Source organism: Desulfobacter vibrioformis DSM 8776 (assembly GCF_000745975.1).
GTDB classification, from domain to species: domain Bacteria; phylum Desulfobacterota; class Desulfobacteria; order Desulfobacterales; family Desulfobacteraceae; genus Desulfobacter; species Desulfobacter vibrioformis.
In genome coordinates this window covers 1-47,776 of record NZ_JQKJ01000029.1, presented here as the reverse complement: position 1 = coordinate 47,776, position 47,776 = coordinate 1, and the positions used below count along the sequence as shown (strand labels likewise).

Genomic DNA, 47,776 nt, shown 5'->3' with positions numbered 1-47,776 from the left:
CATCCGGTATTTTGTCCAAATCATCATCAAATTTAATAAAATCCTTAACAACAACATTGCGTATGCTGGTTTTGCTGCGATGGAGATCTAAAGGTTTATGTTCATTGTAAACAGGAACTTTGAATGATGGTGCTGAACATCCTGCACAGATAATTAATAATAAAATCAAGTGGAAATATTTCATTGGATCACCAGGATAGAGCCGTTAATTTTTGATTTCAAAATTCTTTTTGAATTAATAATGCCCACAAGTAAGTAATCCGCTAATGGGTCAGCCTGGACCGGCTCATCATGCCGGAAATTTTCCGGCTGATGAGCCGGAATACCAGGCTGACGGCCTTCGGCCTGAGTGGTTAAAGATTCTTGCTTTTTTCTCTCAAGAACTTCTGCACTTGCCTTGGTTCCGAAAAGATCACCACTCAATAAACTTGACTGGCTTAAAAAATAAATAAACACAACAAGACAGCAGGGAATTACATAGAATATGGGATGTTTTAAAATATTAACGGGGCTCTCTATGCCAATTTCTTTGGTCCCGTCTTTAAAAAAACTTTTATAGCATTTGAATATTTTGGGATCATAGGAGCATGTTTTCTGGCCGATTTGGTCAAGGGTAGGGCCGTAATAGCAAAAACGGATGTATTTTTTCTTGACCAGATTGCCGAACATATTCAGTTTTTTGTATCGATAGGTGAATTCAATCAAGGATCTTACGGAACTTTCGATGCGTTCAACGTTTTGGGTGATAAGGATAAGATCAACGCCCATATGACGGTGTTCGCTGGCCCATTTCCCGAATGCTCTATTCGCTTTAGATTGAAAATCCCTGGAATTAAAAAAATTCTGGACCTCATCAATAATAATTAAATCGCCGGGGTTTGTATAATCCCAAAATTCAATGACCTGATGATCCTGGAGAACAACAAGATTATTTTTGAGTTGACTATCATCAAGATTCAGAAAATGTTTTATGATTTCCTGTTTTTCTTCCTGATCAGGGCCGGAAATGTTTGTCAAAATGCGTCTGCCCTGGGACAGGTTGTCCAGAAGTTTACGCATAGCATCATAAGTTTTACCGGCACCGGGAAGCCCTTCATAACATGAAATCATCTCAGATCCTTGTGAATGCTGCCGGTATCAGGTTTAAAGTCAGCCGTATAAGGCAGGCAGCGCCGAGCATGCCAAGCAATAACGGGGTATCAAGCTTGTATAAAATGTAAACGATTTGATCCGGCAAAATATTCCAATTGCCGAATGATTGGGTAACGGAGCTTAAGTCAACGGCAGTGACAATGGATTCGATGACGGTAAAAACAATATCCAGGAGGGTGAAACCGATTTCAGATAAAATATACAGAATGCTTTCAAGCACCCACTTGAAAACATCAATGATCATCTCAAAAAAATTGGTGCAGAAATCTATTATTTTATTGATCATGGTTACGCCTTTTTAAGAACCAGAATTTTGAAACATGCAAAGCTTGTGAGCATGAGCAGGACAGCGCTCAGGATGTCCCAGACATTATCGTACTGGGAAAAATTAATGGTTGCGGTTTGAGTTGAAGATTGACCCCAGGCACCTATTTCAACGGTTTGAATGGATGAACCGGACCCGGAAGGACCGGTAAAAATAGAAAAGGGCAAGGTAAACAAATCAGACTCTTTCAGCGTATCAATGAAAAGATCATACCGATCTGAATACTTGGTCTTGATTGCAGTTAAAGTCTCTGTTTCGTCCAAGTCAAGAATGTTGTCTGTAATGGTAGTATCAATCGTTTGGGTGGGATCTATGAGGCTATCTTCAACAGCATCACCGATTTCATCGGCGGTCAAATCAGGTCCAGAACCCGAAGGCAAAGTACCGGTACCGGTACCGGTACCGGACTTAGAGTTTATCTTTGCGAGTAGATTATTTGCGATACCAAGAGACTCAGAAATATTTTTTAAATTTTGATTTGTGGCGTCAGTGTTCCCCACAATTTTGCCAAGAGAAGTACTATCGCTGTCACCTGTTGTGGAGCCTTCAGAATTAGAAGTTCCAGAACCAGGAGTTGCACTTGTTGTTGGAGTTCCGCTGGTAACACCTTCCTGTGAGCCTGTTATCAAATCACCGGCTTTAGTGGAAGTTAAAGGCGTATTTAAAGTGCCTGAAGGTGAACTATCGGCACCGGCACCACTGTCACCGTTCATATCAGATGAATCTTGCCAGATCTGGCTATTGACGTATTGAGATGTATAAGTTCCAGCAGCAAGACCGGCATCTAATTCAGATAGAGTCAAATCAGACATAAAAATATAGTCACCGTTAGAAGTGACAATTGCATAACCAACACAATTGTTTGAGGAATCATACCAGCGAGACATAATGCGAAATTGATAGGGATTAGGATCATCGGGGTAAGCATCATATTCATTGGGAATACCGTCACCATCGGTATCACCAATTATACAAGCAGTTTGAGTGCCATAAGAGGCACAATACCATGGACCCCATAGCACGGGGACACCTGAGACATCCCAGCAACCATATTTATTGCGCATACAAACTAACGTTACTCCATTAACTGTTATACTCTGATAAGCAGTATCCCACCAACCAGGTTCACCAGAAGAACATGTACCTATAGCATCAGATCCGGCTCCACTCTGGCGAGCACTCTCCGCTAAAGCAGAAGCCTCACTCGAAGTTTCTGAATGACCGACAATCTGATCAGAACTACTAAGCCCGGAAGCTACATCCACACAATCAGCTTTGGCATAAGGAATCATTAAGCAGGCTGATATCAGGACACCGATCAAAAAATATAATAATTGTTTCATCTCAAACCCCAAAAGCTGCAATTGATCCTGCCAATTTCGGCCTTTTCAATTAGCATGGCAATCCACGCTTTTTCCTTTTTGTCATACCGGCCCTGCAATACTGGCATGCGTATATGTCATACTAAACGCCGCCATAGAAATAAGTTCCCGTCACTTTGCATGGGCGTTTTTTAGCGCAACCAAAACAGTATTGATTAGAAACATTGCTCCGAGATTCCGGGTCGCAGGACATGACGTCATGACCTTTTTTCAAAAACGCATCCCGGACCCGTCCGGAATATTCACATGCAACTAAAATTTTCATGAAAACAATTCCATGATCAGCTAGCCTTTTTAATGGGTTTAGACTCCTGGCCGAGGGGAATATCATCCTCAAAAGACATGGTAACTTTTTTGACCGTTTTATCGGTTGGCTTGACACTAAGCCCATTACGGCCATCTTTGAATGCCCAGGATTTAATGACGCATTGTTCGTCAAAGTTCGTAAAGGGGGGCAGCATGGGCTTACTTGTGTCATAATCTTTGACTTTGAACTGCAAGGGCTGGCCATCACCGGTGTGCTGATCAACAGAATAATGATAAAACGGGGCAGGGAGGTTATCCTTCTTTTTCAGATCAACCCATCTTTCAGGATCTGACAATTTTAAGTCTTGAGCCGGATCTTCCGAACTTGCCGAAGTGATTATACCAGTAAGATGGGCAATTAATTCAGCCATTACGCAACTCTCCTTTTGTTTGTGGTTTCTAAACACACAGATCCTAAACCGGGTACTGTGGCAATAAAAAAATGGGGTTCATCTTGGTTAATGAATTTTAAAAAATCAGTCTTTTGGCGACTGGCTTCTTTTTTTCTTAAGGCTTTAATTCGATTTGCCTTAGCCATAAAACCTCCTTAATGGTTAGGTTTCAGCGACTGTCAAATGCTTTGACAATCGACATGAGTTCTTCAAATTGTGCAGGGGTTTTTACATCCAGCTCTTTTGCCATAGCCAGAACAAAACCCCTGAGTTTATGTTTGATGATGATTTGCCAGGTGGGTTTGTCTATGATGCCGACGATTTCGAATTTTTCAGTATCTTCCTGCTGACAGATTTCTTCACCGGTAAGGTCTGATAATATATATGAGGTAAACTCGCGGAGAAGAACGGAAAGATAAGAAAGGAATCCATTCAATTTTTAAATAATAACATTGATATTCATATGTCAAGAAATATTTAATTATTATAATAAAATTCAGGAAATAGGGGTTATCCAGTTTTGGGGAACTTGACCTCACCACTCAAAAATCGCCAGTCACGATTATTTCAATTAATAAATATTTAAAAATCGTTATTTCTGTTTATTTCTCTTAAATAAACTTTAGTTTTCTTTAACTACCTGAAAATTAACAAAAATAAATGAAAATTAAGATTATTATATGAGGGTAGGGGGGCAGGACATGCAAAGTAGGCCCACTTTTTCAAAGGGGTCTACTTTGCGTCCTGCCTTATTCGCTCTGCTCAACGGAAACTTATTCACTTTGTTCAACGTAACAAGCTAAAATTCCTAAAAAACATTTGCGTATCAACATAAGACCGATCATAATAGATCACCCCATGAGAAGCCTTTTGTTGCCATTATTTAGTGTCTGAGGAGTAGCTTCTATGCTTGTATTTTTAACCACCACCTCTTGTGCTAAAAATTTTTTTGGTCGGTTTCATTTTGAAGGATTTTATGGAAACAAGCATCGCTTGCTGTTTAAAAACCTATGTATGGATTGTGATGAGTGAAATAATTAGTCTTGGGTGAAATTTTTGTAACTTCATAACAAGTCGTTATAAATATTGATTTTTATTTATGCTAAATTGTTTAGTTCTATTGAAACAGCTTATTTATAGGTGTTTGGGACCGATGACACCTTGGCATAAAAGCATAAAAACTTGAATTATTACTATTTGGTATGAATTCTGCTGTATGGGGTGTTTACATGGCTTTAATGCTTTGCAGTGTATTGATTTAACTATATTTTTTTATTTAGACGTTACATATTTTTTACGATGGAATCTGAAATCACTGAACTTTTGGAGGTTCTTTATGTAGCTTTAAAGACTATTGAAACGTCAGTTGATGAAGACTCCCCGAATTTCAGCCATGATGACAGGGAAAGATTTGTAGATATCCAATTAAAGTTTGATAGTGTTTCTAAATTGTTCAGCTATCAACAATTTAATGGTCGGGATTATTTAAGAGCCGTGAATATAGTCAAGAATCGTGGTTATGCCTCAGTTTCCGAATTATCCAGGAAACTGGGAATTATTTACAAACAATCCGTAGAGATGATTAATGAAATGGAACGACAGGGAATTGTCAAGACTCTTGACCAGGAAACGCCCGTTAAAGGCATTAGAACTTATAATTATGGTTATAAGCAAAACGAATAGTGTTTTTTTCCGGGTTTTGATTATGTTTCCTTTAATGTCACCGGGCTCCCGGTCATCCACATACCACCAACCTCCGGCGTTTGTGAACACTTTGCTCTGAAACATAAGACTTGCGCAGGAATAGACCGTTATGATTCTTGATGACTATCTGATTATTCTGGAAGCTGAAAAAGGGTATTCTGCTCATACACTTCGTGCCTATTTTACGGATATAAGAAGCTTTATCCTTTTTTATCTGGAGACTTGCAACTACCGGGATGAAAACTGGCAACAGGCCTTTGAAAAAACGGCCCAACAGGTAGACAAGATGATCGTGCGCAGATATCTTGCCGCCCAGACTGCTTTGAAAAAAAGTAAAAAAACCCTTTCAAGGCGTCTATCCGCATTAAAATCTTTTTTTAATTACCTGGTCAGATCAGAGCTGATCACGCTAAATCCTGCTGATGCCATCCCTTTTCCAAAAATTGAGAAAGCCCTTCCCAAAGCCATGGAAATTGATGATATTTTAAGGCTGTTGGACACCATGAAAAGAGATACCTGGATGGACAAACGCAATCTTGCCATGTTTGAGACCTTTTATTCCACGGGCATGCGGATAGGTGAACTTCACATGCTCAATATCCAGGATATTGATTTTAATGCCGAACTGATCCGGGTACTGGGCAAGGGAAACAAAACGCGCATTATACCAGTGGGCAAAAGTGCCCTTGATGCCATCCAAACCTACCGGGCTGATCTTGAGAAAAATTATTCTGCCGTATTTTTAAATAAAAATTTTGGAAGGCTTGGCAGGCGGTCCATTCGACGTATTCTGGATAAGGTGGTCTTGGAATGCGGGTTAGGCTTAAAAATATCACCCCACACCTTACGGCATACCTTTGCCACCCATATGTTGGATTCCGGTGCAGATCTTCGAGGTATTCAGGAAATATTGGGCCATGCCAGCCTGTCTACCACCCAGGTGTACACTCATGTGAGCATGGATCGCCTAATGACGGTGTACGATAAAGCCCATCCACGAAACTAGGGCGATTGGCTTTAATTATATCAATGGGGCGGCGGCTTTCAAAATCATCAAGCTCTTCATAGATTCGGCGGTCAAGGTTTAATGATCAAACCTTGTTTTTAATCAAATTTGGGAATTGCAGCCGTGTTTTTGCCGCCCTTTAAAACAATCCACAACCTCAACTGCGAGTGTCTGATAAGCCTGCTTTTTAAATTTTTGCTTCATTTTAAATCACTTAGCATATTTTATTCTGCATTTATTCTGCAATAACATGTATTTTATTCTGCAATTTTCCATTGAGGAGCCTTTTTAGAGCCCTCATTTTGAATTTTCCCTGATCTTCGGAGTTTGGTAAGAAGATTGGCAATTTTTTTCTTTTTTTGTTCATTGTCCAAAACACTGCTTAATTTATCTAAAAGCAATTTATCGATCTCCCCACGAGACGCTTTGTTAAATTTTTTCAAATAATCAGTGATCAGTTTGCAGTAATAATCGTCATCCTGGGCTCTTGTTTTGATGTAATCGGCTTTACTGGCCGTCACTTTGGCCACCGTAGCAGATACATGTAAATGAGGTTTACGCCCCTCGATTAACCCTTGCCTTCGCAGGTGCTTAATCATATCATCCGACAATGGCAACCTTTTTTGAACTCTGTCTAATGCCAGAACTTGATCAAGGGGCAAATTTGTCTTTTGAATAAGCATCCGGCTATACGCCGGATCAACTATTTTTCCATGAATTCTAAGCTTAACCGCATTGGATTCACTTAAATCAAAATCAGGCATTGGAAAAAAACGACGTGCCTGGGCAACGTGGATGGAGTGAATACCATACCCCATAGTATCAATCATATTCAATTCAGCCATTGCCTGGGCCAGGAAAGGATTGCGATACCGGCGCGGCGTTTTATTTCCGATAATATAGTCTTCGGGCAGCCCTTCAAAAAATCGGCCTTCGTTTTCAAAATACAGACACTCCGGCTGTTCCGTCACAATGATACGTCCGTTACGTGAGTAATCCTGGTGAGCGATACAATTGTGCAGTGCTTCTAGAACAATACGTTGATCGTACTTGGAAACCTCGACGGCAAACAGTTGATCATCCGGAAGAATGCGGACCTGAATGTTTCGTATCTTTCGATATACACTTGTTGTATTCAGGAAAAAAGGCAGTCCGAAATGTTCATACGCCCGTTCAGGCCCTTCAAGCTTCCAGGTGATCTGCCCTGGATGCGGGGACAGCAGATACGCGGATTCCGGTTTTCCCAACAAAAGTATTGTTGTGCGTGTAATTCTGCCATCCTGGGTTAATTTGGCTCGGTCAAGAAACGTTTTCATGGGCCAACCCATAACCTCTTCGCTGGAAAATCGGTTTGCATATTTTTGTGCAAACGACTCACGTGCTTTTTGCAGGGCATCCGTGTCAAGGTGATCAAAAGTTCCATCAAGGATGATCTGGGCAGACCAGTCTTCAATCATCGTCTGTTGACGGATATTATCAAGTTTATCAAGTCCCAGATGGGTTAAGCTTTCACCGGCACGGGCATAATAATGGCCTTTCCATGCAATGGGCATTCCCAAAGGCGCGGCAGGAACTTCAAAGAGCACGACACGTCCCTGAAAGTGCTGCAGCTCATAAATATTTCGAAACGTGATGCTTGGCTCTGTGCTGTCCGCAATCTGCATTTTTGTGCTTTGCAGTCGTTCAGAATCCAGGCGGTAATTAGACCCCACCACAGAACGGGTTTTATTGTTAACGCCAAAAATCAGCCAGGCACGTTCCAATCCGCGCAAATTTGCTTCGTTGGCCAAAGCAGAAAAATAAGAGCCGATTTTATCAGTTTTATAATCGTTGCCAGCTTCTTTAAACTCAACAATTTCACTTTCCCATGCATCAATCAAGGTACCAAGCAATGCCGTCAATTCGGACTGTTTCATTCAAGCTTACCTTTTTTAAATTGTTTTTACATCCGGGTGCGGACTCATGAGTTTAAAAATTTGTCTGATTATAACGGATTTGGGGGAGGCCACTAATTCGGCTTTTTGGTCCTTCCCTATTTTCAGGCTTCTTGGTTATTGCGCATGAATTCTCTGTCCTATTTTGGGTCGCAATTCAGGGCAGGATTTAAAACGAGACACAATAAATTCAAATAGTTAAATATGGTCCCCCAAATCCGTTATAATCAGAAATTTGTTCTACGTTTATTTTTACACTGTCGTCCTTAAAGCCGGAATACCTCGGATTATCCCTGTCACTTCGGGGGCATTATATCTTTACAGAAATTTTTTGTGTTGCTACTCATTATATTTGAGACCATGCTCTTTTGAAAGATTAAGAATCTTTTTAGCTGGAAACCACCGAAAAAAAGGTAACGACTGGTCTGAAGAACTGAAAACTAAATGGGGTGACCATATGAGTTCTGCATCAATTAGATATTTTATTATCACAGATGAATCCGAAATTCTTCGAGTCCCAATCAATAAGTTCAAACGTCTGTTAGAAGCAACAAGTGAGGAAAAATTAGAAAGATTTGCCGGAAAGCGTGTGCGTGTTGCAGAAATTTGTGTAAAGCTTGAGGACCGAAAGCCAATGGAGGTTATACGTGCTATTTATTATTATTTGCACTTCAATGAAAAAGGTATCCTTGATGAAGAGTATTTAATAAAAAGTAGTGATATTGTATTCGCTGCCTGTGAGAATTTCAGCGCATTCATAGAAAAAGAACAAGGAAATGTAATAAATGCACAGCAGGAGTTTGCAAAAAGGCAACGTGATCATGCTGTATGGTGGAAACCTAATATGCAACTTGAACGTAATCTCTTAGATGCGTCTATCGATGAGTTTAAGTGTAAAAGAGTATAATTCTATAGGGTAAAAAGTATAATGACTGGTGGACAAAACAGAACGCAAATCAAAACCGGACAAACCGTATCCATTGTATTAAAAAAAGACCAAAGAACAGGCGTCCTGACCCAAGGCGTCGTAAAAAATATTTTAACAAAATCGTCTTTTCATCCCCATGGCATAAAAGTCAGATTGGAAAATGGCCTTGTTGGCAGGGTTAAAATTATTCACGGTTAAAAATTCAGATTCACCATGTATTTTAAAGTCACATATTCAGCCATTTATAACTGGAAAGGTTCAGGGACCGAACGGGAACAGAACGATCCAAACCTTATTATCCAGGGAATTAGGAATTATTTACAAACAGTCAGCAGAGATGATCTATGAAATGGAACGTCAGGGAATTGTAAAGACCCTTGACCAGGAAAAGCCCGTTAAAGGCATTAGGGCTTATAATCAAAACGAATAATATTCTTGTTAATCCAGTCCCGGCACAATTTGAAAGCTGTGAACATCATAGGCGGATCTTTTGCTTTGCCTGATTGGCTTCACCTTTTAAAATATCTTCGGAAATCAGGGAAAAGGCTTTCTCACAAGTTTGAAAATTCGGCGTGTTGATCCAATTGATTGAATTGAATTGTTCAACCGGAAACAGACGAAGCATCCGGCTGATTTCAATGGGGTCAACCCAAAGATCTTTTTCTTTTGCTTCTGCTACGATCTCTTTCCAGTCGAAATCATAGGCATTTGCTATAAACAGAATGTCCGCATAATCCTTTGGTTCCATCCGGCTTAGTGCACAGATTTTATTTGAAAGGATATTGCGCCAGTCATCTATGTTTCCAAACCCTTCTTGAATGGTGATGCGGCCAAAATGAGCATCCACATCATTGACCATATCAATCTTCAGGGTAATGTCTTCTTTTTCTACAAACAGCCGAACAAAAGACTCCTCAACCATGGATGGCTTGCTTTTGTATTGCATGTGGTTCAGGCAGGATAGAATCACTTTGCATTGTTTTTTAAACTCTGGATGGTTATTTACAAAAAAGTCCAGATCATCTGAATATCGGTGGTCAAGGTAGCATCGGCCTAACGCTGTTCCACCGGTTAAATAAAAATCCGTGTGCAGAGATTGGATTTTTCCCAGAATTTCATCCTGAAAAGGATATAGTTTATGGGAATAATATTTGCCTGGCATATCTGTATTTACCTTTTCGTGTTTTGGGAAACAATTCGTTTAGAACATCATCAGACAACGCCTTTTTCAAAGTTTCCTTCGGAAGAAGTGATAGCAACGTATACCAGTCAAAGGTGGATAAGAGTTTGATATAAATGCTTTTGGAAGAAATAAGGGGGATACTGTCTATTTCACCATTGATAAAGGAATTCAGGATGTCTAAGTCAATTTTTTTATCCCAGAATGCTTTTTTGAGAATTTGTTTTCTTTCATCAGTCGTATACATTTTAAATATCTATCCTTATTATTCTCAAATTATACCAGATGGTGTTCCAGGTTGACAAGTCTCCTAAAAACACAAACAGCATTTGCAAGATTTTGATTGAGAAAATTATCTTCGGGGATGGGCTTTGTCGTACACAGCCATCAGGCGATCCATACTCACATGGGACCTGGGACCGACCTGGGTGGTGGACAGGCTGGCATGGCCTAAAATCTCCTGAATACCCCGAAGATCTGCACCGGAATCCAACATATGGGTGGCAAAGGTATGCCGCAAGGTGTGGGGAGATATTTTCATACCTAACCCGCATTCCAAGACCACCTTATCCAGAATACGTAGAATGGATCGCCTGCCAAGCCTTCCAAAATTTTTATTTAAAAATACGGCAGAATAATTGGGCATAATGGAATGGTATTTTTTTATCTTCAAGGCAACGATACCTGGCTTTTCTCTTATTGGTGATTAGGTGGTCATTATAGTTCACAGCCTTTGTTTTCGGCCTATAACAATACTGTATGCCGCGGGTAAAAAAAGTAGGGTCAGCAGAAGCGAGTATGTCAACCCGCCGATAACGGCTATGGCCATTGGCTGTAGTATATCCCCGCCTGAACCCAAATTCAAAGCCAGGGGCACAAGTCCTAAAATGGTTGTCAACTGAGTCATGAGAATGGGTCGGATTCTTAACGGCGCTGCCCGTTCGACCGCCGCAGCCGCCGCAGCTCCCTCCAACCGGAAGGACTCTGCCTGGGAAAGCAGTACCACTCCCTGTGAAGTAATCCCGCCCATCATGACGATGAGACCGATCAAAACCGTTACCCCGATGGGCGTATGGGTCAGATAAAGGGCCAGGAAGGCTCCGGTCAGGGACAAGGGAATGTTTATCATCATGAGCATGGGCAGCAGAAACGATTCAAACTGTATAGCCAGAATCACATAGGCAAAAAGCACGGCAAATCCGAAGATGATCCCCATGGCTTTTCGATTGTCAGCCATCATTTTAGCCTGACCGCCCATCTCAAAGGATATACCGGCAGGCTTTTGGATTTGGGCAACAGCCATTTCGGCCCGGATCACGGCCTCACCGACACTGATTTCATGGGAGTCCGCCCGGACGATGATCTGTTTGGCCTGGTCTTCACGGATGATTTCCACGGGACCGGTGGAACGTTCAACCCGGGCAACATCCTTGACATAAACCGGTTGGTCGGAATTGCTTTTGATAATAAGGTTTTCAAGTTCAAATTTGCTCTTCAAAGATTCAGACGGAACCATCACACGGATGTCGTAGTAATCAGCCCCTTCTCTGTACCGGGTTGCCACGGTTCCCTGGACCAGTCCCTGTAAAGTGTCTGCTGCCTCTTTTACCGTAATTCCCAAGGCGGATGCCTTTGCCCGGTCAACATAGATGCGATATTCGGGTTTGCTCATGTCCATAGACAGGGTCACATTGGTCAGTCCGGGCGTCTCTTTAAGCCTGGCAGCCGTTTCCCGGGCGAACTCGAAAATCGGCTGAATACGTGCCCCTTTAATTTTGATTTCAACCTCCTGGTCTCCAACATTCCGGATACCTTTGATCTTCATCTGCATCACCGGAATTTTGGCACCAGGGATCTGAGCTTTATCTACCATGGGTTTTATTTTTTTGATGAAGTCTTCTGTGGATATTGATCGCCGGGACTTGGGAACCAATTGAACATCCAGCTCTCCTTCGTTGGCGATTTCATAGGTGTAAAGTCCCCATACTTTTCCGCCGGCAAGGGTAAAAATACTCTCAATTTCGGGCAGATTCCGTATCTTTTCTTCCAATTGCGTCAAGATGCGGTCGATTTCCGAAACAGAGGCTCCGGAAGGCATTTTCAACTTGACCATAACCCGGCCGTCATCCACCTTGGGTAAAAATTCAGAACCGGCCTTTCCGGCCAGGAATATGCCTGCGGAAAAGACAAGAACAGATACCAGTACGGTTTTCCATTTATGATTCATACAAACTTGTAAAAGCCGGCTGTAAACCCGCGTCAGAGTATTCATGACGGTATCAAACATACCGGCAATGGCCGACATTCGTCCCGATTCGCCGCCTTTGAGCAGTGCCCGCGTCAAAACCGGTGTCAGGGTCAGTGCCACAATCAGGCTGACGATGACAATACCTGCGACCACCAGTACAAGTTCTTTGAACAACAGAGCACTCAACCCCGGAACAAACAGAAAGGGAAGGAACAGGGCCAGGAAGGTCAATGTCGAAGCGACAATTGCTGCACCAACTTCGGACACGCCCTTTACGGCCCACTGGGATTCTCCCTCTTCCTTCAGACGGGTCATGTTTTCCAGGACAACGATGGAGTTGTCCAGAATAACCCCCAGTGCCACCACAAGCCCCCCCAGAGAAAAGAGGTTGATGGAAAATCCGGCTATCTTCATGATAAAAAAGTTGGCCAGAAGGGTCACCGGCAGGGCCACAATCATGACAAGAACCTGACGCCAGCGCCCCAGGAAAAGATACACCACAAAAATTACCAGAATGGCCGCCATGACAGCGGAGCTTTCCACACTTTGGATTGCACCCATCACATATGTGCCCTGGTTTTCCACAATATTGACGGATACGCCGTCTGGAATTTCGGTTTTTAGTTGCTTCAGCCCCTCATTCACCGCGCGGGAAACCGTTACTGTGTTGGCTTCTGCCTGCTTGAGCACGTTTAGTTTTACACAGGGTTTTCCGTTGAATCGGGTATTGACCCTCATTTCCTCATGACTGTCCAGAACCCTGGCAATATCTTTGAGATAAATAACCCGACCTTCGGGCGTCCTTTTGACCACAAGATTTTGGATCTCGGACAAGGTTTCGAACTCTCCGATGGTTCGGGCGATGATTTCCCTTGTTTTGACGGTGACTCTGCCGGAAAATGCCTCCCGGTTTTCACTATCCAGCAGCGTTACCACCGTTGCCGGGGAAATCCCGTAAGCTGCCAGCCGATCAGGATCGAGATGTACCCTGATCTCCCGGTTAAGGCCGCCGACCGCTTCCACTCCTGCGGTACCGTTGATGGTGGTGATCCTGTCACTGAGCCAGTTGTCCACCCAGTTTTTGAGCCATACCAGATCATATCGGTCTGATGAGATGGTCAGCTGCATTACGGGCAGCTGGGAAGGGTCTGACTTGATAACAATTGGAGAGTCCATGCTGCGGGGCAGTTTTCGTGCCACTCGTCCCATGGCTGCCAGGACGTCCTGGTATGCAGTATCAACGTTTACCCCGTACCGGAAGTTGACCAGCAGGGTATACATGCCCTCGATACTTGACGATTCCATGTAATCCAGGTTGTCCACCGTGGCAATAATCCGCTCCACAGGCTCGGCCACATTAGTTTCAATCTCTTCCGGGGTCGCACCCCGCCACCAGGCATGGATTTTGATCATCGGGTAGGTGATCTCAGGTAAATAGTCCACATCCATGTTTTTCAGACTGAAAAGGCCCACAAACAAAACGGCAATTGTGATAACGGTTACAGCAACCGGTCGTTTAAAAAGTGTCTGGGTGATTTTCATGGTGCTTTCACCTCTTTATTCCCATTGGAACAGGGAAACCTGCTTTGCTGCGAAATTAATTTAACCCGGTCACCAGGCTTGAGTTTTTCCTGTCCGGCGACAATCACCTGTTCGCCGGCCTGTATACCCTCCAGAATCTGGATGCAGGCATCTTCTTCAATGCCCAGGCGAACCTTGCGTTTCTGTGCAATATTATCTTTGACGACAAACGCTGCTGCGTTGCCGTTTTCCATGGCTAAAACGGCCTTTTCAGGGAGTACAACCGTATTTGAGGCCTTTTGAGTGACAATCCGTACCCGGGCGAACATGCCCGGAACCAGGTCCTTGACGTTCTCAGGTACGACTTCCACCATACGGGTCCGGGTTTTAAGATCTATCTGCGGGTAGACTCTGACGATGGATGCCGGATATGGTTGCCCGCCAAGGGCATCAAAGGATACATAAACGGGCTGGGTTCTGTCCTGCAGGTTTGATTCGGACTCCGGAACACTGAATCTGACAACCACAGAGGAGGTGTCCATTATCGTCAGCAGTAGCGAGCGTGTCTGGGCAAAATCGCCTACAGTGGCATCCACCTGAAGAATAATACCGTCAAAAGGTGCGCTTATGGTGCATTCCGAAAGCTTTGCCCGGGCAATGGAAAATTTGGCTTCCGCCTCCTTTACCAAGGCTTTCTGGATATCAATATCATCCTTTGTTGGACCTTGCTTGAGGATTTGATAGGTATCCCGGGCTGAGGCCAGATCTGCATCCGCTTTGATGCAGGCAAGGGATGCTTTTTCAAGGGCCTCTTCCGGTAAGGCCCCGGTTTTTACCAGCCTGTCCACCCTGTTTTTGTCTTTGCGGGTAAACTCGGCAATGGATTCAACTTCACGGACTTTCTGGGCCGCTTTGTTTTTCTCTTCTGACCTTGCTCCGGCCCTAAGATCCGCAAGCCTTGCCCGGGCGACATCAACCGCCGCCGAAGCGGCCTGCATTTCAGCCTGATACATTGGCCGGTCAATTTTAACAAGCAGTTCTCCTTTGGTTACACGGTCGCCCTCCCGCCATGGAAGAAAGGCAAGGGGACCTTCAACACTGGCCTGAATGACCACGGTCCGGGCGGCCGCCACATCTCCGGTCAGCTCCAGCTGTCTTGATATGGATTGTTTCCGGGCAGTGATAGCTTCCACCAGGGCGAACTGATCCTTTGGCTTTTTGCTCTCTGCGTGGGCCGAAGCATCCGGCCCGTCACACCCCAAAAACGTTGTTAATGTCAAACATATAAAAACTAAAGATAAATAGCGTATCATTTGGTGTCTCCCCTGGTCAGGGCAAATCTGGCAACAGCCGTGTGGTAATCAGCTGCGGCCCGGTAATATTCGGTTTCAATTTCCAGCATGGCATTCTGGGCATCCAGAACATCCAGAATCGTTCCTTTGCCCAGAAGGTACTTTTCCTGCTCAATGGCAAGGGCGTCCCTGGCCTGAGCCACGGCGGTTTTCTGGGTTTTGATCCGCTGAATGGCCGATGTCATATCAAGCACAGCCGTCCGGATCTCCTTTTGAACCAGAAGGCCAAGGGAGTGCCGCTGGTTTTCAATGGATGCAAGAAGCGCCTGTTCACGGTTAATCTCGGCCCGTATATGGCCTCCTTCAAACAGCGGGAGATCCAGGTTTACCCCAATGCTCCCCCGGACATCAGAGTCATCCGTTCCTTGGGGATAGTCATTGGAATCAGTCATAAACCGGTATCCGTAACTTCCTTTTAAGTAGATCTGCGGCAAGGCTTTGCCCCTGGCTGAAGCCGCTTTTTGTTTCTGGACAGCGACCCTGCTGTCCAGCGCCTTTATATCCGGGCGGTTTTCCAGTGCTTTTTCCAAAGCATCACCAGTGTCTGGAAGGGGCGGGACAGGAAGCAGACTGCCATCAATTCCAGGAAGGGAGTCGGGCAATGGGCCATTTTTTCCCATTAAACGAAACAGTTCCTGCCATGCGCCATACAAATTGTTTTCAGCACTCACCCTGGCCTGGTCAATTTTTGCCAGCCGCACGTCCATCCTGAGCAGGTCTACCCTGGCAGCCTTTCTGGCGTCAACCATTGCCGTTATACGCTCTTTATCCCGGTTCAATACCTGTTGGGAAAATATGATGCTTTCAAGCTGTTTGACCTGGCCAAGAATTTTGTACGCGGTCTGGGCCACATCAAATTCCAAAATCTGGGATGCTCTCAGAAGCGTATATTCAAATGCTTCACGGTTATGTCTGGCTGCAGCAGTTGCGCCGCTTAACTGCCCCCCGGTATAAAGCGGCAGTTGAAGGATCAGGCCCAGATCCGTCATATCTTTGCCGAAAACTCCTTGCTCTCCATTGTAACTTGCCGGAAACAATCTTGTGTCATCCGAGTACAAGGACTCTGCGGCATTAAAATGCAGGGAGGGCCATCTCCGGCCCTCAGCCATCTTTACATCGTATTCCGCCCCTTTGACCTGTGCTTTTAAAGCAAGAAGCGATGGGTTGTTTAAAAGCGCTGTTTCAACACACAATTCCAAAGACATCTGCGGGTCTGGTTCGGCATTTACAACGCCTGTACCAATGCAGAACAAAACCACCAGAAAGCGTAATATCCTGTTGCATGCCGTTCCCATCTTTTTTCCAATCATTGATAAATCCATTTATTATTTGCGTTCCTGCTCGTATTCCCAGACCATACGATCCACAGATTGTCCGTTGCCGAAAGTGGCTAACGGATTGATCTCAAGAAGTCCTTTCCAGGCTTTCATGGCTTCAGATTTGTCGTTCAGATCATGGAGCAGCACAATGCCTTTGTTCATCCGTGACACTTCATGCCCCGGATCAGCGGCCATTGCTCTGCTGAACATTTCAACGGCTTTTTCAGGCTGATTGCTGCGGCGGTACATGACGCCCAGATCCGTGAGAACATCAGGGTTACCCGGATCAATGGCCACGGATTTTTCATAGGCATCAATGGCATTTTGATACTGGCCCGCATCAAAATAGGCGTTGCCTAGTTGGGTCCAGACGTTTGCATTCTGCTTATTTTCAAGTGCCCGGGTTTTCAGCGTATCAAAATCAACTGCCGGGGCCGTTCCGGCAGGAGGGGGTTCCGGGGCTGCTGTCCTGGAAAGCTTGAAACTGCTGAAAACAGTGCCGCCAATAAAACTGATTGTGACAAGCAGGATAGACAGCCAGATCATGGATTGTTTCCCGCCTGAAGGTTTTAAGGGTCTGGTTGTTTTTTTTGTTTTTAATTGGTTTCTGACCATGGAAAAGATGATCCTTACTTTTTTTTGCACCTAAGGACATCACTCAGGTGAAGATGATCGTGATGCGTGAATTACAGATTTTTACCAGGCACTGTTGTGGTGCCGATTTGGGCCGTGTCCAGTCTCCATGCCTTTTTCTGCGAAACGAGTACGGGCCAGCTGGTTCGGCGTAAGGACCGCTCTGCAATCCAGCTGATAGGTTGTGCGGATTTCAGAAATTTTGGTGCTGAGATCCGACATCTCTTTTTCTTTGGCTAAAATTTTTTCCTTCTCCGGCTGCGCTACGTTCCACAGAATCCGCAGTTCGGAACGTAGCGTGATCATCTGATTCTGGAAAGGTGTAACGGCCTTGATGAATGCCGTCTTAAGCTTTAGCAGCTGAACGGACTGATCCGGGGTCAGGTCCAGGTCAGCCCCGTTACAGGCGTATCCATTTCCATGTCCCGTACCGGAGTGACCGCTGCCGGGCCACGCCATGGCCTGGGAACCGGTCAAAATGATGAATCCGGCCAGGATAAGTGTGCTTATGTTTTTCATTTTAGTTGCCTCCTCATATTTGGGGTTTGGGTAACTCAAGTCGCAAAGAGTGTGCCTAACTTGATTTCTATTTTTGATAACTAATGAAACTATATGTAATTTAAATATGATATATTGGAAGCATCTCATGCTGGCATGAATAATACCCATTCAGGGCGATGCGGCAATAATTGTCGAAAATAAAGCAATAGAAGCGGATAACAGCACTGGTTCAAAGGAATACACGTTCGAGTAAAAACTATCCAATCGACAATTCTGTCGGCTGCTAAATCAGAACAGCGTTATAACCACGATCAATATTCCAGTCACCGTAATGGGAAAATCGGCTTCCTTGGATTGAAATCAGAGAGAATATCATTAAAAAAAAGGTTACTTATCCATGTTGATCAAGGCTTTTATCGTCTCTTTTCTGGGTGTCATTGGTTTTGTCGGGCTGATTTGTTCGCATATCGTCCGCCGGATTATTGGAGACGACCACCGGTTTGTAATGCCTGCGTCCTGTCTGACCGGGGCTGTTTTACTTTTGAGTTCGGATACGGTGGCCCGCCTTGTTCTTTCGCCGAACGTATTGCCCGTTTCCATTCTCACCGCGTTTTTAGGAGCCCCGACATTTCTTTATCTTCTGATCCAGGAAAGGAGGCGATGATGCTCAAGGCCCAGGATCTAAAAGTAGGCTATAAAAACGGCCGGGTGGTGTTGAGCGATTTGGGGTTCACATTGGACCAGGGACAGATGCTGGCCATTCTTGGATTGATGAACTCAGCGGGGGCCAATTGCAAAAAGTCTGCATCGCCCGTGCCCTGGTTCAAGAAGCTAAAGTGCTGCTCCTTGACGAACCCACGAGCAGTCTGGATTTAAAAAACCAACTTGATATCTTGCATACCATCGGGCGGGTGATCAGGGAACACCGGATATCTGCCGTGATGACCATGCACGATTTGAACCTGGCCTTTCGTTTTGCGGATCGGTTTTTATTTCTCAAAAACGGAAAAGTCTTTGCCGGAGGTCGGCCGGATCATGTGAATGGTGATATGGTCGCTGCTGTCTATGGTGTCAAGGTGGACATCCTCCGGCATAACGGACAGGTGGTGATAGTTCTCAATTAACATCAAATATTACGCAGCAGCCACCTGGGATACCGACCAACAGGTTTGAAAAATTTTATCTTGACATGCGTTAAAATTTGTGACTTCCTACATTTAGGTATTTAGCTAATTATAGAATGGTGTGTAATGCATGGATAAAACGCTTTCGATTATAAAATCAATGTCAGACAAAAACAGGCTCAGAGTTTTAAATGCCCTATTGGTTCATAACGAATTATGTGCCTGCCAGATCACCGAATTTCTGGGCGTAGCCGGAGCGACCACCTCCAGGCATCTGGATTTGATGGTAAACGCCGGGGTGTTAAAAAAACGTAAACAGGGTCGCTGGATCTATTTTCAAATCAACAGGGATGATCCCTCATTAACACCACTTTTCAGGTGGGTGGAAAACAGAGTCGAACAATGTGAACAGGTAAAAGAAGATTTGCAGGTATTAAAACAGAAATTGGTGATTTCCTGCAAAGAACTAAGCCAAAAACAAAGAGAACGCAGTGCCTGCGCCAATTCAAACAAAGGGGAATAAATGATGAAAGAAAAGCTTAAAATACTATTCTTGTGTACAGGCAATTCATGTCGCAGCCAGATGGCGGAAGGCTGGACCAGACATTTAAAAGGGGACATTATTGATGCCTGTTCTGCCGGAGTTGAAACACACGGTCTCAATCCCAATGCCGTAAAAGTCATGGCTGAGGTCGGTGTGGATATTTCAGGCCAACGATCCAAGCTGATTAATGAGTTTCTGGATATGAAACTGGATGCCGTGATTACGGTTTGTGGACATGCCCATGAAACCTGTCCCTATTTTCCGCCCCGCTGCAAGGTGATCCACGTTGGGTTTGACGATCCGCCCAAACTGGCAGCCGAACTTGAAAAAAAAGGGGAGCCGGAAGAAAAACAACTGGACTGCTATCGCAGGGTCAGGGATGAAATCAGGGCTTTTGTCGAAAAACTTCCTGAAAACATAAATAATTAAATAGGATAATCGTTAACAGGAGAAAAAAATGAGTCATTCAACGGTTAAAAGCTTAAGCTTTCTGGACAGATTTTTAACGTTATGGATTTTTCTGGCCATGGCGGTCGGGGTTTTCGGAGGTTATTTTTTCCCCGGCGTCCGGGACGTGATCAATGTTTTCCAGGTGGGAACAACCAACATCCCCATTGCCGTTGGGCTGATCCTTATGATGTATCCGCCCCTGGCCAAGGTGCGTTATGAGAAACTTGGATTTGTCTTTCGTGATGTGAAGGTCCTGGGGTTGTCGCTGATTCAGAACTGGATTATCGGCCCTGTCCTGATGTTCCTGCTGGCCATATCTTTTTTGTCCGGGCATCATGAATATATGGTGGGGTTGATTATGATCGGCCTGGCACGATGTATCGCCATGGTGCTGGTATGGAACGACCTGGCTAAAGGTGATGCCGAATACTGCGCCGGACTGGTGGCGTTTAATTCGATTTTTCAGGTTCTGTTTTTTTCTGTTTATGCCTGGTTTTTTATTACCATTCTTCCGGGACGGTTCGGCATTGAGGGCGCCACCGTAAATGTCACGATCGGACAGATTGCCGAAAGTGTTTTCATCTACCTGGGTATTCCGTTTATCGCCGGCCTGCTTACCCGTATCATCGGACTTAAAACTAAAGGTGAGAACTGGTATCATGAAAAATTTATCCCCAAAATCAGTCCCCTGACGTTGATCGCTCTTTTGTTCACAATTCTGGTGATGTTTTCACTCAAAGGCGAATATATCGTCAAACTGCCGCTGGATGTCGTACGCATTGCCATTCCGCTGTGTGTTTACTTTTTGCTCATGTTTTTGATCAGCTTTTTCATGTCCGCCAAACTTGGGGCCACTTACGAACAAACCGCCACCTTATCTTTCACAGCCGCATCCAACAACTTTGAGCTGGCCATTGCCGTGGCTGTGGCCGTATTCGGGATCAATTCCGGTGAAGCCTTTGCCGCGGTCATCGGCCCGTTGGTGGAAGTGCCGGTACTCATCGCTCTTGTCAACGTGGCCTTGTGGTTCAAACGCAAATATTTTTTGTATGCCGTTAAAACACCAACCGGTGTTTATCATTTAAGCTACAACCCGGATACTGCCGGAAGCGCATCCGAAAAATAAAACGATAAGGTCAACTGGTGTGTATCAACATGATGATGGCCGGATATTAAAGGAGGCAATAATTGTCGAAAACAGTCTAACAAATGATGACCACGGCTTCTGGCCAACGGATTGAACCATTTGGGTAAAATATACCCGATCGACAAATTTGTCGATTTCCGGAACCCGGGCAGCGTTATTGGGGAGGTGTTTTTAGGCCTCTATCATGAAAAGAACAAAGAGTTCTGTTGTTTATTGAGCCTGGATGTTGATAGATTACGCCAGCCCAAGGCTGTTATTCGGCAATTCAATTTGAGTTCATTGGACGGGTGGTATGTTCTTTGCTGTTCTTTGGTTGAGCTGCCTAAAAAGTATTTTAAGTGAAAGAATAAAGGTGTTATGAACAGATACCTGATAATCATTTGTGCGATTTTACTATTATCCTTGCCGTTGGCAACTGCCGCAGAATTTCCTTTCCATGACGGACATGAAGCTCATACCCCGGACTGGGACAGACATTGCACAGCCATACAGGATTTAGGGTTGTCCCGGGAACAGCGGGATGCTGTAAGCATTATCAACAGGCAGTACCGGAAAAAAATCATAGACTGCTACCAGGCTTGTATGCTGAAAAGAATCGAATTCAGGGCACTTTTGCGCAGCAGCGACGCAGATGAAAAAATGATTATGGATTTGTCCAAAACGCATTCAAAAATCAGGGATCAGCTGTATAGCTTGATCGTCGAATATCAAATCAGGATCAGACAGACGCTGACTCCGGATCAGCGGCGCAACTGGTGCACAATGATGGGAGATTCCGGTTCTCATAGCGGATGGTAGATCAGAGTTATGCCGTGGAAAACCAAATTGCAGGGTGGAAATCTGCCAGCCGTTCTCATATTGTTTTTGCTCCTGACGCTTCTTTTTTTTATCACCGCCGTAATGGATGTTTACCGGACGAAAAATCTTTTGCTCAATATGGCTGAATCCGGGGGGAAAGCGGTGCTTGAAAGCCTTGAAGCCGTTGCGCGGGAGCGGTACGATGATTTGTCCCCCAAAACCCGTTCTCTGGTGGATCCGTTAGGAGATTTTACAGATATTGAAACGAAATTCAGGGCCAAGGAAAAGGTCATAGAACGGCTCATAGATTCAGCAAAAGAACTGGATCGCAGTTTTAAAGCCGACCTGCCGCTAAATGACGTGTTAAAACAATTGGCCAATACGTTTTTTGTCACGGGGATTTTTTTTCTGGACCCCGGCGGTTCTATTTTATCGGGCAGCCGGTCACTTTCCGACGTTGAAAAGGAGGAACTGAACAAGGTTACGCTGGAACAAAATGACGTTCATATTGAACTGGAGCTTAATGACCCGGACGCCAGCAAAACACACTGGGTTGGTATTCAGCGGGAAAAAGGTGCGGGGGTGATTTTTTTGATGCTCAATCAAAGAGATCTGGATCTGCTTATGCTCAGGCTTGTTTACCAGGAGGTAATCCAGGAGGTCGGCCGGCAAAAAGGGCTTCGCTATCTGCTTGTGACAGACGGAAACGGACGTGTGGTTGCCGGTTCCGGCAAAAACAGCTTCACCGACGCTGCTCAGACTGAGCAGCCTGAAACGTTTCCGACTTTAACCGAACCTGCCTTTTCCGGCCCGCGCTGCCTGCGCCGGGACCAACCGATTATGGAGGTATGTTTACCCATGACAACAGGGAGGGCGTCAGATTTTAAAGGCATTGCCGGCATCGATATCACACAGGTCCGTGAAACGGCCCAACGAAACATGATCCATGTTTTTGTCTTCACAGGGATCATTATCTGCAGCGCCGGGATTGTGCTTCTTTTTGTCTATCGGATTCAACGGCGGCACAATGATCGGGTCCAGGATCTGAACAGGCAACTGGCCCAGGCCCAACGGTTGTCCTCCCTGGGGAAGCTTGCTGCAGGGGTTGCCCACGAAATCAGAAATCCTCTGAATGCCGTAAGCATGGCAGTCCAGAGAATTTTCAGGGAATTCAGTCCTGATACGGACAAGGATAAAAAAGAGTTTTCCCGACTCGTGTCCATTGTGAGGGATGAAATTGACAGATTGAACCGGATTATAGAAACCTTTATTGAACCGGCCAGAATAAAGCCGGGCAAATTCAAGCCGTTTTTTTTGGGCGACTTTCTCGCCCCTGTGGTCAGCCTTGCACGGGAAACCGCAACACCCAGGGGGATTAAAATCATCTTCAATGCGCCTGAATCCTGCCTGATCGTTGCCATGGACGAACCAAGATTCAGGCAGGCGGTCTGGAACTTACTTAAAAATGCCATGGAATCCATATCGGAAAAGGGTGAAATATCCGTCGCGGCATCCGGGGCAGGAAGTGGCCATGCGCAGATCCTGATAAGCGATACAGGAACCGGTATAGACAACGACACCCTTAAACGGGTGCTGGAGTTTGAATATACCACCAAAGACAAAGGGCTGGGACTGGGGCTTCCCATTGCATATGAAATTATCCTCGCCCATGGGGGACAGCTAAAAATCACCAGCGCAAAGGGTGTCGGTACCACGGCCCGGATTATACTGCCACTGCAAAGCAAAATTGGCATGAAAGAACCCATGGCATGAAACACACAACCCGAATATTGCTTGTGGAAGATCAACACCTGCAGCGGGAGATGCTAAGGGATCTGCTTGAAAAAGAAGGATACCGGGTCGTTGAAGCACAGAGCGGAACCCAGGCCCTGAATGCGATCCGGCAGTACGAGATTGACCTGGCGGTTCTCGATTATAAAATGCCCGGCCAAAACGGACTGGAAGTGCTCACACAACTGAAAGCACTGCAGCCTGACCTGCAGGCGATTATGGTGACGGCCTACGGAACCATAGAAACCGCTGTCGAAGTCATGAAAGCTGGGGCAATGGATTACATCACCAAACCCATTGACCTGGATCAGTTACTGCTTCTTATCGGCAAGGCAGCATCCCACCGGGCCGTAATCCGGGAGAACAGCATTCTGCGCCGCCAACTTCGGGATAAACAGGTCACCCAGAAAGAGATCATCTTTAAAAGTGAAAAAATGCAGGAACTGATCCGTCTTGCCCACAAGATTGCCGCAAGCGATGCCTCGGTCCTGATCCAGGGTGAGACCGGCACCGGAAAAGAACTGCTGGCAAGGCTGATTCACACGTTAAGCAGCCGGGCAGATCATCCCCTGATTACAGTCAACTGTAGCGCCCTGCCCGAATCCCTTGTGGAAAGCGAGCTTTTCGGCCATGAAAAAGGGGCCTTTACCGGTGCTCATAAAAGACACATCGGCCGTTTTGAACTGGCGGACAACGGAACACTTTTTATGGATGAATTGGGGGAGCTGTCCGGAGCCGTGCAGACAAAGCTTTTGCGCTTTCTGCAGGAAAAGGAATTTCAACGGGTGGGAGGAGATCGGACACTGACCTCTGATGTCAGGATTGTCAGTGCCACGAACCGCAATCTCAAAGAAGAGATCAAAAAAGGCGTGTTCAGGGAAGATCTTTTTTTCAGAATCAATGTGGTAACATTGGAGATCCCTCCTCTGCGCGACCGCAAAGATGATATCCCGGCATTGGCTGAGTTTTTTGTGAACCGCTTTGTACGCAGAACCGGTAAAGAAGTTCTCAGAATCTCGTCAGAAGCCATGGGGTGTCTTGTGAGATATGATTTCCCGGGCAATGTCAGGGAACTGGAAAACATTATTGAACGCGCCGTGGTGCTTTGCCATGGATGGATGATCGGTACCAGCGACCTTCCGTTTAAAGAGCCTCTTCCGCCGTCCAAGGGGTCGCTCAAAGAAAACCTGGAAGAACTGGAGTCCCGGATGGTGGCCCGGGCATTGAAGAGCTGCGGCGGTCATCAGACCAACGCAGCCCTGCAGCTTGGAATCAGCGAACGGATGCTCAGGTACAAACTGAAAAAATATGGCCTCAAGTGATGTTGAGTCAGTTTTTGTCCATGGCGTGAGCCCTCCGGATTAGGGTGGTTTGGCACAGTGTGTGCAGGTATAATATTATTATGTTCGGTTTTATAAATATAGTCTTGTTAAATCCAAAGGAGGCCTAATGAAAAAAATTGCGTTTCTGCTGATGCCGGTTCTATTTTGGAGCCTGCCGGTTTCAGCAGGAAATTTGACGTCAAACGCCACTCATTCTCCGTTGTTTCCAATTCTAAGTATTGAGGAGCCCAGTTACGAGTTTGACCCGGTTATAGAAGGCGATATCGTTGTTCATGAATTCATCATCAAAAATTCCGGAGGCGTGCCTTTAAAAATAATCAAGCTTGAATCGGGTTGCGGCTGCACCTCAGCCGCCAGCGAACGGCTGATTCTTCCGGGGGAAGAAGGGATAGTAAAAACATCATTTTCAACAAAGGGATACGGCGGCAGAAGGGTCAAACAAGTGGTGAAACTGCACACCAATGATCCGGTTTACAGGGTTGTTACCGTCTCCATGTCAGGGCTGGTGCGGGAACTGGCCCGCATAAAGCCGAAACTGGTCAGCCTTTCAGGAAAAGCCGGAACGGCTGTCACAGCCCAGGTAAAGATCTTTCCTGTGGCTGTACCGGATTTCAATATCACAGACACAACCGCAAAAGACGGCAAGCATATTGACTTTAGCCTTGAAAAGCAGAAGGACGGGGCCAAACCAGTGTTTCTGTTGACAGTGCGCAATAAAAAAGAGTCGCCCGAAAGATTCTTCGATACCATTATTATGACAACAGACACCACGCCCAAAAGAGAGATAAGGGTTCGGGTGTTTGGAAATATCCTGCCGTGACCCATCGTTATTTTGTTTGGGATATGTCCCCGGTTGTTTTTTCGGCAGGCCCTGTTACAATCAGATGGTACGGCTTGTTTTTTGTCGGTGCGTTTGTTGCCGGCCATATTCTCATGACAGCCGTTTATAAGAAAGAGGGCCGGCCAGTCCAGGATCTGTCCTCTTTGATGAATCACCTGCTATTGGGTACGATCATTGGGGCCCGGCTGGGCCACTGCCTGTTTTATGATCCGGCATATTACCTAGGACATCCGGTTCAGATTTTAAAGATATGGGAAGGGGGGCTGGCCAGTCATGGTGGTGCTGCAGGCATTCTTGCAGCACTTTTGATTTATTCATACAAAAAAAAAGACCAGGGGTTTTTATGGTTGATGGACCGAATCGCCCTGCCGGCTGCCTTTGGCGGTGCGTTGATCCGGACGGGCAATTTTTTTAACTCGGAAATTGTCGGCCGTCCAACGGCCATGCCCTGGGCTGTGGTATTTCAACGTGTTGATCCCCTGCCAAGGCATCCCAGTCAGTTGTACGAATCCATAGCCTGCCTGCTGATCTTTATTATTCTTGGAATGACTTACCGCAAAGACACGGCCCGGAACACCGAAGGACTGATCTCAGGTCTGTTTCTTACCCTTGTTTTTTCCAGCCGGATCGCCCTGGAATTTTTCAAGGTTCCCCAGGCAGCCTACAACACGGAGATGATTCTGAATACGGGGCAGTGGCTGAGCATTCCTTTTGTCCTTGTCGGCATGGGTCTGATCGCAGAAGTCTGGACGGACCATAGGTTTGGAATATTTATAAAAGACAAAGACGCCAATAAAAAATGGGAGTGAGCGTGAGCCTGGTCGGTAAAATCTTTTTTGCCCATTGCTTGACAATCGGAGCATGGATTTATATATTTCTATTTAACGATTTATTGAAACAGGCCGGTTATGGCGGAATGGGATAGTCGTCCCTAGTCATCAATCGGAAAGTGAAATCCACCGGATCTGTTCCAGCGGAAACAAAATTAAAAGAAGAGTGGATACTTGAGGCCGCAGCTGAGCTTAAAACATAGCCGGATACATAGATGGGGTACATTTATGAAAACATTTATTAAAGTCATGAAAGCATTATCCGATCCCAACAGGGTCAAAATGATGAAAATGCTTCAGAAGCGTTCCTTGTGTGTCTGTGAAATACAACAGTTACTGGGGGTTGCCCAGTCTACCACGAGCAAACATTTGAAAATTCTTGAGGATGCAGACCTGGTTAAAAGCTTCAAGGATGGACTGTGGGTGAATTACGCTTTATCGGACGGCAGCGACTCTCCATTTGCCGCCAGCATGATCGGGAATCTGAAACACTGGCTTGATAGTGATAGCCAGATTAAAGAACTGACTAAGCTTCTTCCGGATATCGACCGGTATGATATTGTTGATAAAGAGTCAAAAAATTAAGCAAGTACCTATTATGTAAAAAAATAACGGTTGGCAGAATTCAGAAAGGCCGGGGAAAATATTCCAATATGTTGGGAGATATGAAATGAAAATTAGAAGAGTCGTATCGTTGACTTCTGCACTGTCCTTTGTTGTGACTGTAGTAACCAGCGTTGTTCTCTACATTGTTCCCCAGGGCCGGATCGCGTATTGGGCAAACTGGCGTCTCTGGGGACTTACCAAGGAGCAATGGGGCGGCATTCACATCAATGTGGGCATCCTTTTTATTATTGGATTGGGTTTCCATATTTACTATAACTGGAAACCCATGATGACCTACCTGAAGAATAACGCCCGGAATTTAAAAATCTTCACCAAAGAATTTAACCTTGCCCTGGTTATCACCCTGGTGTTCATAGTGGGTACATATATCCAAATCCCGCCGTTTTCATCTATTCTGGAAATAAGCGGTGGGATAAAAGACGATTATGCCCAAAAACACGGTGAACCGCCTTACGGTCATGCGGAACTATCTTCTTTGAAAACGTTTTCCCAAAAAATAGGGATTGATATGGCATTTGCATTAAGCCGTATTAAAGAAAAGGGATATCAAGTCCAGGGGGCGGATCAGACGCTGCTGGAAATAAGCAAGCAGAATAAAATCTCGCCCCAACAGATTTATCTGGCAATTCAAAGCAAAGACAGCCCACCGGCTGTGCAGGCCGGCAAAGCGATCACTCTGCCGGGTACACCGCCTGCAGGGACAGGAAACATGACACTTGCAGATCTGTGCAGCCAGTACAATCTGAATATTAAAACTATCAGACTGGCCCTTGCCGCTTCAGGTATTAAGGTCAAGGAAGATCTGACCTTAAAAAGAATTGCGGAACAAAACGGAGTTTCGCCAAAAGATATTTACGAAAAAATAAAGGCTGTTTCAGCGGATCAGTAATTCGTCTGATACCTGATTCAATGAATCAAATAGTTGATGAACTAAACAAACAAATCAAACCTGAAGGAGTTAAACATGGAAATCAAAGTATTGGGACCTGGATGCGCCAAATGCATTAAAACCGAAAAATTAGTGCAGGAAGTGTTAAAAGAAACTGGCGTAGACGCTCACGTTGAAAAAGTCTCTGATATGATGCAGATCGCTTCCTACGGCGTCTTTGGAACCCCTTCCGTCATTGTGGACGGCGAGGTAAAATGTACCGGAAAAGTACCCAAAAAAGAAGATATCAAAGCCTGGGTTACCAAATAGTCTCAAAGGAGATATCCAATGAAGGAACGTACCAAGCTACTATTGATCGCAGGGGTTTTTATGGCCGCCTACTATGTGCCCTGGAGCCATCCTGTGATCCGTCAGTCCGGTCTGGAAGCTTTTATGATGCTTCAGGAATATGCCCGGGAACATGTTCTTACCTGTTTGATTCCCGCTTTCTTCATTGCGGGAGCCATTTCCGTGTTCGTCTCCCAAGCCTCGGTGCTCAAATACTTCGGGGCTCAGGCCGGCAAGCTGTTGTCCTATTCTGTAGCCTCGATATCCGGCACCATCCTGGCTGTTTGTTCCTGTACGGTACTGCCGCTGTTTGCGGGAATCTACACACGAGGTGCGGGGATCGGCCCGGCCACGGCCTTTTTATATTCCGGGCCTGCCATCAATGTACTCGCCATCACTCTGACCGCCAAGATCCTCGGGTGGCAGCTCGGCCTTGCCAGGGCTGTTGGTGCAGTGATTTTTGCCGTGGTGACCGGTCTGCTCATGGCCCTGATTTTTCATAAAGACGATGCTTCACGCACGGCCGGTAAGATTTATCTGCCGGATGAGGATGCCAAGGAAAGAACTCTTTTGCAAGACAGTCTATACCTTCTGACGATGGTGTTGATTTTGGTTTTTGCCGCCTTTGCCAAACCGGCTTCCGGATCGACCGGGCTTTGGCCCGCAATCTTTGCCGCCAAGTGGTACATCACCATTGCCCTGCTGATTATCCTCGGATTAATGCTCAAGGCCTGGTTCACCAAAGATGAGTGCAAAAGCTGGGTGGAATCCACCTGGGGCTTCATGAAACAGATTTTCCCTCTGCTTTTCGGGGGGGTAATCGTGGCTGGTTTTCTGCTGGGCCGTCCCGGTCATCCGGCGCTAATCCCGGAACAATGGATTTCATCCCTTTTGGGTGGCAATTCCATCTGGGCCAATCTTCTGGCCTCCGTGGCCGGCGCCTTGATGTATTTCGCCACCCTGACCGAAGTGCCCATCCTGCAGGGACTTTTAGGAGCCGGCATGGGCAAGGGGCCTGCCCTGGCCCTTCTGCTGGCAGGTCCGGCCCTGTCGTTACCCAACATGCTGGTGATCGGCAGCATCATGGGCGTAAAAAAGACGGCCACGTTTTGTACCATCATCGTGATCCTGTCCACCATAGCCGGGGTGGTGTACGGAACCTTTTTCGGGTAGATGGCTTCTCATGGTGGTAAATAACTATCTAAAAAATATTAAAATCTAAATAAGTTACATTAAAAGAAAGGAGTTAAAGATGTCTGAAGATTGCTGCTGTTCAAATAATAACACCATGATACTTGCCTGTTCCGGGGGCTCCAATGTGGGGCAGCTTTCCAACCAGGCTGCCATTGACCTGACACAGGAAGGTTTCGGTAAAATGTTCTGCTTGGCCGGTATCGGCGGGCAGCTCAGCGGCTTTGTCCAGTCCGCCAAGGATGTTGACAAACTGGTGGTCATTGACGGCTGCTCAGTGGGATGTGCAAAAGCCATTCTTGAAAAGAATGGAATAAAGAACAAAAACTACATAGTGATCACGGACCTGGGTATTGAAAAAAACAAGGATTTTAATTTGAACCCCGCTGATCTTGAAATTGTTAAAATAGAAGTCAAAAAAGGATAGAAGAATGGTAAAAAAAATATTTGGGTTCACGGTTCTGGGTGTTATTTTTTTTTCTATGTCTCTTGCCTGGGCCCAGAATTTCGCCACGGTTCCGGAAAAAGGGCAAGTCACCATGGTTGATCTTGGGGCCAAAAACTGCATTCCTTGCAAAATGATGGCCCCGATTATGGAAAAACTTGAAAAAGCGTATGAAGGCAAAGCACATATTGTTTTCATAGATGTATGGGAAAATCGGGACCAGGCCCCCAGGTTCAGCATAAGGGCCATCCCCACCCAGATATTTTTTAACGAAAACGGTGAAGAAGTCTGGCGGCACGAAGGATTTCTGGACGAAAAAGCCATTGTTGATCGCCTGACAGAAATGGGGGTAGAACAACCTGCGCTTGGAAATAAGGAATAACTTTATGCTTGATTCTATATTTTTAACCGTGAATCAATGGATGACCGGCGGCATTGCCCTGGCGGCTGGCGGATGCTTTATATGGGGCGTTATCAGTGTATTGTTCAGCCCATGCCATCTGGCATCCATCCCGCTAATTGTCGGGTATGTGGGCGGCCAGGAAAGAATGGTCCAACCGAGACAGGCAGGCATATATTCTGTACTGTTCACAACAGGGCTTTTCATCACCATTGCATTAATCGGTATCCTTTGTGCGTTGCTTGGGAGAATGCTCGGGGATGTGGGTATTTACTGGCAGGTTCTGATTGGCCTTGTCCTGATCTGGGTTGCGTTGGGAATGCTGGGAGTTGAAAAATGTTCCATGTCCGGCAGCCTTTTGTACCGATTGAATCTTAAGGGAAAATTGGGTGCGTTTGCCCTGGGGCTTGCCTATGGAGTACTGTCCGGGTCATGCACTTTCGGATTCATCGCTCCGATACTGGCAATTATTACGGTTCAGGAAAAAATTGCCACCGGCATCATTTTGATTGTTCTGTTCGCTGTCGGCCATTGTCTGCCCATCGTCATTGCCGGCAGTTCAACCGCAGCCGTGAAAAAATTGCTGGAAAACAGCGCATGGAATGGTGCCGGAACCTGGTTCAGGAAAGGTGCCGGAACCCTTATTTGTCTTCTGGGGCTCTATTTTGTCATTTCCCCGTTTATTTCCGCATGAGGGCTGATTTTAAAAAGTATGGTTAACTCCAACATATTTAACCCATTAGGTAAAAGGGACCTGTTTGCCAGTGAAATTAAACAGGCCCTTTCCGCCTATTTTGTTAACATGGGTTTTAAAGCCGGGTATGTTCTCTGGAATGAAGGTGAAATTGCGGGGCGGATGATTTCAATCATCTCTGGAAAAGTAAAAATATTCAGACCGCTGGCAGACGGGAAGAGTGCTGCGATTTACATTTTCGGGCCTGGAGATACCTTTGGTTTCATGCCGCTGATTGACGGATCTTCTTACCCGGCCAGTGCAGAAGTGGTGGATGATGTTGAGGCGCTGGTAATGACACGGGAAAAACTACACACTGTCATGAAGCAAAAACCGGAAATCGCTATTTTTTTACTGGAACATCTGGGCATGAGACTGCGGGAAGCCTTTAATCAGATCGAAAGGCTCTCCACAAAAGGTATTGTTCCAAGAACCGCCGCTGCGCTTATTTCACTATCTGTTCAATCAAAAGGCTACGGGAATCTGGAAATTATCTCGCTGCCGGTCTCTTCCAGGGAATATGCCGCTCTCGCCGGTTTGACACCGGAAAGTTTTTCACGGGGGATCACCAGACTGGCGGATATGGGGATTATTCATCGCTTAAAGGCAAACTCGTTTCAGATACTTGATCATGAAAGACTTCTTTCAGAAGCCAAAAACGAAATATGACAATTAAAACAATGAAAAAAGCAAAAGGGATTGATTGCTGTCAATGCATAATCCCTCATCTTGTTTTAAATTAAGATTTAACAAGTCAATAAGCTTAATACGAAGGAGTGTAACATGACAAATTTTGAATCGCTTTTTGAAACAGGACTGAAATTTCACGGGCACAAATGCCCGGCCATGCCCATGGGGCTTAAAGCAGGCCTTGCCGCCATGAAAGCCCTGGGAGTTGAACGCGCCCAAGATAAAGAACTTTCCGTTATATCCGAGACAGGGAAGGGGCATGCTGCCGGATGTTTTCTGGACGGCATCATGACTGCCACCGGGTGTACTTACGGCAAGTCAAATATTGAAAAGCTTTATTACAACAAACTTGCCTTCACATTGATTGACAACACCACAGGACGGTCTGTCCGTGTGTCTGTCAAACCCGATTTCCTTGAAGGTGCGCTCAATTCCCCGTTTGTTCAACAGCGCAAAGCCGGGGTGCCGCCACAGGATATAAAGCCGGAAGTCACAGACCCATTAGTGAATAAAATTAAAGGCCTGGATGATGCCATGTTTCTTGATGTCGGAGAAGTAAAGACTGTGGAGATCAAGAAAGGAAAAGGACTGTTTGAAACCAGGCGGTGTCATTCCTGCGGGGAGGTAACATTTGTCAACAAGCTGCGGGTTCAGCCGGATGGAAAAATAGTTTGTATAGGATGTTCAAGTTATAAAGAATAAAAAACAATGAATAAAGATATTTTAAAAAATGCGTTTGAATTTCATGGACATATCTGTTGGGATAGTGCTGCCGGAGTTCGTGCGGGGACGGCGGCCTTACGCCAGTTGAATGTTGCTCGGACAGGATCATCCGCCGGGTTGCACTGCATTCTTGAAATTGGTGAGAACCACGGGGCGCAATGGTTTGCGACGGCGTTCAGTATGGCACCGGATGTATACTTGGGAAAGGTAATATTGAAAAAGCCGGGTGGGGAAAATTGGCGATGATTTAATTGATTTACCTGATCTGCAAGGAGTAAAAAAGTGAGGATCGGTATTGATATAAAACAAATCTATAGGGTGATTTGGCAAGGACCGGTGATTTTCCTGGCAGCCGTTATACTTAGCCTGCTTTCTAATGCAATCAGACCGACCTCCTTGCCGCTTGTCGCTGACTGGTCTGTCCAGGGACGTATGACGACCGAAAGGGGAGAACCTCTCTCCATCGCACTTTCGGCAGCTAAAAATATTTTTGAAAAGAAGGCGGCTGTATTTATTGATGCCCGTGATTCTATCCAGTATGGGGACGGGCATATCCAGGGGGCGCGCAACCTGCCATGGCACAATGTTGATGACCTGTTTATGAGTGTTATGCAGGATATTTCCCATGATACACCGATTATTACCTATTGCGACGGAGAGACCTGCAACTTAAGCCACGATCTTGCCCTGTTTCTGAAAGATATGGGATTTGCCCATGTCAACGTGCTGGTGAACGGGTGGACACTATGGATAGAAAACGGTCTTCCCACCCAGGAGGGGGAGTGACAGAAAAAGGAATAAGCACAATGATACATGAAGAGGACAAAGGCTGTGAGCATATAAGTGTAAGTGAAAAAGAGTTTTTTAAAACGGCTCCCCACAACGAGGCCGGCCATTCAGAAAAATGCTCAGGCCATCATCACCATGTTGATGTTGAAGAAACCAGTGGGACCAGGCTCCTGATTACCTTAGGTTTAAATCTAATCATCCCGGTGATTCAGGTTATTGCCGGAATGTTTGCCCACAGTATGGCTCTTGTTTCTGATGCCACACACAATTTCAGCGATTTCACAGCAGTCCTTCTCTCTTATATTGCTTATAGAATCGGCCGCAAAGGAGCAAGTCTGCAGAACACATTCGGGTATCGCCGGGCTGAAATTATGGCGGCATTGCTGAATGTCATCATCCTGGTAGGTGCCTGCATCTTTATTTTATATGGCGCAATCCAAAGGTTTTTATCTCCTGAAGTCGTGTCAGGAAAAATCGTGATATGGGCTGCAATGGTCGGCATTGTGGGAAATGGTTTTTCCGCATGGCTTCTCCATCGGGATGCAAAACACAATTTAAATGTAAAAGGTGCCTTTCTGCACATGCTGGGAGATTTTTTAACCTCTGTCGTTGTGATGATCAGTGGCATTGTGATGTTTTATAGACCCTGGTATTGGCTTGATCCGGTGTTATCTGTATTTATCGCCGTTTTTATCCTCAAGAACTGTTGGGACATTTTTAAATCGTCAACAAAAATTTTGATGAACGCCACCCCGTCCGAGATTGACTTAGAGGCTGTTCATGAAGCCCTTGTCAGCATTGATGGAATTAAAAGTGCCCATTACCTTCATGCCTGGCCCGTCAGTTCATCGGGAATCTCCTTTTCCTGCCACCTGGTTGTTAAGGACCAGATGCTTACGGAAATAGAGAAATTATCCAAAAGTATCCGCCACATGATTTTTCACAAATTCGGCATTGATCATCCGGTGCTGCAGTTTGAGACTGAACTCTGCGGGGGCGGGACACTGCTGTGTGAGACGTTTGCTGCCAAAACAAAAGGGAACAAAGTGGATCAGCAGAACCGAATCAGCAGAAATAAAGGGAACAACGGTTCCAATGATCAGCCAAAGGCCAAAATAGGCCCAAAGACCTATGGATACTTATACCATATAGCAAGAATGGTGCTTGGCGTTATTTTTATCTATGCAAGTTTGGATAAAATTATCCATCCACAGGCCTTTGCCCAGGCGGTATTCAACTATCAGCTCCTGCCAGATTCATTTATCAACCTGACGGCACTCATACTTCCCTGGCTTGAGCTTATTTTGGGCTGCTGCCTGATTTTCAACCGATGGATGCCGGGAACTTCAGTTATTTCAATAACGCTGCTGACAGTCTTTATGGCTGCAATCCTGTTTAATCTTTCCCGGGGACTGGATATCAGCTGCGGTTGCTTTTCAACAAACCCAGAGGAAGGCTCAATGAATCGCCTTACCCTGATCCGGGATGCGTCCTTCCTGATACCGGCCATTTATCTTGTATTTATGAGCCTTTTTAAAAATAATGGAAAAAATCAATTTAAGGAGATTTAAAAGATGAGTAATCTGAATTCGTTATTAAAAGAGATGGATTTTAAATTTTTAAGTTCCGGCGAACACAGCATGAGTATTGAAGGAATGCGTAAGGTGCTTGGCAACGATCATTTTGTATTTCTTGATGTCCGGACAGATGAGGAGGTGAAATATCTCTCTTTTCCCTTTACCCTGCATATTCCAATGAATGAACTTCCAGACAGGCTTGGCGAGGTGCCGAAAGACAAATTCATTATTCCATTCTGTTCTTCGGTATTCCGAGGCGCTTTGGTATATATTTACCTGAGGGCCAATGGGTATGAGGAAGTAAAGGGGCTTACAGCATCTTCAGAGGATATGGCTGCGACCTTCAAACCCGGCCCCCTGGCTAAGATGTAATGTAATGAAACCGGTGTACCGGTAACCGAAAAATCGGGCCTGCCGGTATATTTTTTATGATACGGACAGAAAAAAATGGCATCTAATATTTTAATCATCAGTCTGCTTTCATTTGTATTGAGTTTTATTTTTGCTCTGGGAGGTGTCGGAGCTGCCGTTATTCTTATTCCCGCTCTGTCCTGGATTGGTGTACCCTTTAATCTTGCCCGTCCCACCGGACTTTTCGTCAATTGTGTGAGTATGCTCGGGGCGACGTGGTCTAATTTTAGAGAAAAAAAACTTGACGTGAAATTAGGTCTTCCAATTATTGCATCGTCAATTGTCATGGCCCCGGTGGGAGCCTGGGCCGGTCACTTTCTACCCACCCAGACCCTGCTTTTATCTTTTATCGTTTTTTTGTTCTTTTCCGGGTCTATGATGATATTTTTTAAAGGCTCAAAATATGCAGATCAGTACCGGGAAGATCGTCCCCTTGCAGGTCCCCTTTGTGTTGGTACGCTGGCCGGAATTGTATCAGGGCTTCTTGGCGTTGGCGGAGGTGGAATCATCTCTCCCCTGATGCTGGTCCAGGGCTTTAACCCCAAAAAAGTGGCCATGGTGACTGCCCTTTCAGTACCATTTTCATCTTTCTCGGCGTTTGTCACCTACGCTGCCATGGGATCGGTGTCCATCAAAATACTTATTTTTGCAGGGCTGGCTGGCTGGTTTGGAGGATATCTTGGTACCAAAGTGATGCAAAAAAAGATGAAGCCACAAAGTGTTAAACGCCTATTAGGCGGTGTCCTAATACTTATTGGAATCAAATTTTTATGGTCTATGGGTTTAACCGGTATTTTGCAAAATATGGGAGAGATTACGGATAAAGTTCAGTTAATGTGGTTTTGATTAAGACTATAAATGCGGAATTTTTAGCGTATATTTACGCATGAATATAGCGGGAACCCTAAACCAAACTTTTTCGTTAAACTTATAAATTTTATTTTTTGACCGCGTTATAGCACATCTCCCATTCCAAGATCGTCCCTATAGACCGGTGATTACGTCTGGCAGCAAAGCAGGCAGGTTGCACAGGGCAAGTTCCGACCGTTACGAATGCTCGCCGAGGCTTAGTACACCATGCCGTAAATCCGTCACCGGTTAAATTAAGCCAGCTTCAGGAAATCAGTGAGAGAATTAATCTGAAACCAAGGACATATTTATGGAGATCAGTACTTAGCGTACGATTTTTTCCGTTTCGTTGAGTAACGTATTGTACCGGTTACGTTGTTCTCCAGGATAAGCACATTATTGGGTAAAAAATCGGGATGGAGAAGTTATGCGCAGAGCGCTAATGGTGAACTGTTCCTATCTGGCGTGATTTGACCATGGGTAATCGAGTATAGTTCAGTAAAAAAATGGATTAGTGATCAAGAAAAATATGCTTTTTTGTACTCTTGGCCTGAAAATCAGTTTGCCCTCAATTCAGGAGCATAACCAATGAGGACCGAAAACCTTTATGATAGTTATCCGTTAATCTTAACTTTTGGCAGAAAGTTAAGATTCGTAAAAATAGAGATAGCCCTTATTCCATAGGTGTTTTCGCTATTTCTGTTAAAATAAGTTTTCTTCTTTTGATTTTAAATCTTAAGTTATATATATTTTAACACAGTAAACTTAAGATTTATGATTATGGGGAAGATAATGGAAAAAGGTCAGAATTTCAATCATCCGAAAAAGGGTTCCAGAATCGAGGTGGAGCCGCTCAGAAGGGAAAAAGATATTAAGGCGATCATCCAGCTTCTTTCCGGCCACCCGAGAGACCACCTTTTATTTGTTATGGGAATCAATAATGGCATCCGGGTCGGTGACCTCCTTAATATAAAGGTAGGGGACGTCCGTTACTTGAAGTCTGGCCAAGTTCACCAGATAACCGAAAGCAAAACCAAGAAGAAGAACGTTGTGGTGATCAACAAATCTGTACGGAAGGCACTTGATACTTATTTTTCAAACAGCACAAGCCAAATCGAAAATCATCATTATCTATTCCGAAGCCGGAAGGGTGAAAATTTTCCCTTGTCAGTACAAGCGGTACACGGGCTTGTTAAAAAATGGACTCAGACGATTAATTTAAAAGGGAATTACGGCACTCATACATTGAGAAAAACCTGGGGGTATCAGCAGCGGACCAAGTATGGTGTCGGTTTTGATGTTATTGCAAAAAGATTCAATCATTCAGATCCTAAAACAACGATGACGTATTTAGGCATAGAGGATAAAGAGGTTCACAGCGTTTTAATGAATGAAATTGGCTAAAAATACCCGTGGGGGATTTGTACCGGATAATTAATGGGACCCTATATGGCGGAAACGCCATAAAATAAAAATATAGCCTTTTGAACATAATTTGATATTATGCTGTTATCGACATATTTTATTTGGAGGAAACGATGCAGCAGATCATTGTCTCCCCTATGGATCTTGGGGCAATGCTCAAGGAATTGAGAAAACAAAAGGGGCTAACCCAGACAGCTCTGGGCAAACGGGTGGGGCTTGACCAGAAACGGGTCTCTCTGATGGAAAATGGTAATCCCAATATCCGGGTGGACAGCCTGTTCCGACTACTTTCCGCCCTGGAAGTAGGCATGGCCCTGGAGCCCAAGGCAATCGACGGTGCCGCTCCGGGCCAAGGGTCCCAGGAAAATAATGAGGATGAATGGTGATGGGAAAGGCAGAGAGCCTCAACGTTCTGATGAACGGTTCCCCTGTGGGCTGGCTGGCCCGCAATTCCAAGGGGATTATCTCTTTCGGCTATGACAAGAACTGGCTTTCAGACCGCAACAGAAGACCCTTGTCCCTGTCTCTGCCCCTTACGGCCCAGGTCTATTCCGGAAACCGGGTTGAAAATTTTTTTGATAACCTGCTGCCGGATAATATGGCACTGCGTAACAGGCTACAGGCCCGGGTCGGGGCTTCGTCTACCCGGGCCTTTGACCTGCTCTCCCACATTGGCAGGGATTGTGTGGGGGCTGTGCAGCTTGTGCCTGAAGGGGAAAGGCCAAGTGTCAAAATGGTCACGGCAGATCGAGTGGGCGAATCACAGATAGAGGCTATTCTTAAATCTTATTCCGCCATGCCCTTGGGGGTGGACATTGATGCTGATTTCAGGCTTTCCGTTGCCGGAGCCCAGGAAAAAACCGCTTTCCTCAGAATGCAAGGCAACTGGTACCGCCCTTCCGGGGCCACGCCCACCAGCCACATTTTCAAGCTGCCCATGGGTTGGCTGGGCCAGACCGGCCTGGATTTGTCAGGTAGTGTGGAAAACGAATGGCTCTGCCAGAAACTTTTGGACGCTTTTGGCATGGCTGCGGCTGACACCCGGATGGCGAATTTCGGCAGCCAGAAGGTACTGGTAGTGAAGCGGTTTGACCGGCGCTGGTCCGCTGACGGCTCCTGGCTGATCCGGCTGCCCCAGGAAGATATCTGCCAGGCCACGGGAACGCCTTCTGCTCTGAAATATGAGGCGGACGGGGGACCGGGTATGGCTGCGATCATGGGCCTGCTTCTGGGCTCTGACAGAGCCCATGTGGACCGGACCGTCTTTATGACTGCCCAGGTGCTTTTCTGGATGCTGGGGGCCATTGACGGCCATGCCAAAAATTTCAGCATCTTTCTTCGGCCCGGCAGCCGCTTTCACCTGACCCCCCTTTACGATGTCATTTCGATCTATCCTTTGGTCAAGGCTGGCCATATTTCCATGCACAAGGTGAAGATGGCCATGGCCGTGTCAGGGAAAAACCGCCATTACAGATGGAACAGCATAGCCAGAAGACATTGGCTGGACACGGCAAAAAAATGCAGGTACCCGGAAGATGAAATGAAGCAGATCATTGAAAAATGCTGCGATATGACACAAGAATGTATAGATCAGGCAGGTGCGGCCCTGCCCCCTGGATTTCCCGGTCAGATTTCATCAGCAATTTTTTCAGGGATACACCAGGCAAGGGAACAGTTGATAAAAGAGCAGCCCCAATACCGGGGCAGATAAACGAGGAAGCAGATGGAAAACGAATCCAGAATTGGAAGCTTGGCAGACTAATTTTACCGAGCTACAACCTTACTCTTTTGGTATCGTTTTCTTTGAAGGGCCTTCCACCTGTTTGGACAGCCTTTGATTTTCTGCGATAGCCACATCAAGATCGTGTTTTAATTTTGCCATGTCAGATAAAAGTGTTTCCTGATTCCTAAGCTGGCTCCTGACTGCTTCCAACTCTCCTTTGACCTGTGCTGCAGCCGTTCTTTCTGCATTGATCTTTTCTACACAAATTATTTTTTCCGCGGTTAAGTTCTCTTTTAAGTTATCGTTTTTATCTTTGAGGGCTTCATAATCAGTTTTAAACTGCTCTATACTATTTTCAAGCGTTTGAATTTTCTCTTTGTCGCCTGTTGCGGAGAGTTCTGCCAAAGACAATTGATGATTTTTCTCTGATACTTGTTTTTCCAGGATAACAACCTTTTTAGCAAGCTCCCTGGCGGTCTTAGCTTCGGCATCCAATTCACCTATCCGTGCATTGAAAGAGGCCTCTTTTTCAGCCCAAGCGGTTTCCTTTGCTGCCCAAGCTTCTTTAAGGGCAGTCAAGCTTTCGGCTTTTTCTTCAAGGATAGAGATCTCTTTTTTAAGGTTTTCAATATCGGCCTTCAGTTCTTCTTTTTCGGCTTTTTCGGCCTGAAATAATTCTTTGGTCTGGGATGTTTCGGCCTGGGCAGCTTTGACGGAGGCCTGGGCTTGGGTTTGTGCCTGGATTTTGTCGTTAGATGCAATCTCTAAAAAAGCAAACAACACTCTTTCCGCAGAAGCCAAAGCCTGTTTGACCTTGACCTGTTCCTTATATACAGGGCTGGACGTGTCGGTGTCCTCCTGTTTTTCAGCGTGAGCCGCCAGGAGAGTTTCAATAAAATCCTGTGCAGTGGCAGCCCCGGACCCTGCCTGGATTTCCTTGAATTTTGCTGCTATTTCCGAGTCAACCTTGAGCCCCAACGTTTCTTTTGCCATGTTACTATCTCCTTTTATAGTTAACCTTAAATTCTTTATTTATAAGCGGTTATCTCGGTTAACCTGTTATCTTATGGTTAACTTTAAGCTCGATACAGATGAGAGTCAAGCATAAATGAAAAAATATCGGTCAGATTTTCTAAATTTGAAAATGCGCCAGAAGATTTATATGGAGAGGATTGGGTTTTTCAAAAGAAATGGAATTTAAATAAGACGGGGGAAGTCTACGGCAGTCCTTTCACCCAAAATCGGATTGGCACATGGGTAGCCCCCTCTCCAGACTGATCAATTTGGCTTAGCGGATCTTATATGCCAGACCCTCCACAATAACAAAAGTAGTCAACGTCCTTGCTGGCAAGGGCTACAGGCTACATAAATAGACATAGCCCTCGCCGTATGATTCCTAACATTTCCCTATACGATTATCAGTAATCCAAATAATTTTTCTGGCATTTCTCATTCCGAAATTTGGGCTTGATCATAAGATCGGCCATTATACCTAACTTGCCATTTTAATTTTATTTCTTCTTGGTCTTGCAGGCAGAGGCATTTTTTTAACGAGCCATTCAAACATGTTGATTGGCTTGTTTTCAAAAAATCTTTCTGCCGCCGTTCTTCCATCAGGCCGTTTTAAGTGAAAGTTATGAATCACCGTCAAACCCTTCATTTTTCGGTCGCTCAACCGGTGCATACCATGATGATGCAGGGACAGTTGTGCATTACGGCCTTCTACACATGAACTTGACCTTTGAAAAAATCCTGCGCACTCCTTTGCCGTTCTGACCATGCGGTTGATTTCATCATCAGCGGATTCGAAAAGCTGCCCGTTTCTGTCCTGCAACACCGAGAGTAATTCTTGAGATTTTTGCCGAATCTTCTTTTTTTGTTCCGGATCTTTTTCCTTACGAGCGGCCTTTTGAAGATAAAATCCTGGAATTAATTTGCTATACATCAAATTTCGCTTATCATCAGGCAAATCCATATCGTTGACACACGACTCAATCATGCAAAAATAAAATACGAGGGTTGCCATCATTTTTTCGGTTACACGCCAGGCCTTTTCGATTTTATCTTTGCATCGATCCGGCAGGTGATCCGCGGCTTCCCGGATTTGATCAAAGCTCTCTTTCAGTTGAATGCCAACTGTGCCTGAGTCTTGCTTGTTTCCTGTGAGAGGATCGTAGGGATGATAGGCTCTGCTGATTTGTTTTCTTGCTTTTGTGACGGTTTCCTGGTTCTCCCTTGCTTTGTCCAGAGCCGCCTTTGCTTCTTGTTCTTTTTTTACACAGCGAAGGATTTTCTTGTCAAAATCAAGAGGTCTACCAACAGGTCGTTTTTCAAGATTTTTATAGTTGTCCTTGTTTTTCTCCGCATCAAGGACTTTCCTCTTACTGTTTTCATGTTCTTTTTCAGCTTTCCGTATTTTTGCAGAGAGTGGCGCTCCAGTTCCCCGGCTGATTTCATACATTACATGAAACAAATCCGGAGAATGGTGACCGTTTAAGCCTTTCGTCACATGATGAATCAATCCCTTTCCCTCATCACTCGTACTTTGAATAACCTTGACGGGAAGGTCACCAAGCGCCCCACTCACAGATTGGTTCCACGTAACTCCGGAACGGTCCTTGGCATATTTTTCAAGAATAATATAGTTGGAATTCGGTTCGATAGCCACAAGGCAGACTTGAGGATGAAAGGTTTCATCCTCACATAGGGTGATCCGTTTTTCGGGCATAAGAAGTGAAAGACGTGCTTGTTCAATATCACCGAACCGGCCTATTTGGGTGTCCATTTGATTTGAAATCTTTTGATGGGTGCCGTAGGATGCGGCCACAAAGCTTGATAACCGGGTTAACTTAAGAAAATTGCAAATATTGCGGATGCTGGCACATCCCACCTTGGTGAATTCAAAATGGAGGGCCTGAACCAAGGTATGTAAAAATTTCACACCTGCCGGACTTTCGAAAAAAGCGACTATCGCCGGTCCCTCATCTATTCTATCCATCCGGTTGAGCCAGTTTTGTAAAGTTGTTCGGGGAACGCCGACATCTCTGGCAAACTCACGCTGACTGAGTTTTTCCTTACAGTTCTTAAAATCTATAATTTTCATAGAGACTTCATCCCTGGGCCATTTTGTCTTGATGTTTGCATTATGAGAAGATTCAGCGTATGTAGATGTCATGCCCGGGCTTTTTTGATCTTTTCTGTGAATAATTATTGTTTGGCGCATTATCTATTCACAGACCGGGCTAATTTTATCTACATTTTTTTCTTCTAAATTCCTTTTTTAAGCATTCTGAAGACACACTTCTTGGCCGATGTTATGATCAAGCCCCGAAATTTCATGGATTGGATAACTGTTCGAAATTACCCTAGGCCTCATTTGCGAATTAAAATGATTTACGCAAAAAGAAACTCAACTGATCACGATCATATTCATAGATATCAAGATTACTGTGATTGATCGTACGATATAAGGAGGATACCAGGTCAGTTCCAATCAGTTTTATGTGATAGGTAATATTCATCCCGAAACGAGTCGTCTTATCGTGTCTCGCCTGTGAATAAGCCTCTTCCTTACCAGTATAATCCGTGTCGAAGTAGGATAGGCTTAAGGTTACTTGTATGATGTCCCAAAAAAACCGTCCGTACATGGCGTTCAATCCCCACAGATCGTTATCTTGGTAAGATAAACCAGAATTTTGAATTCCCAGGGTCAGTCCAGTCCTTGCAAAGCTGATGTTATCGATTTGATAATTTAAAGATGGAGATAACTGATAGTTTTCAGAATTTCTGTCACTTCTGTTGTGATAGTCTTTTTTACTCAATACAGAGCCAAGGTTGAACGAAAGTTTTTCCGTCAGCGCGTAATGTAATTGTGGAGCTACTCCATAAGAACAATAGTAATATGAGTCTTCATGGCCAATTCTAACCCGATCGAAAACCAGCGGAACAGACAGACCGAATCTATTGGTAACGCGGAAGGAGGGGCCTGTAGAGCCTGACAGGACAAAAGAGTCCAAGTTATCAAGGCTGGCATAGTCTGTCAGACTGAAGTAGAGCCCGAACTGCCAGGCAATATCATCGGTAAAGATTTTGTTGTAATCAAAACCGATATTACACAGCCATGCCGTATCCTCATTATCCTTTGCATCATCCGACAGGACAAAGGGTAGGCCATACATCAAAACAGAATCGGTGTCAGGTCCGGCATTGGCATTTGAGTCATACATCCATCCAAGGGAGGTTGTCAGGCGCCAGGATTTTGGCGGCGCCTGAGTGTCAATGAGCTGCATGAACCTGTCAATGTTTTCGCCAACCCTGGTGGGCGGGCCTGATGCCTTGACTTCGTTCAGATACAGCTTTGCCTTTTCGACGTCCCCAAGGGAGTAAGTCAGGTAGGCAAGTTCGAGCTTTGCACGGCCTGCATTTTTCGGATCAATCTCAATTACTTTTTCCAAATATGAGCTTGCTTCCACAGGGCGTTGACAGGCCTTGGCCGCCAAGGCCATTAGGAACCACTCCTGGGCATTGGAACTTTGGGAATCATGGTTTTTCTGCAGAAGTGTGAGCGCATCCCAGGGCTGACCGCCTGCCAAAAATTCCCGGGCCGTTTTGAGGTCTACCGCATTGTTGGCTGCAAAACAGGAAAAAGCGCAGAGAAAACAAAAAATTATGGATAACAGGAATATCTTGAGATTCAACATGGATGAGCCTTTCATTTATTGTTTCTTTCCGCGGAAGATACCAACCGCAGCAGAGCCGTCATTGTTCAAATACCACCAGTCTCCGCCGACCTCTGCCGGGATAGTTCCCTTCCCGCCATAGAATCGTCCGGAGACATTCCCGCCGTATCCACCTGAAAGCTCAGCGCCAAAAGCATTGTGCTTGGCGTCCAGGTAGCTATTCTGCAATGTCGGATTTGCCCATTGTGCATTATTTCTCAAAATATTCATACTACCTGTTATGGTCGCATTGGAAAAGTTGGCATTGAGAGATACGGAACCAGTCATCACCCCTGCTTCACGACTACTAAACCCTTTGTAATCACCGATCAGTTCCCCCTGGTAGCTTGCGGAGCCCTGACGCGGGATATCTGTTGCCAGTTCACCCATGATCCAATGTCCGCCAGCCAGTGTATTTACATTCCCATTGTTTTCCGTATAAATTTGAGGCGGATTAGTTTCGTCCCATGTGCCCCATGACAGATAACTGTATTCACCTGAACTGTCTGAATTGGATTGTGTGTCGATCGTATAATCGCCGCTAAATATACCAGAATTGTTTTCAATGGGTGTCAGCGCCATACCAACATGGGGTTCAGTGTCCGATCTCGGCCTTGCACCAGTTAATGTCCCATTGGTGGAAAGAGCAGACAAAAATCCGCTATAGGAGGGGGCTGTTTCTGAATTGTCGGACGGTGCCTGTTCTTCTGCTAACTCCTGTTTTTCCAGATCCTGGACGTCCGAGACAAGTCCAGATAGATAATCTTGGCTTTCACTTATCTGTTCGGCCATATCGGCGCCCTGCTCTTCAAGGGCTTGAATCGTGGGTTCAAGAACCGCGATGCTGGATTCCAGGATCTCCATCTGAGCATCTATCTGTGAGATTCTATTTTTAAGTTCTTCCTGCTGGGCTCTAAGGTTTGTAATCTCAGCCAGAATAGCCTGATTTTCCGACTGATAGCTTAATGCTTGATTGTAAGCATCCACGGCCTCCTTCACATGTTTATAGCCGTTTTGAAATAGATAAACAGTCTGATAGGTATTGTCGTAGATTATTTTGGAATATTTTTTTAACTTGAATTTTTCGCTATAGGAGAGTTGATTATAATCCCCATTGTATTTTTCTTTCAAATATTGCGCATAAACAAACCCGTTACGTATATTTTCCAGCTTATCGATAATTTCCTGCTTATCAAGCCCCGTTTTTTTTCCTTGGTACTCAGACAGTTTTGACTCGATCTCGGCCAGTTGATCCTTAAGTTCATTCTTTTCATTGGAAAGAAGTGCCAACTGATCTTCATAGGAGGCTTTTTGCTGCCAGTTCCAACTTAATTTAGAATTGATTTCATTGCTTTGTTGCTTTAAGGCCAACTGTTCCCGGGATTTTCCCTCAAGCTCTTCCAGTTTTTCCTGCGTAACATCGCTATTTGCAGTTGGTTTCTTTTCATCAGAGTCATCTTCAGATAGTTCGTCTGATTTTGAATCATCTTCAGTGATAGTCTCATCATCGCCACTCACAGGTTGAATCGTTTGACTATGTTCTTGTTGAATCAATCCCATATAATCATTACCAGTTTCACTATCAATCAAAGACACCAATTCTTCGAGAGACGTATTTTCAAATGTTATTGCTGCGTCTTTGATCACCTTGCTACCATCGTCCATTTCATTGAGTACATTGCTTACTTCTTCCACGTTTTGCTGCAACTCATCGTATTTTTTTTTGTAAAATTCCTTACTTTGATTGACAAGCTTATTCAATCGAGGAGTAAATGCCATTTCCAAATATCTACTTTCAAATCCTTTATTATGAACTTCTTCTCTGCTGTAATTTGTGATAAGACTTTCTAAATTATTTAGGCTATACACAACTGCATTCAATGCAGGATTGTTTTCATCCTCTAATGCCCTGACATTATTTCTTATATCGGTTATAGTTTCCTGTAATTGAACAAGTAGTTCGATGTGATCATTTTTAGCATAAGAAATAATTTCACTCACCTCGTCTGCTGATTTTGCATTTTCCAATTGCTCATAATACTTATTTTCAAGCAAATCAAACATACTTTCACCAATGACATACTCTGCCAATTCAGATACTTTCTGTGCAGCATTTGAATAATTTTCATTGATTATTGTTTTTTTCCCTAATATCAGTTCAAAGGTTTCTTCTATAGAAGCAGCTTGGTAGACCAAACCAACTCCTGGAATCAAGCTACCAATTGATAGACCTGTCATTATGTAATCTTTACAATCGGCTTCACCATAAGCAATATCTTTCATTAGAGAATCAAGACGATTATGCACATCATATGCATAAAGACCTAAATTTATAATTGCAATCCCCTTGGTGACGTTAGATGCCCCAGATTCAGGTAATACCTCTAATTTAAGAAGATCTGTTCCAGGCCTTTTTTTCTTTAAAATTTCTTTAAAAGTCATGTCAGAACGCAGTGTTATCGAATCATCCAATCCCTTTTGGATATGTTCTAATTCATCTATATTATTGCTAATACTTGTTTTTAACTCATCTGCTCCAGCTTGTAAACTTTTGGTGGATTTATCTAAATTTTCGAGCGTATCTGTGAAACTATTTTTGAACTCTTCAGTCTTCTGAAGATTTTTAATAAATCCTTTATAATCCTCTGCGGATTCTATACTACTTTTTAAAGAGTTATAATCCTTTTTCAGAGAGGTAATCTCATTGACCAACTCTTTTTCCTTCCCCGAATAGAATTCTATTATTGCATTTCTCCTTGTTGTTAAGCTAAAAAATTCATCATTTGCTTTAGATATCTCTCCAACGTTAGCAGAAAGCGTTTCAAATGCCCTTTTAGCAGCACCTCCAGTTGTTGATGTTGGTTCTTCTTCTGATAGTGCCATAACAGGCACGCTTAAACACATATAAAATAGTAGTCCGATTAGTATTATTTTTCGCATTTATTATCCCCCTTTGGAGCTTGATTTTCTTACGTGAATTGTCATCACTTTTAAAGTCTAAGGCGGGAAACCCGCAACCCAATAAACCGTGATATGAACGAAGCAGTTCCTCATGTATAATAAAGGTAGATCGAATACTTTTAAAATACAAACAGGAACTGCTTATGAAAAATTTTATAGACAGGTTTTCGGGTTTGGTCAAGGGTCAATGTCATAAAGTTAACGGCAAGGTTTTAAATTCATATGATGCTCCCTTTTGGCAACTTTATGTTTTCGTTCAAATTTACGCCCAGGTCTAATCGGTTCTGTTGCTCCCATAAAAAGTGTATGAATTTGCTGGATTAGCTGTTCAATTATTTCACGAGGTCTTTCAAAAAGTAAAAAGAGTGTATCTTTGGATTTTGAAATTGCCTGTGTCATATTCAATTGATGTTCGTGCTTTTTTTTATCATCCTTTTTCTCTATTACATCTTGAGCAGGTGATGCTAATATCCATGTAAGATTTTTTGCCAGGACTTTCGCATGAAAATCTTGATAAACGGACAAAACAGATGTACCGGAAAAATTT

50 protein-coding genes and 2 pseudogenes are annotated in these 47,776 nt (G+C 44.8%); 32 read left to right on the top strand and 20 right to left on the bottom strand.

The genetic code is table 11. The annotated features are described in order from the left end of the window. The 7 genes from Q366_RS21770 to Q366_RS15900 form a co-directional block, all read right to left on the bottom strand. The coding region (locus tag Q366_RS21770) for a hypothetical protein (RefSeq protein ID WP_211251909.1) at positions 1 to 184 on the bottom strand (184 nt) is incomplete at its 3' end. Further along, the gene (locus Q366_RS15920; RefSeq protein ID WP_035240736.1) at positions 181 to 1,110 is read right to left on the bottom strand and encodes a zonular occludens toxin domain-containing protein; all 930 of its coding nucleotides are present in this window, start codon (positions 1,108 to 1,110) and stop codon (positions 181 to 183) included. The genes Q366_RS15920 and Q366_RS21770, both read right to left, overlap by 4 nt. Position 1,111: 1 nt before the next feature. Beyond that, entirely contained in the window at positions 1,112 to 1,438 is a 327-nt protein-coding gene (locus Q366_RS15915) for a hypothetical protein (RefSeq protein WP_035240735.1), read from the bottom strand. Between the two features lie 2 nt (positions 1,439 to 1,440). After that, a complete protein-coding gene (locus Q366_RS15910; RefSeq protein WP_051958102.1) occupies positions 1,441 to 2,820 on the bottom strand; it encodes a hypothetical protein in 1,380 nt (459 codons plus the stop codon). Between the two features lie 320 nt (positions 2,821 to 3,140). Beyond that, a complete protein-coding gene (locus tag Q366_RS15905; protein WP_035240733.1) occupies positions 3,141 to 3,536 on the bottom strand; it encodes a hypothetical protein in 396 nt (131 codons plus the stop codon). After that, positions 3,536 to 3,703: a hypothetical protein gene (locus Q366_RS21365; RefSeq protein WP_156968195.1), complete on the bottom strand. Its 168-nt coding sequence runs from the start codon at positions 3,701 to 3,703 to the stop codon at positions 3,536 to 3,538. The genes Q366_RS15905 and Q366_RS21365 overlap by 1 nt, the downstream gene beginning before the upstream one ends. 23 nt (positions 3,704 to 3,726) lie before the next feature. Continuing rightward, positions 3,727 to 3,993 carry a hypothetical protein gene (locus Q366_RS15900; RefSeq protein WP_035240732.1) on the bottom strand — a complete coding sequence of 89 codons (267 nt, stop codon included), beginning with the start codon at positions 3,991 to 3,993 and terminating at the stop codon, positions 3,727 to 3,729. An 863-nt stretch (positions 3,994 to 4,856) separates the two neighbouring features. Between Q366_RS15900 and Q366_RS15895 the strand changes: the two genes are divergently transcribed. Further along, positions 4,857 to 5,240 carry a DNA translocase FtsK gene (locus Q366_RS15895; RefSeq protein WP_084691858.1) on the top strand — a complete coding sequence of 128 codons (384 nt, stop codon included), beginning with the start codon at positions 4,857 to 4,859 and terminating at the stop codon, positions 5,238 to 5,240. 130 nt (positions 5,241 to 5,370) lie between these two features. Then, positions 5,371 to 6,267 (top strand): site-specific tyrosine recombinase/integron integrase, encoded by an 897-nt coding sequence (gene xerA, locus Q366_RS15890; RefSeq protein ID WP_035240729.1) that lies wholly within the window; start codon positions 5,371 to 5,373, stop codon positions 6,265 to 6,267. Between the two features lie 257 nt (positions 6,268 to 6,524). Here xerA and Q366_RS15885 read toward each other — a convergent pair whose 3' ends face one another. Then, entirely contained in the window at positions 6,525 to 8,183 is a 1,659-nt protein-coding gene (locus Q366_RS15885; RefSeq protein ID WP_035240728.1) for an RNA-binding domain-containing protein, read from the bottom strand. Between the two features lie 475 nt (positions 8,184 to 8,658). Between Q366_RS15885 and Q366_RS15880 the strand changes: the two genes are divergently transcribed. Genes Q366_RS15880 through Q366_RS21620 form a run of 3 tightly spaced genes read left to right on the top strand, consistent with a single transcriptional unit; the run spans position 8,659 to position 9,559 of the window. Then, positions 8,659 to 9,108 (top strand): hypothetical protein, encoded by a 450-nt coding sequence (locus Q366_RS15880; RefSeq protein ID WP_035240727.1) that lies wholly within the window; start codon positions 8,659 to 8,661, stop codon positions 9,106 to 9,108. 21 nt (positions 9,109 to 9,129) lie between these two features. Continuing rightward, entirely contained in the window at positions 9,130 to 9,327 is a 198-nt protein-coding gene (locus Q366_RS15875) for a YwbE family protein (protein ID WP_035240726.1), read from the top strand. After that, the gene (locus Q366_RS21620) at positions 9,296 to 9,559 is read left to right on the top strand and encodes a hypothetical protein (RefSeq protein ID WP_169742977.1); all 264 of its coding nucleotides are present in this window, start codon (positions 9,296 to 9,298) and stop codon (positions 9,557 to 9,559) included. The genes Q366_RS15875 and Q366_RS21620 overlap by 32 nt, the downstream gene beginning before the upstream one ends. Positions 9,560 to 9,604: 45 nt before the next feature. Here Q366_RS21620 and Q366_RS15870 read toward each other — a convergent pair whose 3' ends face one another. The 7 genes and pseudogenes from Q366_RS15870 to Q366_RS15835 form a co-directional block, all read right to left on the bottom strand. Further along, positions 9,605 to 10,291, bottom strand: a complete 687-nt coding sequence (locus Q366_RS15870) for a nucleotidyl transferase AbiEii/AbiGii toxin family protein (RefSeq protein WP_035240725.1) — start codon at positions 10,289 to 10,291, stop codon at positions 9,605 to 9,607. Between the two features lie 370 nt (positions 10,292 to 10,661). Continuing rightward, positions 10,662 to 10,949 (bottom strand): annotated as a pseudogene (locus Q366_RS15860) (tyrosine-type recombinase/integrase); the annotation flags it as partial. A gap of 84 nt (positions 10,950 to 11,033) precedes the next feature. Further along, entirely contained in the window at positions 11,034 to 14,099 is a 3,066-nt protein-coding gene (locus tag Q366_RS15855) for an efflux RND transporter permease subunit (protein ID WP_035240722.1), read from the bottom strand. Next, positions 14,096 to 15,391 carry an efflux RND transporter periplasmic adaptor subunit gene (locus tag Q366_RS15850; RefSeq protein WP_035240721.1) on the bottom strand — a complete coding sequence of 432 codons (1,296 nt, stop codon included), beginning with the start codon at positions 15,389 to 15,391 and terminating at the stop codon, positions 14,096 to 14,098. Before Q366_RS15850 ends, Q366_RS15855 begins: the two co-directional genes overlap by 4 nt. Further along, on the bottom strand, positions 15,388 to 16,740 hold the full coding sequence (locus tag Q366_RS15845) for a TolC family protein (RefSeq protein ID WP_169742979.1): 1,353 nt from the start codon (positions 16,738 to 16,740) through the stop codon (positions 15,388 to 15,390). The genes Q366_RS15850 and Q366_RS15845 overlap by 4 nt, the downstream gene beginning before the upstream one ends. 15 nt (positions 16,741 to 16,755) lie before the next feature. Then, on the bottom strand, positions 16,756 to 17,295 hold the full coding sequence (locus Q366_RS15840; RefSeq protein WP_084691861.1) for a tetratricopeptide repeat protein: 540 nt from the start codon (positions 17,293 to 17,295) through the stop codon (positions 16,756 to 16,758). Positions 17,296 to 17,445: 150 nt separating this feature from the next. Then, the gene (locus Q366_RS15835) at positions 17,446 to 17,901 is read right to left on the bottom strand and encodes a Spy/CpxP family protein refolding chaperone (protein WP_035240719.1); all 456 of its coding nucleotides are present in this window, start codon (positions 17,899 to 17,901) and stop codon (positions 17,446 to 17,448) included. Positions 17,902 to 18,280: 379 nt separating this feature from the next. Between Q366_RS15835 and Q366_RS15830 the strand changes: the two genes are divergently transcribed. The 27 genes from Q366_RS15830 (at position 18,281) to Q366_RS15695 (ending at position 39,538) form a co-directional block, all read left to right on the top strand. After that, positions 18,281 to 18,547, top strand: a complete 267-nt coding sequence (locus tag Q366_RS15830) for an iron chelate uptake ABC transporter family permease subunit (protein ID WP_035240718.1) — start codon at positions 18,281 to 18,283, stop codon at positions 18,545 to 18,547. Between the two features lie 70 nt (positions 18,548 to 18,617). Next, positions 18,618 to 19,007: an ABC transporter ATP-binding protein gene (locus Q366_RS15825; RefSeq protein WP_084691856.1), complete on the top strand. Its 390-nt coding sequence runs from the start codon at positions 18,618 to 18,620 to the stop codon at positions 19,005 to 19,007. Positions 19,008 to 19,137: 130 nt separating this feature from the next. After that, positions 19,138 to 19,530, top strand: a complete 393-nt coding sequence (locus Q366_RS15820; RefSeq protein ID WP_051958100.1) for an ArsR/SmtB family transcription factor — start codon at positions 19,138 to 19,140, stop codon at positions 19,528 to 19,530. 3 nt (positions 19,531 to 19,533) lie between these two features. Beyond that, positions 19,534 to 19,980 carry an arsenate reductase ArsC gene (locus tag Q366_RS15815; protein ID WP_035240741.1) on the top strand — a complete coding sequence of 149 codons (447 nt, stop codon included), beginning with the start codon at positions 19,534 to 19,536 and terminating at the stop codon, positions 19,978 to 19,980. A gap of 28 nt (positions 19,981 to 20,008) precedes the next feature. Then, the gene (gene arsB / locus Q366_RS15810; protein ID WP_035240717.1) at positions 20,009 to 21,127 is read left to right on the top strand and encodes an ACR3 family arsenite efflux transporter; all 1,119 of its coding nucleotides are present in this window, start codon (positions 20,009 to 20,011) and stop codon (positions 21,125 to 21,127) included. A 378-nt stretch (positions 21,128 to 21,505) separates the two neighbouring features. After that, positions 21,506 to 21,946, top strand: coding sequence for a Spy/CpxP family protein refolding chaperone (locus Q366_RS15800; protein WP_035240715.1), 441 nt, complete (start codon positions 21,506 to 21,508; stop codon positions 21,944 to 21,946). Between the two features lie 9 nt (positions 21,947 to 21,955). Then, positions 21,956 to 23,719 carry a sensor histidine kinase gene (locus tag Q366_RS20460; RefSeq protein WP_051958099.1) on the top strand — a complete coding sequence of 588 codons (1,764 nt, stop codon included), beginning with the start codon at positions 21,956 to 21,958 and terminating at the stop codon, positions 23,717 to 23,719. Next, a complete protein-coding gene (locus Q366_RS15790; protein WP_035240714.1) occupies positions 23,716 to 25,059 on the top strand; it encodes a sigma-54-dependent transcriptional regulator in 1,344 nt (447 codons plus the stop codon). The genes Q366_RS20460 and Q366_RS15790 overlap by 4 nt, the downstream gene beginning before the upstream one ends. 127 nt (positions 25,060 to 25,186) lie before the next feature. Next, entirely contained in the window at positions 25,187 to 25,900 is a 714-nt protein-coding gene (locus tag Q366_RS15785; protein ID WP_035240713.1) for a DUF1573 domain-containing protein, read from the top strand. Further along, entirely contained in the window at positions 25,897 to 26,730 is an 834-nt protein-coding gene (gene lgt, locus Q366_RS15780) for a prolipoprotein diacylglyceryl transferase (protein WP_211251907.1), read from the top strand. Before Q366_RS15785 ends, lgt begins: the two co-directional genes overlap by 4 nt. Before the next feature lie 249 nt (positions 26,731 to 26,979). Then, positions 26,980 to 27,336, top strand: a complete 357-nt coding sequence (locus Q366_RS15775; protein WP_035240712.1) for an ArsR/SmtB family transcription factor — start codon at positions 26,980 to 26,982, stop codon at positions 27,334 to 27,336. Between the two features lie 85 nt (positions 27,337 to 27,421). Then, positions 27,422 to 28,267 carry a DUF4405 domain-containing protein gene (locus Q366_RS15770; protein ID WP_035240711.1) on the top strand — a complete coding sequence of 282 codons (846 nt, stop codon included), beginning with the start codon at positions 27,422 to 27,424 and terminating at the stop codon, positions 28,265 to 28,267. Positions 28,268 to 28,342: 75 nt separating this feature from the next. Beyond that, positions 28,343 to 28,576 (top strand): thioredoxin family protein, encoded by a 234-nt coding sequence (locus Q366_RS15765; protein WP_004073260.1) that lies wholly within the window; start codon positions 28,343 to 28,345, stop codon positions 28,574 to 28,576. Positions 28,577 to 28,594: 18 nt separating this feature from the next. Beyond that, positions 28,595 to 29,767, top strand: coding sequence for a permease (locus tag Q366_RS15760; protein ID WP_035240710.1), 1,173 nt, complete (start codon positions 28,595 to 28,597; stop codon positions 29,765 to 29,767). 79 nt (positions 29,768 to 29,846) lie between these two features. Beyond that, positions 29,847 to 30,212 (top strand): putative zinc-binding protein, encoded by a 366-nt coding sequence (locus Q366_RS15755; RefSeq protein WP_035240709.1) that lies wholly within the window; start codon positions 29,847 to 29,849, stop codon positions 30,210 to 30,212. A 4-nt stretch (positions 30,213 to 30,216) separates the two neighbouring features. Further along, positions 30,217 to 30,612: a thioredoxin family protein gene (locus tag Q366_RS15750; protein WP_035240708.1), complete on the top strand. Its 396-nt coding sequence runs from the start codon at positions 30,217 to 30,219 to the stop codon at positions 30,610 to 30,612. A 4-nt stretch (positions 30,613 to 30,616) separates the two neighbouring features. Continuing rightward, entirely contained in the window at positions 30,617 to 31,324 is a 708-nt protein-coding gene (locus Q366_RS15745; RefSeq protein ID WP_035240707.1) for a cytochrome c biogenesis CcdA family protein, read from the top strand. An 18-nt stretch (positions 31,325 to 31,342) separates the two neighbouring features. Next, a complete protein-coding gene (locus tag Q366_RS15740) occupies positions 31,343 to 32,032 on the top strand; it encodes a Crp/Fnr family transcriptional regulator (RefSeq protein WP_035240706.1) in 690 nt (229 codons plus the stop codon). Positions 32,033 to 32,146: 114 nt separating this feature from the next. Further along, the gene (locus Q366_RS15735) at positions 32,147 to 32,755 is read left to right on the top strand and encodes an FmdE family protein (RefSeq protein WP_035240705.1); all 609 of its coding nucleotides are present in this window, start codon (positions 32,147 to 32,149) and stop codon (positions 32,753 to 32,755) included. Positions 32,756 to 32,761: 6 nt separating this feature from the next. Next, the gene (locus Q366_RS15730; protein ID WP_035240704.1) at positions 32,762 to 33,022 is read left to right on the top strand and encodes an FmdE family protein; all 261 of its coding nucleotides are present in this window, start codon (positions 32,762 to 32,764) and stop codon (positions 33,020 to 33,022) included. Between the two features lie 186 nt (positions 33,023 to 33,208). After that, on the top strand, positions 33,209 to 33,562 hold the full coding sequence (locus tag Q366_RS15725; RefSeq protein WP_245619985.1) for a rhodanese-like domain-containing protein: 354 nt from the start codon (positions 33,209 to 33,211) through the stop codon (positions 33,560 to 33,562). 20 nt (positions 33,563 to 33,582) lie between these two features. After that, positions 33,583 to 35,136: a cation diffusion facilitator family transporter gene (locus Q366_RS20455; RefSeq protein WP_169742978.1), complete on the top strand. Its 1,554-nt coding sequence runs from the start codon at positions 33,583 to 33,585 to the stop codon at positions 35,134 to 35,136. Between the two features lie 3 nt (positions 35,137 to 35,139). After that, entirely contained in the window at positions 35,140 to 35,514 is a 375-nt protein-coding gene (locus tag Q366_RS15715; protein ID WP_035240702.1) for a rhodanese-like domain-containing protein, read from the top strand. Positions 35,515 to 35,589: 75 nt separating this feature from the next. Continuing rightward, complete coding sequence (locus Q366_RS15710; RefSeq protein WP_035240701.1) at positions 35,590 to 36,399, top strand: sulfite exporter TauE/SafE family protein; 810 nt, start codon at positions 35,590 to 35,592, stop codon at positions 36,397 to 36,399. A gap of 795 nt (positions 36,400 to 37,194) precedes the next feature. Further along, entirely contained in the window at positions 37,195 to 37,806 is a 612-nt protein-coding gene (locus Q366_RS15705; RefSeq protein WP_035240700.1) for a tyrosine-type recombinase/integrase, read from the top strand. Positions 37,807 to 37,940: 134 nt separating this feature from the next. Beyond that, entirely contained in the window at positions 37,941 to 38,213 is a 273-nt protein-coding gene (locus Q366_RS15700; protein ID WP_035240699.1) for a helix-turn-helix domain-containing protein, read from the top strand. Beyond that, positions 38,213 to 39,538: a type II toxin-antitoxin system HipA family toxin gene (locus Q366_RS15695; RefSeq protein WP_035240737.1), complete on the top strand. Its 1,326-nt coding sequence runs from the start codon at positions 38,213 to 38,215 to the stop codon at positions 39,536 to 39,538. Before Q366_RS15700 ends, Q366_RS15695 begins: the two co-directional genes overlap by 1 nt. A 69-nt stretch (positions 39,539 to 39,607) precedes the next feature. On the opposite strand, the gene Q366_RS15690 is transcribed toward Q366_RS15695, so the two are convergent. From Q366_RS15690 to Q366_RS21615, 5 genes and pseudogenes are all read right to left on the bottom strand, one after another. Continuing rightward, positions 39,608 to 40,351 carry a coiled-coil domain-containing protein gene (locus Q366_RS15690; RefSeq protein WP_156968193.1) on the bottom strand — a complete coding sequence of 248 codons (744 nt, stop codon included), beginning with the start codon at positions 40,349 to 40,351 and terminating at the stop codon, positions 39,608 to 39,610. 691 nt (positions 40,352 to 41,042) lie between these two features. Next, the gene (locus Q366_RS15685; protein ID WP_035240697.1) at positions 41,043 to 42,653 is read right to left on the bottom strand and encodes a DUF6399 domain-containing protein; all 1,611 of its coding nucleotides are present in this window, start codon (positions 42,651 to 42,653) and stop codon (positions 41,043 to 41,045) included. Between the two features lie 280 nt (positions 42,654 to 42,933). Beyond that, positions 42,934 to 44,265, bottom strand: a complete 1,332-nt coding sequence (locus tag Q366_RS15680; RefSeq protein ID WP_035240696.1) for a surface lipoprotein assembly modifier — start codon at positions 44,263 to 44,265, stop codon at positions 42,934 to 42,936. Then, positions 44,266 to 47,208 (bottom strand): hypothetical protein, encoded by a 2,943-nt coding sequence (locus Q366_RS15675; RefSeq protein WP_035240695.1) that lies wholly within the window; start codon positions 47,206 to 47,208, stop codon positions 44,266 to 44,268. A 219-nt stretch (positions 47,209 to 47,427) separates the two neighbouring features. Further along, positions 47,428 to 47,776, bottom strand: a pseudogene (locus tag Q366_RS21615) (IS4 family transposase); the annotation flags it as partial.

Bases quoted from the DNA above. Each gene is read 5' to 3' on its own strand.
- Q366_RS15920 (WP_035240736.1), bottom strand. From the start codon at position 1,110: ATGATTTCATGTTATGAAGGGCTTCCCGGTGCCGGTAAAACTTATGAT.
- Q366_RS15915 (WP_035240735.1), bottom strand. From the start codon at position 1,438: ATGATCAATAAAATAATAGATTTCTGCACCAATTTTTTTGAGATGATC.
- Q366_RS15910 (WP_051958102.1), bottom strand. From the start codon at position 2,820: ATGAAACAATTATTATATTTTTTGATCGGTGTCCTGATATCAGCCTGC.
- Q366_RS15905 (WP_035240733.1), bottom strand. From the start codon at position 3,536: ATGGCTGAATTAATTGCCCATCTTACTGGTATAATCACTTCGGCAAGT.
- Q366_RS21365 (WP_156968195.1), bottom strand. From the start codon at position 3,703: ATGGCTAAGGCAAATCGAATTAAAGCCTTAAGAAAAAAAGAAGCCAGT.
- Q366_RS15895 (WP_084691858.1), top strand. From the start codon at position 4,857: ATGGAATCTGAAATCACTGAACTTTTGGAGGTTCTTTATGTAGCTTTA.
- xerA (WP_035240729.1), top strand. From the start codon at position 5,371: ATGATTCTTGATGACTATCTGATTATTCTGGAAGCTGAAAAAGGGTAT.
- Q366_RS15885 (WP_035240728.1), bottom strand. From the start codon at position 8,183: ATGAAACAGTCCGAATTGACGGCATTGCTTGGTACCTTGATTGATGCA.
- Q366_RS15880 (WP_035240727.1), top strand. From the start codon at position 8,659: ATGAGTTCTGCATCAATTAGATATTTTATTATCACAGATGAATCCGAA.
- Q366_RS15875 (WP_035240726.1), top strand. From the start codon at position 9,130: ATGACTGGTGGACAAAACAGAACGCAAATCAAAACCGGACAAACCGTA.
- Q366_RS15870 (WP_035240725.1), bottom strand. From the start codon at position 10,291: ATGCCAGGCAAATATTATTCCCATAAACTATATCCTTTTCAGGATGAA.
- Q366_RS15855 (WP_035240722.1), bottom strand. From the start codon at position 14,099: ATGAAAATCACCCAGACACTTTTTAAACGACCGGTTGCTGTAACCGTT.
- Q366_RS15850 (WP_035240721.1), bottom strand. From the start codon at position 15,391: ATGATACGCTATTTATCTTTAGTTTTTATATGTTTGACATTAACAACG.
- Q366_RS15845 (WP_169742979.1), bottom strand. From the start codon at position 16,740: ATGATTGGAAAAAAGATGGGAACGGCATGCAACAGGATATTACGCTTT.
- Q366_RS15840 (WP_084691861.1), bottom strand. From the start codon at position 17,295: ATGATCTGGCTGTCTATCCTGCTTGTCACAATCAGTTTTATTGGCGGC.
- Q366_RS15835 (WP_035240719.1), bottom strand. From the start codon at position 17,901: ATGAAAAACATAAGCACACTTATCCTGGCCGGATTCATCATTTTGACC.
- Q366_RS15830 (WP_035240718.1), top strand. From the start codon at position 18,281: ATGTTGATCAAGGCTTTTATCGTCTCTTTTCTGGGTGTCATTGGTTTT.
- Q366_RS15820 (WP_051958100.1), top strand. From the start codon at position 19,138: ATGGATAAAACGCTTTCGATTATAAAATCAATGTCAGACAAAAACAGG.
- Q366_RS15815 (WP_035240741.1), top strand. From the start codon at position 19,534: ATGAAAGAAAAGCTTAAAATACTATTCTTGTGTACAGGCAATTCATGT.
- arsB (WP_035240717.1), top strand. From the start codon at position 20,009: ATGAGTCATTCAACGGTTAAAAGCTTAAGCTTTCTGGACAGATTTTTA.
- Q366_RS15800 (WP_035240715.1), top strand. From the start codon at position 21,506: ATGAACAGATACCTGATAATCATTTGTGCGATTTTACTATTATCCTTG.
- Q366_RS20460 (WP_051958099.1), top strand. From the start codon at position 21,956: ATGCCGTGGAAAACCAAATTGCAGGGTGGAAATCTGCCAGCCGTTCTC.
- Q366_RS15790 (WP_035240714.1), top strand. From the start codon at position 23,716: ATGAAACACACAACCCGAATATTGCTTGTGGAAGATCAACACCTGCAG.
- Q366_RS15785 (WP_035240713.1), top strand. From the start codon at position 25,187: ATGAAAAAAATTGCGTTTCTGCTGATGCCGGTTCTATTTTGGAGCCTG.
- Q366_RS15775 (WP_035240712.1), top strand. From the start codon at position 26,980: ATGAAAACATTTATTAAAGTCATGAAAGCATTATCCGATCCCAACAGG.
- Q366_RS15770 (WP_035240711.1), top strand. From the start codon at position 27,422: ATGAAAATTAGAAGAGTCGTATCGTTGACTTCTGCACTGTCCTTTGTT.
- Q366_RS15765 (WP_004073260.1), top strand. From the start codon at position 28,343: ATGGAAATCAAAGTATTGGGACCTGGATGCGCCAAATGCATTAAAACC.
- Q366_RS15760 (WP_035240710.1), top strand. From the start codon at position 28,595: ATGAAGGAACGTACCAAGCTACTATTGATCGCAGGGGTTTTTATGGCC.
- Q366_RS15755 (WP_035240709.1), top strand. From the start codon at position 29,847: ATGTCTGAAGATTGCTGCTGTTCAAATAATAACACCATGATACTTGCC.
- Q366_RS15750 (WP_035240708.1), top strand. From the start codon at position 30,217: ATGGTAAAAAAAATATTTGGGTTCACGGTTCTGGGTGTTATTTTTTTT.
- Q366_RS15745 (WP_035240707.1), top strand. From the start codon at position 30,617: ATGCTTGATTCTATATTTTTAACCGTGAATCAATGGATGACCGGCGGC.
- Q366_RS15740 (WP_035240706.1), top strand. From the start codon at position 31,343: ATGGTTAACTCCAACATATTTAACCCATTAGGTAAAAGGGACCTGTTT.
- Q366_RS15735 (WP_035240705.1), top strand. From the start codon at position 32,147: ATGACAAATTTTGAATCGCTTTTTGAAACAGGACTGAAATTTCACGGG.
- Q366_RS15730 (WP_035240704.1), top strand. From the start codon at position 32,762: ATGAATAAAGATATTTTAAAAAATGCGTTTGAATTTCATGGACATATC.
- Q366_RS15725 (WP_245619985.1), top strand. From the start codon at position 33,209: ATGACGACCGAAAGGGGAGAACCTCTCTCCATCGCACTTTCGGCAGCT.
- Q366_RS20455 (WP_169742978.1), top strand. From the start codon at position 33,583: ATGATACATGAAGAGGACAAAGGCTGTGAGCATATAAGTGTAAGTGAA.
- Q366_RS15715 (WP_035240702.1), top strand. From the start codon at position 35,140: ATGAGTAATCTGAATTCGTTATTAAAAGAGATGGATTTTAAATTTTTA.
- Q366_RS15710 (WP_035240701.1), top strand. From the start codon at position 35,590: ATGGCATCTAATATTTTAATCATCAGTCTGCTTTCATTTGTATTGAGT.
- Q366_RS15705 (WP_035240700.1), top strand. From the start codon at position 37,195: ATGGAAAAAGGTCAGAATTTCAATCATCCGAAAAAGGGTTCCAGAATC.
- Q366_RS15700 (WP_035240699.1), top strand. From the start codon at position 37,941: ATGCAGCAGATCATTGTCTCCCCTATGGATCTTGGGGCAATGCTCAAG.
- Q366_RS15695 (WP_035240737.1), top strand. From the start codon at position 38,213: ATGGGAAAGGCAGAGAGCCTCAACGTTCTGATGAACGGTTCCCCTGTG.
- Q366_RS15685 (WP_035240697.1), bottom strand. From the start codon at position 42,653: ATGAAAATTATAGATTTTAAGAACTGTAAGGAAAAACTCAGTCAGCGT.
- Q366_RS15680 (WP_035240696.1), bottom strand. From the start codon at position 44,265: ATGAAAGGCTCATCCATGTTGAATCTCAAGATATTCCTGTTATCCATA.
- Q366_RS15675 (WP_035240695.1), bottom strand. From the start codon at position 47,208: ATGCGAAAAATAATACTAATCGGACTACTATTTTATATGTGTTTAAGC.